Raw genomic sequence first — 57671 nt, 5'->3', positions numbered from 1 at the left:
ACCCACCTGACCCTGCAGGACCGTTTGGTCAAGGAACTGCGCCTGCGCAATATCAGCACCATGGAGGCCGCCAATGCCTTCATGGCTGAGTTCATCGCCGACTACAACGCGCGCTTTGCCAAGGTGCCCAAGCGCGATTTCGATGCGCACCGGCCGCTGCGTGGCGACGAGGACCTGGCGCGCATTTTCTGCTGGCGCGAATGGCGCAAGGTGTCGGCCAGCCTCACGCTGCAGTACGACAAGGTCATGTATCTGCTCGAGGACCGGCCCGAGCACCGGCGCCTGATCCACAGCTACCTCGAGGTGGCCGAGTACCCGGACGGGCGGATCGAGTTGTGGGCCGATGGTGCTGCCCTGCCCTACACCACCTATGACCGGCTCGCCGAGATTGACCAAGGCGCGATCGTGGACAACAAGCGCCTGGGGCATGTGCTGCAGCTGGCCCAATACGTTCAGGAAAAGCGCGACAACACGCGGTCCCTCTCTGTGCCTGGCACGGAGGGAGCTCCCCGCAAGGGAGGACGACCGCCCGGGAAGAAGTCGCAGCGGTCGCTGGATCAGAACGATATGTTGGAATCGCTAAACGGGGTCGCTTCAGAAAACGGAAAATATTGCACGCTAAGCCACGGGAGGCCTGGCCGAGCGCTGGCTACCGGGCCGCGAAGGCCTGATTCATCTGGCGTGCCCGCTTGACCTCGTCGCTTTGTAGATAAATCGAGGTGGTCGCCACCGAAGCGTGACGAAGGTTGTCGCGCACGCTGGTCAATTCCGCGCCGCGGGCCAGAGCGTGTGTGGCATGGGTATGCCGCATCCAGTGCGGGCTAGCTCGGCACAGCTTCTCGGCCACTGCAGGGTCGTCGCACGCAATCACATCGGCGGCCTGGTCAAAGAAGCGCCGCATCACGTGCCAGAGGCGGGTCCCGGTAATACTGCTCGCGCTATCCTGGTCCAGGCTGGCGAGGAGAGGTGTCTTGGGGTCCCAACGGGCCGGCGTCACCGGCAGTCCTCGTTGCACCAGATACTGGTCGAGCCCCGAGCGTGCCAGTGGCGGTAGCGCCACTTTTCCGGGCCGACTGCCCTTGCCAACCAGATGCAGCCAGTGATCATGGTGTTCATCCACGCGGATGTCGCCCAGGGTTGCGCGGACCAGTTCGCTGGCGCGCAAGCCGGTGGCATAAGCGAAATCCAGGATAAAGCGCAGGCGCTGGGCTGCGGGAGCATCCCAGCCATAGGACCACTCCAGGCCGTCGGCAATGGTACGCACCAGCAGCCATTCGCCCTCGGTAAATCCTCTGGAGGTATCGAGGGCGGCGACGCGAGTGCGGCCACGGACCTTGATCCCCGCAAACGGATTGGCCAACACATAGCGTTGCTCGATCAGCCAGCGGAACAAGGCGCCGAGCACCGATAGCGCGTATGCCGTGGAGCGAGCCGAAAGCGCTCGTGCGAACGGCCGCCAATCGGGGCCGCTACGTGCTCGCGGCGGCCCGACCCACCGCTCGCGCGGCGCTGGCCTTCGCAGAAAGGTGCGATAGGCGATGGCATCTTCTGTGGTGAGCGATGATAGCGCCCGACCCCGTTCGACAATCGCCCACAGGATCAGCCGCTCGGCTTCCTTCCGGTAGGCGCGCTGCGTGGTCGGCGCTTCGTGCAGGGCGAGCCAGGCCTGCACCGCCTCGTAGTCGTTGGACGCGTCGAGCGTGCAGGCCTGCCGCGGCGCCCGGAAACTGCCCCGCGAGCCGTCCACCTCGTGCGGCAGATGCAGCCGCTCCCACGGCACCACCGCACTCGGCGACGTGGTGACGATCAGCGCGCGCGCCCGCTCGGTCAGTTGCGGGTGCGCGCGAAAGAAGTCCTCGATGTGCCGTGCGCTGGCCTGCCCCAGGTCTGGGATCGCACTCCACCAGCGGCGTCGGCGCGGCACCCGCACGGTCAGGTCCGCCAGCGTCTGGATGCCGTGGGCGCGCAGGGCGCGAACGGCCCGGGGTGCCAGCCAAAGCCCGATGTCGTCCGTGACCTGAGGCTGCGGGGCTGGAAGGGAACGCAGGACCTCGATCGCATGGCCCACAGCAATGGCGCACTGCAGCCGTTCGCTGACGGGATGCCGCAGCAGATCCGCCAGGTCGGCGCGCTGGCGGTGCTGGGCGAAGGCGATCAGTTGCCGGCGGATCCGGCCAAGCATGCCGCGTGCCGATTCGCCGGGCGCCTTGGCATGGGCCAGATAACGCTCCACCGCCGCGCGGGACGACAAGCCGGAATACCAGCCACGCAGCGCCGCGAGCGCGGCTTCATCGGGGAAGTCGCGGGATTCCGGGATGCCGAGTGGCGGTGTCTGGGGCATTTTCATGGCTACCAGTTTATGCTAGAAACAGGCTTATTACGATAACAAGGATTATCTGAATAGAACGCTTTAAAATGCGTATTCTTTCCTGAAACCTGCCCACTGAAGCCGGCGCAGCACCGACCAAGACCGCTGATTCCGGTTCATCGAAAGCATTGGCATGTCACGCCGTACCGTACTTTCCGCCACCGAGCGGGAGAACCTGCTCTCATTTCCGGACACCGACGAAGAACTCATCCGTCATTACACATTCAACGAGTCGGATCTTGCGCTGATCCGGCAGCGCCGGGGCGCCGACAATCGGTTGGGTTTCGCGGTCCAGCTCTGCTACATGCGCTATCCCGGCATCATGCTGGCGGCGGGCGAGGAACCGCCACAGGCATTGCTGCAGGTGGTGGCGCAGCAGTTGCGCGTTGCGCCCTCGCATTGGCCAGACTACGGGCGGCGTGACCAGACCCGACGGGAGCACCAGGCGGAGCTGCAGACCGTGCTTCGCATGCGCCCATTCACCATGGCCGACTACCGCGCCGCCGTCCAGTCGCTGTCGGAGCTGGCGCAGCAAACCGACAAGGGCATCATCCTCGCCACGGCGTTGATCGATTTCCTGCGCCAGCAGTCGCTGCTGCTGCCGGGCACGAACGTGCTGGAGCGCATATGCGCGGAGGCCGTGACGCGCGCGACCCGCCGCATTTACCAGGTACTGACCGAGCCGCTCACGGAACACCACCGGCGACAACTCGACCTGCTCCTGCAGCGCCGGCCAGACGGGCGGCTGACCTGGCTCGCCTGGCTGCGGCTGCCGCCGGGCAAGGCCAGCTCCCGCCAGATGTTGCAGCACATCAACCGCCTGAAGCTGCTGCGAGCCGTCGGCTTGCCGGAGGGGATCGAGCGGCTGGTTCACCAGAACCGGCTGCTGAAGATCGCCCGGGAGGGCGGTCAGATGACGCCCCATGATCTCGCCAAGTTCGAGCCGCAGCGCCGGCACGCGACGCTGACCGCGATCGTGATCGAGGCCTGCGCGACCGTCACCGATGAAATCGTCGATCTACACGACCGTATCTTGGGGCGTCTGTTCAATCTGGCGAAGAAGAAGCACCGCGAGGAATTTCATCTGTCCGGCAAGTCGATCAATGACAAGATCCGGCAGTACTCGAGAATCGGGCGGGCCATCCTGGAGGCGAAGGAGCGCGGCGGCGATCCCTTCGAGGCGATTGAAGCGGTGATGCCCTGGCAGGTCTTCACCAAGAGCGTCACCGAAGCCGAGCAGCTCGCCCAACCTGAGGCGTTTGACTTCCTGCATCTGGTTGGCGACCATTTCTCGACGCTGCGCCGCTACGTGCCGGAGTTTCTCGATATCCTGAAGCTGCGTGCCGCGCCGGCGGCCAAGGATGTGCTGGCCGCCATTGACACCATCCGAAAGATGAATGTCAACGATGCGCGCAAAGTCCCGGCCGATGCGCCCACCTCTTTCATCAAGAAGCGCTGGGAGCCGCTGGTACGCGCCAAGAACGGCATCGACCGTCGCTACTATGAGTTGTGCGCGCTGGTGGAACTCAGGAACCGCTTGCGTTCCGGCGACATCTGGGTGCAGGGCTCGCGGCAATTCAAGGATTTCGAGACGTACCTGTTGCCCGCCGAGAAGTTCGTCGCGCTCCGACAGAGGCGCCTGCTGCCGCTGCCGATCGCCACTGATTGCGACTGCTACTTGGATGAGCGACGCCGATTGCTGGAACTGAAACTGGCCACCGTCGATCGGCTAGCCACCGCGAACAAGCTGCCGGACGCGATCATCACCCAGTCCGGCCTGAAGATCTCGCCGCTCGACGCCGCCGTTCCAATGGAGGCGCAGACCTTGATCGACCAGACCGCGCTGATGCTACCGCGCGTCAAGATCACGGAGCTGCTGCTGGAAGTCGACGGATGGACCGGCTTCACCCGCCATTTCACGCACCTGAAGACGGGCGAGCCGGCCGCCGACAAGACGCTGTTGCTCACGACTGTGCTTGCCGACGCCATCAATCTCGGTCTGACCAAAATGGCGGAATCCTGCCCGGGCACTACCTACGCCAAGCTGTCCTGGCTGCAGGCGTGGCATATTCGGGACGAAACCTATACTCAGGGCCTGGCCGATCTCGTCAATGCACAGTCGGCCCATGGGTTCGCTGCGCATTGGGGGGACGGCACGACGTCTTCGTCAGACGGTCAGCGCTTCAAGGCCGGCGGCCGAGCCGAGAGCACTGGGCACGTAAATCCGAAGTACGGCTCCGAACCCGGCCGGATGATCTACACGCATATCTCGGATCAGTACGCGCCGTATCACTCCAATCTGGTCAACGTCGGCATCCGTGATTCGACCTACGTGCTCGACGGCTTGCTGTACCATGAGTCCGATCTGCGGATCCAGGAGCATTACACGGATACCAACGGCTTCACCGATCACGTCTTCGCCCTGATGCATCTGCTCGGGTTCCGGTTCGCGCCCCGGATCCGCGATCTCGCAGACACGAAGCTGTACATCCCCGGCAGCCCAGACGACTATCCGGCGTTGGCTCCGATGATCGGTAGCGCCTGCAAGGAGACGCTGATCCGGTCACACTGGGATGAAATCCTGCGCCTGGCCACGTCGATCCGCCAGGGCACGGTGACCGCCTCATTGATGTTGCGAAAGCTCGGCAGCTACCCACGACAAAATGGCCTCGCAGTGGCGCTTCGCGAGCTAGGCCGCATCGAGCGGACATTGTTCACGCTGGACTGGTTACAGGACCTGCAATTGCGCCGTCGCACCCATGCGGGCCTCAACAAGGGCGAGGCCCGCAACGCGCTGGCGCGATCCGTCTTCTTCTACCGTCTTGGCGAAATTCGCGACCGCAGCTTCGAGCAGCAACGCTACCGCGCCAGTGGGCTGAACCTGGTCACGGCGGCAATCGTGCTGTGGAACACCGTCTATCTCGAACGTGCTGTGCAGGCACTGATGGGCCGTGGCATGCCAATCGATCCAGCCTTGTTTTCTTACCTGTCCCCGCTGGGATGGGAACACATTAACCTGACCGGCGATTACGTGTGGCGCCAAAGCAACAAGCTACAGGCAGGGAAGTTCCGGCCGTTACGGCTGCCGGAGCGCTGAGTCGCACTATAAGTGCTCTGATCGCATCAACGAGGCCACGCACTATGCCAGTCGCTACGCGTCGCTACGGTGGTGGTAACTATGCGCCGAACAACGCTGGCGCCATCCATGGATAGATTGGAGCGCTTTGCGGCGCAGGGAGGCGCCTACCGCGCCTACGTGCTCGACGTCGCCGACCACGAGTCATGCCAGAACGCCAGATCGAAAATCTCTAGATCGAGATCGGGTCCATCGCAGGAAGCCCCAAAGACACCGTTGCATCCGCGGCAACCGTTCGCTATGAATAGATGAGAAGCCCAATTGGAAATTGGAACTCGTGTTGCGACGTGCGCTCATTCCCGATGACGATCCCAACGGTGCTTCCGCACTCTGTGAACTGTTGCGGCAATCCGAGTGGGACGCCCAGTGGTGCGACGACGGCGAGGCGATGATGCTGCTTGCCGCGGGCTTTCGGCCGCAGTTGCTCGTGCTCGATCTGGATATGCCCCGAATCACTGGTTTGGAGGTTGCCCGGCGCCTGCGTGCACAACCCTGGGCACAGCAAGCCGTGATCGTCGCATTCAGTGGCGGGCGCGGCGACAAAATGCCAAGCGAAGTCATGGAGGCAGGCTTCGATCATTTCTGCCCCAAGCCCTACCGTCCGGAGTACCTTGAATTATGGGACGCGCCACGTAGTGGCTCGGGTTGACGGAGCCTGGTTCTTGGTTTGCCGGGCGCGTCAAGCCGGCCGAAAGGCTAGGCAGCGATGACATTTCGCGCGCGTTTCGGTCAATGGGCCATGACGCCGAGAAGCGGATCTTCTTGAAGTCGGTCGCGGCAACGCAGCAGCGGCTGGTCGCTGCCCGGCGCGACCATGGCCGCCACCTGCGGCGCCATGTAGCGCAGCAGCCGCACCGCCAGGGCGCTGGTGTAGCTGTACCGCGCCGCATACGGCTCCCTCGCGCTGATGGTGACGGTGCCGAAGAAGTGTTCACCCACGACGAAGACAAAGGTGGCCGAACGGGTCACGGAGCGTGACGCGATCAGCCGCCCGCCCGGGGCATACACTTGGAAGCGCTGGTCGCCCGTGCCGGTCTTGCCGGCCACCGCCAGCGGCGCGCCGCCCTTGCCGGGCATCACGAACGCGCCCCGGATCGACCTGGCCGTGCCCCGCTCCACCACATCCAGCATCGAGCGCCGCACCAGGGATGCCACTTCGGTCGGCAGCAGTCGCTTGCCCGGCGCCGGCTGCAGGACAAAGCGCGTGGCATAGGGAGTATTGGCGGCAAAATCCAGGCTGCGCACCGTGGCCGTCCGAGTGGCCACCCCGCCGTTGAGGAGGATGCCAGCCAACTCCGCCAGCGCGGCGGGTCGGTCGCCCGAGGCGCCGATGGCGGTGGCATACGACGGGGTCAGCGAATCGAAGGGGTAGCCCAGGCGCTGCCAGCGCTTCGCAATGCGCTGGAATGCATCCTGCTCCAGCAGGGTGCGGATGCGGTTGTCCTGGCCGGCCTTGCTGCGGGAGCGGAACAGCCACCGGTACACCTCCTGGCGCTCGGCAGTGCTGTCGCGCAGGATCTGCGCCAGCGTCGCATCCGGATGCTTGCCCAGGTATTCCACCATCCACAGCTCCAGCGGGTGGATGCGCGACAGGTAACCGCGGTCATTGAGGTTGAACTTGTCGTGGCCATACTTGCGGTAGAGCGCGGGCAGATCTTCGCCAGCGAGCCGCTTGTCGGTCAATCGCGAGCGCATGATGCGGATAAAGCTCTCCTCATCCAAGTCCGGCCGCACGCTCAGCAGCGTCACCGACAGGCGCACCGCGGAATAGTGCGGCGTGCTCATGCGCACGCGGCCAAGCAGGGTTGCCAGGCGTTGGTCCGAATTCTTGCCGCGGTAGTGCTGGTAGAAGCCGGTCATGTAAGCGCTGCCCTCCTGGTCGGCAAAGCGCTCCAGGTAAGCGCGGCGCTCGGGCGAGTTCCGGTCTTCGAAGATGTCGCTCATGTCGGGCCTGGCGTGGAACATCTCATGGCGCACGATGTCGCGCATCAGGCGGATGAAGACCAGGTTAACCGAATGCTGGAAACCTTCGCGCACGGTCATGATGCGCTCGCCTTCCCAGCGCTCGAAATTGCTGAAGCTCTGCCGTCCCCCGCCGGTAAAGAAGGCTTCGCCCGGGTTGCCGGAATACTTGCGTTCCAGGGCCGCTTCCAGCATCGGCGTCAGTTCGCGCTCCGCCGGCGCAGGGGCCTGGCTCAGATAATCGACTGCCCAGCGGCTGAGTGCATCCTGCTTCGCCAGCTTTACACCGGCCAGATCGGCGCGGCTCATGCCGGCATAGCGACCGTGCAGCTCGGTGACGATCTCCAGGTAAGTCACCAGCGTGCGCAGCTTGGCGGTGGATCCCAGGTTGAAGCGCCCCCCGCTATTGACGTCGAACGGCTGATCCACGTTGTCGGCCTGCACCCGCACCACACTGGCATTGCCCACGCGCTCGAACAGCGTGAAGCTGGCGGTCAACTTGGACGGATCATCCGGATCGCGCAGCAGGTTGTGGCCGTACAGGCCCATTTTGCGGGCCTCGTCCTTGTCGCGCATGCGCAGCAGGATATCGGTAACAATGCGCTGCGCCTCGCGGTTGATGGTGCTGTCCGCAGTCAGGTCCAGCCGGTCCATGTCATAGCGGCTATCGACGCCGGTCATCCAGCCGATGTCCGCGCGCACTCGGTTGATAGCTTTGCGCGTGACGAAGGGCTGCGGCTCAGGCTTGGGTGGCGGCGCCGCCTTGGCCAGCGGCTGCCGCAGCGCGGCGTCGCGCAACGCGGGCGTGATGATGCGGTTGGTCGCCAGCAGGCGCAGGTAGCTGCCAGTCAGCGCCTCTAGGTTGGTGTCGTCGCGGCGCAGGTGGTAGGAAGGCCGGCGCTGCGCGATGATCAGCGACAGTGCGCGCTTGAACGCCTGCGCCTCGCGGCCGGTGGGCGCGTTCGGGTCCATCTGCGTCATCAGCCGGTTAGCCTCGGCGAAATCCTCGCCATACCAGACCCACAGCGCATCGCCAATGCCGTTGACCTCGCCAAAGCCCACCCGTGCCGACAGCGGCACCGTGTTGAGATAGTCGACCACGATGCGTTCGCGCGCGCGACGCGTGTCCGGCCCGTCCAGGTAGGCGCGCAGCGAGGCCGAGGCCATCTGCCGGAACTTCTCCGCGATCGACTGCGTGCGACCTTCCGGCGAATGCCGATACTTCTCGGTCTGCGTGGCCAGCGTGCTGCCGCCAGGCGATTCGTGCAACTTGTCGGCCAGGCGGATCACCTGGTCCATCACCGCCCGTGACAGGCGTTTCCAGTCGAGCGCCGGGTTCAGGTTCGGGTACTCCGGATTCAGCAGCCCCTGGTTCTCCACGAACAGCAGCGCGCCGACGAGCACCGGCGGCACCGCCGCGAAGTTGTCATATTGCCGCTGCGGATAGCGTTCAAACGCCAGCGTCAGGCCGTTGCAGTCGCGCAGCGCCAGGCCGGCCTGGCTCTTCTCGCGATACGGGGGGAAGATGCCGTAGTCCATCAGCCGAACCATCGCAGGCGACATGCGCGCCTGCTCCGCTGTCACGTAGCCGTGTTGCGTCAGCCGCTCGGTGAAGTCTGGCATCCGACCGTAGCCCAGGCGCACGTCATAGGGGCCGGAATGGGGAAAGCGGATGCTGTCGCTGGCGCCCGGCTGCACCGCGACGCTCAACTGCCTGGCGAAGCGACCAAGATAGTGCGCCTGCCATTGCGAATTGCGCACTTCGTTTGCAACAAGGCCGTAGGCGACATAGCCACCCCCGCACAGGGCGACTGCCACGCCCGCGAAAATCCAGCCACGACGCGACACTTCTTGGCTATCCGAAATGCTACCGGCGCCCGTCGGCACGGGGATCATGCCGGCTCCAAGCGCAAGCGAGGCGGGCCGCCTTCGCGCGCACCGCCTCATTTAATATTAGAAGCGAGCAGGCGCGTTGCAAGCGCCTGATCGTGCGTCACGCTACTAGCCGCGATGGCCTGGCTGAGCGCGGGCTGATCCCCCACCGTATGCCGGGCGGGCACCTGTGGCGGCGCGATAAGGGTGTGCGCCGGCGTCGCCAGCCAAGTGCGCTAAGCTATTAGGGGCGAAGCCGGGCGGGGCCTCGGATTGGTAGGCTTTATGTTCGGACCGCACGTTCGCGGGGGCAGGACGAACACAACGGCACCAAAGAGGAGGGAGCATGAACACGCTGACCTACACACTGGTCACCTACCGTCCCGATGGCGCCAATCAGAGCGCACACGACATTGTCGTCAGCCGAGACTGGCAAGAGGTGGTGCGCCGCACCGCGATCCTGCTCGACCAGAACGCCACGCGCGAGAGTAACCAGCCATGGAAATTCTACCTGCTGGTGGATGGTCAGTTCGCCGGCGCCTACACGCAAGAACGGCTGGTGAAGGCGGCGACCACCTATCCCGGCCGGTGCGAAGAGGACAAGCCCTTGGCGCCGCCTTCGGGAACCATTTAAATTCGGATCAGAGGCACGTCGCTTCAGGCTGCGGCGCCCGCATCCGTACTGGGGTCGGATTCGGCAAGACGCCGCCCCCACCGCATAGGAGACATCGCCATGCACACGACCAAGAGCGATTCGCGATTGGCGAGCGCGAGTGAGATCCGCGAGATTGTGGGTCCCGTTGACGATGAAGTGATCGCACGGATCCAGGACATCGAGCCGACCGTTGAGGATGTGCGGCGGGCCTGCGAATGGTTGCGTGCCGACGAGCCTCAATTGCGCAACCCGGAGTTCGGCTCGGGACGCAAGGCGGAAGAGGTATTCGAAATTCTGGACGACGAGTCGCCGGATTTCGATTCGTCGGGCCGCCCAGGGTAGCCGGCGATCCGGGCATGGCGCGCCCGACGCTCGCCCCACGGTCCAAGCTCATGCGGCCATCAACGCAAACGATAGGCCGAGTGTGGTGCCTGACGCCGTCCGCATAGCCGGCAACGCGGATGAACCGGATCGCCGCGCCGCGAATCGCGTGCTTCGCGACTTTGTCGTCCATCGAAATCTGCCTACACTGGCAACAAATCGGCGCGGCGACGGTGTTCGCTGGCAACCTCGGTTTCTCTCCTGGTTATCGCAATGCAACAGATTGACTTTCCTCGCACCGAACCGCGCTTTCGTGCCGCCGACTTGAGCCTCGAATGCGCTGCTCGCGTGGACGGAACGCCAGCATGCTATGCCATTACTGCGGAGGCGCTTGAGGATCACTTTGGGGCGCGCTCGCATCGGCCAGAGGATCTGGTACAGGCCCTACAGGGACACCGCGATGATATTGAAAGCGTCGCACGCACCCTATTCGACTTGACTGGATCACGCAACATCGTGCTGCACAGTGGGCATTTCCGTTTCGCCCTGTAAGGGCCGTGCATTGGGGATCGGATTGGTCGGGCGCGCCTGAACCGGCACACCAACTCGCCAAGGCAGGACCGATTCCCAAGTTTTGGTTGACCGCCGTGGTGCCAGGTGGAGCACGCAACAGGTATCCTTGTTGCCCTTGGTTCTTTGGCTCAGGCAAGGCGAAGCGGACAACTTCAGCCCACAGCAACGGGGCCCGTGGGGGAATGTGGCCGCAAGCGTGCTGGCGAGGCTCACGCGTGCGGAGGCCCTTCGTGGAGAGAAGGTTGGATGTTGGCTGCCATCGTCCCGGGGCGCGATAGGCTATTGCAGCGGGCATGTCGTGAAACTGCTGGTAAGATACCAAAACATCACCGAGGCCTCGCACGCGCGGTGCGAGCAAATGCTCACCGAGTCTGCCGCGCACTATCTCAAGCGTCATTTCAAACGGTTTTTTGGCGGAACGGTGCTGCTGCGCGCCGATCTCGCGAGGGACGCCGCCCACCCCTCCTATCATGTCAGGCTGCGCCTGGCGCTGCCGCGTGCCACGTTAGTCAGCACAGAAGACGGGAAGTCGATCCGAAGCGCGCTGAGGGCGTCGTTCGTCGACCTTGGGCGCCAGATCGAGCGCCACCTGGCGCGCCTGCGCCGGGAGGATACTTGGCGGCGCAAACAGCGCCGTGAGGGGCTGCGACGACTGAAGGCCGCCACCGCGGCGGCGACCCCGGCGGAATCGGCACGTTTCGACGAACAGGTTCGGGCACTGCTATCGCCGCTGCAACGCTTCGCGCAGCGCGAACTGTCCTATCTGCGGGCGCGCGGCGACTTGGCAGAAGCGGATCCGGCCTTGGACGATGTGGTCGACGAGGTACTGACTCGCGCCCTCGAGCGACTGAACCAGGCCCCGCAGGTGGTACTGAGCGAGGATGAACTGCACGGGCTCGCGCTGGCCGTGCTGGAAGCTGAGGTTGCGCGGCGGCGCAGCGAAGAAGGCCGCTGGGTTTCGCTCGAGGCCAAGGCCACGGTTGTGCCGGCACGCTCTCATGATGACATTGATGACGCGGTATTCGAGTACTGGCAACCGGATGAGTTGCTGCGGATGGAAGATGTGGTGCCTGACGCTGCCATTAGCCCGGACGTGGTAGCCGCCCAGAACGAATTGCACGAGATCGTCGGCGAATTGCTGTCGCAGCTGCCTAACCAGTGGCGTCGAACTGTGCTGCTAGCACGCGTGGACGACGTGCCAGTGCGCAACATTGCGCGCTTGCTGAACACACCGGAAGGCGAGGTACGGAGCTGGCTGGATCACGCCGATGCCTTTCTCAAGGCCAGGCTCGAAGAGGACGGGCTGCAACCCGTGAGCGGGACTGGCCAGAAACGACACGGGCGAGAAAGTGGCGCCGAGACGGAGGGCCAACTGCCTGACACCTAAGCACATGTCAGGATTGGATGGGCACGCCGGGTCAGATCGTAGCAGGGGCGCGATGGGTCGGGATCCCACATGTAGGTTCCAAAGCGAGTCTGAGCTTGATACTTGTAGATTGCCTGTGCATCATGCAAATCCCGTTCCAGAGGGAGAGGGCCGGTCTGACGGATAATCAAGCCATGCCGCCTCCTCGCTGGTCACCCGCCAACCCGTCCGGGCCAATCCTCGTTTCCCGTTTGCCGACCCAACCTGATCATGCCCGACCTGCAACCGGCGCCGCTTCGCGGCCTTGCCGCCTTTCTCCAGCAGAGCCGAACCGCGCTGACTGAGCGGTGGATGCGCGCGGTATCTGCGGATGAAATCCTGACGGAGGCTGACCGGCTGACGTACGAACAGCTCGCAGACCATCTGCCCCAGATTATCCACAGCATCTGCGTGGCGCTCGAGGCGGAAGATCTCGACCAGGCCGAGCCGGCAATCGGACGGGGGGCGCGTCAGCACGGCAATGTGCGCTGGCGCCAGGGTTACCAGATCGTGGAACTGGTGCGTGAGCTGGACCTGTTGGGTCAGGTGCTGGATGACGCGCTCGACGAATATGCGCAGTCGGTCCCGAGCTTCAGCCGGCAATACGAAGCCCGCGCGCGTCGCCTGATCGATGAGGCGCGCAGTTTCGTGACGCTGACATCGATCCGGGAGGTCGTGTCCGAGCGCGAGCGCGAGATCGACCAATATACCGCTCGTCTCGAGCGCGCCAATGATGAGCTCGAACTCAGGCAGCGGCTGCTAAGCGAGCTGCACGAGTCGCGCATGCAGATGACGCGCAGCGTCGTCCACGACCTGCGCAATTTCCTGAACGCGTTTTCGATTGCGCTGCAACTGATCTCCCGTGCACCGGCAAAAACGGAAGCCGGGGTTGCATTGGCGAGCCGGCAGGCTGCCGACATGAAGCAACTGGTCGACCAGATGGTGGAGTATTCAGTTGTCCTCGGCGACGTCTCACCTGTCCTCCCCGAGACGGTTGACCTGGGCGAGCTATTCGACGAACTGGTGGCGACTTCACGTCCGCTGGTTGAAGCCAAAGGCTTGCGGCTCGAAGCCGAGCGTGACCCCGGGTTGAGTGCCGTTCGCTCGCACCGGCTCCGGCTGAAGCAGGTGGCGACGAATCTGCTGTCGAACGCCCTGAAGTATACGCCCGAGGGCGAGGTTCGCCTGACGGTGGGCTGGGTGGACGCGGATCACTGGTATCTGCGGGTGTCGGATACGGGCGTGGGCATCGCGCCATCTGACCAGGCACGTGTGTTCAACGAATTCGAGCGGGCGGCAGACGAGGACATCCCAGGCGCCGGACTGGGACTGGCAATCGTGAAGGAGCTCTGCCGGACGCTTGAGGGCGTCATCCATTTCAAATCGCGTAAAGGGCACGGCACAAGCTTCGAGATCCATTTTCCGGTGAGGCTCAGGGAGCCGGAGACCGACGGGGGGCTGAATGCGGGCGGTGATCACTGTTCTACGCGATGCTGACTGGTCGTCGTGTCCTTCGACTGCTCCGGCTCTGACGGCGCTGACCATGGTAGCAGGCAATCCTCGCGTTTCGTCAGGTCACACGCTGCGCCGGGGCCGAGGCGAAGGAGCTTGCGTGATGTGGGCAATGGTGGTGGGGTCGTTTGCGCGGGCGATTGCGACAATCTTCGTGGCCGGCCACTATCGTCTCGAACATCGTCGTGAGCAGTGGCTCAGGAATCTCGACCACGCCGACCGGCGCCACTGGACCGGCCCCGGCGCTAGTGGCCTTGTCCGGTAGGTCGTACTGGAGTCGAACCAGCGACCAACGGATCAACAGTCCACTGCTCTACCAGTTGAGCTAATGGCCGGCCCACACGATATCCGCCCGCCACCAAGACATTTCTTGCCTGCTTGCCCTAGCCAATATCGATCGTGCGACTCGCGGATCGCGCCGGCTCCGATTTCGGCACGGTCAACGTGAGCACACCATTGTCAAACTTTGCCAGGGTGTGATCGGGGTCGGCGTTTTCCGGCATGGGAATCGTGCGCACGAAGTTTCCATAGGCGCGCTCTAGCCGGTAACAGCCATCTTCGTCGCTGCGCACGTCCTGCTTTTTCTCGCCGCGCAGCACGATCGCCCCGTCCTCGACGCTCACGTTCAGGTCTTCGCGCTCTATCCCTGGCAATTCGGCGGTCACGCGCAGCACCTGCCCTTCGTCGACCACGTCGATGCGCGGCTGGAAGCGCGATGAACTGAAGTCGCCAAACCATCGCTCGAGTGCACCACGGCCGGCAAACGGGTCATGAAAGAACTCCTCCACTGCGCGCCACGGTTCGCGTGAGAACAGTCGCGGAATGTCAGGCAAGGAGGCGCGCCATTGTTCGCTCGCCGGCGGGCTTTCCGGGCTGTCCCCATCGGACTTGCGGGCTGCCCCGCGAAGGAACTTGAAGAGATTCCACTTTTTCGGGTCGGTGTTCATCGTATCCTCCTCTAAGAGGTCTGGCAGGAGAACCGGATTCCAGTTGGTGTCAGCCGCATCGTCGATGATCTATTGACCGTAGGAACCCCCTGATGTGCGGTTTCCCGACGGTATATGAATAGCGCACGGGGAAAACTCCCTGAAGACATCTCGCAGATGGCAGTTGCAGAAAGCAGGACCGGTATATTTTCGGTACGTTATGACAGCCGTAGGGGTTGGTCTTCGGTTCTCTGCGAAGGCGTCAGTCGTTGCTAGCCGGTTTGACAAGCCCCTGGCTGTCGCGGCCACATAAGCGTGTTCTTGGCCGTATATGCCGGCCGCGAAATCATTACAAGAAACACCGACAGAGGCCGCTAACGTACAAAAAAACCGTTTCTTGAACGCACCCAAAAGTTTGACGGACGTCGGCTAATTTACTGCTTGGCGCCCGCTTCTTTGAACTCAACATCCTCCACGTCCTCGCCTTTCTTCTCGGCGCTCGCCTCTTTCGCGTCCGCGGCGCGACCGGAGCCAGTGTCCGGCTGAGCCTGAACGTCCGCATAGACCTTTTCGCCGAGTTTCAGCGAGGCCGTGGCCAGGGCCTGCGCCTTGGCGTCGATCTCGGCCTTGTCGGAGGTCTTCAGTGCCGCCTCAAGGTCCCTGATTGCGGATTCGATCTTCTCCTTCTCGTCCGCGTCCAGCTTCTCGCCGTATTCGGTCAGAGCCTTGCGCGAACTGTGTGCCAGCGCGTCGCCGTGGTTGCGCGCATCGACCAACTCCCGCTGTCGACGGTCTTCGTCAGCATGAGCCTCGGCGTCCTTCACCATGTGCTGGATCTCGCCTTCAGACAGGCCGGAGTTGGCTTTGATGGTGATCCGGTTCTCCTTGCCCGTAGCCTTGTCCTTCGCCGACACGTGCAGGATGCCGTTGGCGTCGATGTCGAACGTCACCTCGATCTGCGGCATGCCGCGCGGCGCCGGTGCAATGCCCTCCAGGTTGAACTCGGCCAGCATCTTGTTGCCCGTAACGATCTCGCGTTCGCCTTGGTACACCTTGATGGTTACCGCCGCCTGGTTGTCGTCGGCCGTAGAGAAGACCTGAGAAAACTTGGTCGGGATGGTGGTATTCTTGGTGATCATCTTGCTCATCACGCCGCCCAGGGTCTCGATCCCGAGCGACAGGGGGGTCACGTCGAGCAACAACACATCCTTGCGCTCACCGGTTAGTACCGCACCCTGGATCGCCGCACCCACTGCCACCGCCTCGTCGGGGTTGACGTCCTTGCGCGGCTCGCGGCCGAAGAACGCTCTGACCTTCTCCTGCACTCTGGGCATGCGGGTCATGCCGCCCACCAGAATCACGTCGTCGATCTTTTCGACCGCGATACCGGCATCCTTGATTGCGATGCGGCACGGCTCCATCGTGCGCTCGATCAGGTCTTCGACCAGAGCTTCGAGTTTGGCACGTGTGAGCTTCAGGTTCAAATGCCGCGGCCCGCTGGCGTCGGCCGTGATGTACGGCAGGCTGATTTCCGTCTGCTGGCTCGACGAGAGCTCGATCTTGGCCTTCTCCGCGGCTTCCTTCAGGCGTTGCAACGCCAGCACGTCCTTCGACAAGTCGACCCCTTGGTCTTTCTTGAACTCGCCGATGAGGTAGTCGATGATGCGCTGGTCGAAGTCTTCGCCCCCCAGGAAGGTATCACCGTTCGTCGACAGCACTTCGAACTGCTTCTCGCCTTGCACGTCAGCGATCTCGATGATGGAAATGTCGAAGGTGCCGCCGCCGAGGTCAAACACGGCGATCTTGCGGTCGCGGCTTTCCCTCTTGTCCAGCCCGAACGCGAGCGCCGCCGCGGTCGGCTCGTTGATGATCCGCTTGACGTCGAGGCCGGCGATGCGCCCGGCATCCTTCGTCGCCTGTCGCTGGCTGTCGTTGAAGTAGGCGGGCACCGTGATCACGGCTTCGGTGACGGGCTCGCCGAGATAGTCTTCGGCGGTTTTCTTCATCTTGCGCAGCACCTCAGCCGAGACCTGCGGCGGGGCGAGCTTCTGGCCTTGCGCTTCGACCCATGCGTCGCCGTTGTCGGCCTTCAAGATCGTGAAGGGCATCAGGCCAATGTCCTTCTGCACTTCCTTTTCCTCGTAGCGGCGGCCGATCAACCGCTTGACGGCAAACAGCGTGTTCTTTGGATTCGTGACGGCCTGCCGCTTGGCGGGTGCGCCGACGAGGATTTCGCTGTCGTTCACATAGGCGACGATCGAAGGGGTCGTGCGCGAGCCTTCGGAGTTCTCAATCACTTTGACCTGGTTGCCTTCCATCAGCGCCACACACGAATTCGTGGTGCCGAGGTCAATCCCGATGATCTTGCTCATGATGTCCAAGCGCCTGGCGCTTCCTGGTAGGAGACTCCCTGTAAATCCACAGCCGTATGGGACTCGCCGCACGCCTTGCGTGTCTCGTCAATACTCCAGCTCCGATGACACCGCAGCGGCTTTGCCGTGGTCTTTTGGCATCTCTGCCACGGTCGCGTCCGTGGTCAGAATCAGTCCGGCGACTGATGCCGCGTTCTGTAGTGCGGTACGGGTCACCTTGGTTGGGTCAATCACGCCCATCTCGAACAGGTCGCCGTATTCACCGGTGGCCGCATTCCAGCCGAAGTTGCCGTCATGTCCGAGTACCCGGCTAAGCACCACCGACGCTTCCTCGCCGGCATTGGCGGCGATCTGCCGCAGCGGCTCCTCCAGGGCACGCAGCACGATTCGGATGCCGGCTTCCTGATCGGCGTTGGCGCCCTGGAGCGGCGCAAGCTGGGCGCGGGCGCGCAGCAGCGCGACGCCGCCGCCCGCAACGATACCTTCCTCGATCGCGGCCCGCGTGGCGTGCAGAGCGTCTTCGACGCGCGCCTTCTTCTCCTTCATTTCCACCTCAGTGGCCGCGCCAACCCGGATCACCGCTACGCCACCGGCCAACTTGGCGACCCGCTCCTGCAACTTCTCCTTGTCATAGTCGCTGGTGGCCTCGTCGATCTGCCGCCGTATGGCCTTGATGCGGGCCTCGATTGCTGCGGGTTCGCCCGCGCCGCCGACGAGGGTCGTGTTCTCCTTCTCAATTTCGACGCGTTTGGCATGCCCCAGATCCTCCAGCACGACATTCTTGAGCTGCTTGCCCGTCTGTTCCTCGATCAGCGTGCCACCGGTCAGGATGGCAATGTCTTCCAGCATGGCCTTGCGCCGGTCGCCGAAGCCCGGTGCCTTCACCGCGGCGGCCTTGAAGGTGCCGCGCAGCGAGTTGACGACCAGGGTCGCAAGTGCCTCGCCTTCCACGTCTTCGGCCACGACGAGCAACGGCTTGCCGGTCTTGGCCACGGCCTCGAGCACCGGCAGCAGATCGCGAATCGCCGATATCTTCTTGTCATGCAGCAGGATATACGGCTCTTCGAGCAAGACGGATTGCTTCTCGGGCTGGTTGATAAAGTAAGAGGCCAGATAACCGCGATCGAACTGCATGCCTTCGACCACCTCCAGCTCGCTCTCCAGCGACTTGCCGTCTTCAATCGTGATGGCCCCGTCCTTGCCGACCTTGGCCATCGCGTCAGCGATGATCTTGCCGATCGCCTCATCAGCGTTGGCGGAGATCGCGCCGATCTGGCCGATCTCCTTGCTCGTAGTGCAGGGCCGGCTCAGCTTGCGCAGCGCCTCGACGACCGCGCTCACGGCCAGGTCCATGCCGCGCTTCAGATCGATCGGATTCAGACCCGCCACCACGTCCTTCATGCCCTCCTGAACCATCGCCTGGGCCAGCACGGTGGCGGTCGTGGTGCCGTCACCGGCCACGTCGGATGTCTTGGCCGCAACCTGCTTGACCAACTGGGCCCCCATGTTCTCGAACGTGTCGCGCAGCTCGATCTTCTTGGCGACCGATACCCCATCCTTGGTGATCAGCGGCGGCCCGAACGATCGCTCGAGGACCACATTGCGCCCCTTGGGGCCGAGCGTGACCTTGACCGCGTTGGCCAGCAGGTTGACTCCCGCCACGATGCGGCGGCGCGCGGACTCCTGAAATTGGATCTCCTTGGCTGCCATGATGAGACTCCTCGCGAGACGCTAGTTTTCGGTTCCTTCCTCTATTCAACGACGCACAGTATGTCCTCGTCACGCATCACCAGCACCTCCTCGCCTTCAAGCTTGACGGTGGTGCCCGCATACTTGCCAAATAGCACGCGCTCGCCAATCTTCACGCTCGGCGCGCTGACATGGCCATCGCCCAGGCGCTTGCCGGGGCCGACAGCCAGGACTTCGCCCTGGTCCGGCTTTTCGGCGGCGGTATCGGGGATGACAATACCGCTGGCCGTCTTGTGTTCTGCGTCCAAGCGTTTGACGATGACGCGATCGTGTAGTGGACGGATGTTCATAGCCTTGCTCCTCGTCCGATCACTGTGATCATGAGCTTGTCCGGCCGATCGGGTCGTGTCCGGGCCGCCGTTCAGGGCATTCACGTGTCAACGCCGGCGTCTGGATTCAAGCCGCTAGCATTATTGGCCAGGAACCGATCCTGGCGCTTCACTGAATGGCCGGCACGGTGCCGAGCTTCTCTGCCAGCATCCGCTCATATACGCCAAAATGCACATCCACCTCTGCCTGACTGACGACGACAACGTCAATCGTGACCTGCTCGGGCGACAAGCCGAACATCGTGGCCAGCGCCACCTCCAGGTGGGGGGCCGCCACTCTGTCCTTGTCGAACGTCGTGCCGATGCTGATCACGTAAGCATCGCCTTGCGCTGTGACGTCGACCAAACGGGCCCGCGCGCTGAGGTTGTTATCGATCGCGACTGTGACCAACTCCGCTACGCGCCGCGTCCGCTCGGTAGGAAAGCCGCGCGTGCACTTGAGCCGCACCCGATGCCTGCCTAGCGTCACCCACTCAGAATCGAATTCCATCGAAGTCTCCATCTCGGGAAGTGTTTGCCGTGAAAATAGAGGCCAGTCCGGCGATTTCAAGACCTTAGCGTGGCACGTGGATTCGCTGCAGTTGCAAGCCAGCACCGCGCGTTCCGAGCGCCGCCTATGCCAGAAAGGGCCTCGGAGGCGCTACCTTGCACGGCCAGCTGGAATCTCCCAGCTGAGCGCAGCAGACTCACGCGAGTGTATTCCCTTGACGCAGCTCGCCATCTTTCGCTCACTTCACCTCGATCTTCTTCACCGCAGATTGCGACGAGCCGGTCTTGGGTAGACGCAGCGTCAATACGCCTCTGTCGAACTTCGCATCGATGTGATCGAGGTCGATGCCATCGGGCAGCGGGATACTGCGCATGAAGGCGCCGTATGCCCGCTCCAGGCGGTAGCAGCCGTTTTCCTCGCTCCGAATGTCCTGCTTCTTCTCACCTCGCAATACCAGGGCGCCATCTTCGATGGTGGTCTGCAGGTCCTCGCGATCCATGCCGGGCAGCTCCGCCGTGATCCTCAGCGCCGTGCCATCATCGACTACATCGATGCGAGGTTGGAAGCGCGACGAACTGAAGTCACCGAACCATCGATCCAAGCCGCCAAAGCCCGCGAAGGGTTCATGCAGAAACTCGCCCATCGCACGCAGGGGATCGCTGGAAAACAGCCGTGAAACGTCGGGCCAGTCCGGTGTCCAGTGCCTTGGCGCGGGAACATTCGACGACTCGCCCGTCGGCTGCCTATCCTCTGTCGATTTGCGTAGGAACTTGAATGGGTTCCATTTGCCCAGGTCTGTTTTCATCTTGTCCTCACCGACGTATGTCCAGCCCATTTCCGCGGGTACTGCGGTGGCGCCCTTGCAGACGCCACCGGTAACCCGGCGACGGCAACTCACGCCACGTTGACTGCAATGCGACGCGGACGCGCTTCGTCGCGACGCGGGATCGTCAGCTTGAGCACGCCGTCCTGCAGGTTCGCCTCGATCTTTGACGCGTCAAGGTCCGCACTCAACGAGAAAGCGCGGGCGAAGTGCGGCTGGCGAATTTCCGCGTGTTGCACCCGCAGCCCTTGGGGGGTGGGCACGACCGCTTCCGCCTCAATATGGAGGTTGCCGTCGTGGACATTCACCTCGAGCTTGTCCTTGGTCACACCCGGAAGGTCGGCCCAGAGGGTGACGCCGTTGCTGTCCTCGACGATGTCGACCGCGGGGAGCAGGGTCATGGTCGGGGTCGACCTGTCCTCCTGACCTTTTGTCACGGCATTCTGGTCGCGTTCAACCATTTGGGTAGTCTCGTTCATGGCATTCTCCTCGCGCTATTGGACCGTGATCGCCCGAGGCTTCGAGGCTTCCCGCTTGCCCACACTAATAGACAAGCAGCCGTTGGCATAGCGCGCCTGGACCTTGTCGGGATCGGCGCTTTGCGGCAATTCGACCACACGCCGGAACGTGCCGGTGAATCGCTCTTGCGCATACAGCCGGACCTCGGGATCGTCCGCAGCTTGCGCCGCTTCGCGCTCGCCGCTGATGGTCAGCAGGCCCTTGTCGATCGACACCTCGAACTGGTCTGGCTTGAGCCCGGGGGCGAACGCGACGATCTCGATGGAATCGTCCGTGGCACCGATATTGACCGGGGGAAATGCCCCGAAGCGGCCGGAGCGGAGGCTGGATGGGAAGCCGCCGAACAAACTCGCCATCTGCCTTTGCATGCGGTCGAGTTCGCTGAAGAGGTCAGTTCCAAAGAAAAGATCGCTCATGGTCGTATCCTCCTTCGATGCAGCAAGGAGGCGAAGGGGCATACGCGCTCCCATCCACCTGCCAAGCCGCTGGCAAACAAACAGAAACACGCAGCGCGCAATGGTCGCGACTGCCTGAGCGAAAATAAAATAGTAATTGCGCAGCCAAATTTCAAGGGGTCCAGCTTGCGCCGTTCCGCGAAAGGACATCGGCCGATTCGTGCTGCCCCCGGTCACGGTTGGGCAGATACGCTTACATTGCATCACCGGGGTTGCTTCCGTTACACGGCGCCACATCTATGTGCCGCATGGAGCGTATTTGTCGCCGCCTGCCCAGCAGAGACGCACAGTTCGACTGGGGCCCTGCCTTGTGGCGTGGCTCGCCGGATAACAGTGGCCGGCTCGGCACGTCTCACGCAGGTCGCGGTCCGCGGACACAGATCAACTAGCTGGCAGCGCAATGTGCTCCTAGCGACACTTTTTAGTTTATGCTCTACACGGCGGCGCCGGCTTGCCTCTCGTTGAGCAGAATTGGCTGAGTCGTAGAATGTGGCCGCGGACCGTCCGGGGTCTCCGCCGGGACACTATCTCCAAATTCTATGGGTCAGGTTCGTCGCCCGGTAGTTGGCGCCCGGCGGGGGGCTAGCGATCGCTTAGAGTGCAAAATTTTCCGTTTTCTGAAGCGACCCCTAAAACGCTTACAGCAGCAGCCATGGCCGCTTAACGGCACCGAGAGCTGATTTCACTTTGCTCCTGGGAACTCAAATCCGCCCTGCTGACATGACAGCTTCACCCTGAGCCGAACTCAATCGTGTCAGGCCAGCACCACCGCCGTACGGGAACCCCGCAAAAGACGCCAACCCCGCACAAAAAGCACGCCCGCACCGACATTTGAATTTAGCTGGCACCCCGACAAGTCAAAACCGGCTGGACAAAACGGTGTTAGCCGTTATTAGTAATGTCACCTTTGCGATGATTAGAGATGTCACCTGAGGCTGACTCCCCGTACGCTCCGAGTTTCGTCGGGCGCTATGGGAGGCATCCATGCACGAACAGGGATTGGTGACCATGAGCATGCGCGAGGTTGACCGCATGAAGGTGATCCAGGCGGGCGCCGCGGCCGGTAGCTTCGGTGCTGCGTTCCACGGCAACAGTTTGTCGATTCGGTTTATGCGAGGGTCAGCAAGATGGGGCGGAACGTATTCAAGATAGTCACGCGGGTTGATCCCGTTAAGCGTGCCCTTCGAGATCAGGCCGTACTTTGCGGCAGCTCGCTCATCCCCGGTCGACACCGACGAATGGGAAGCTTCTGCGTCCGAGGCTGACACAGCGAAGCGCATTTTCAGCCAGAGCGTTTCTGACCCCACACCCCCGGCGCCTGACATCGGCGATAATCGTGGCCGAATCGGCAGGCCGGCGTATCGAACGGTCCTGCCAGCATCCGGTATCGAATCTGGAGGACGCCATGCGTGACATTATCGACGGCTTTCTGCGCTTTCAGCGCGAGGTCTATCCGCAACGTGTCGAGCTTTTCAAGCAGCTCGCAACGACGCAAAATCCCAAGGCGCTGTTCGTCACCTGCTCGGACAGCCGCGTCGTGCCCGAACTTCTCACCCAGCGCGAGCCGGGCGAACTGTTTGTGATCCGCAACGCGGGGAACATTGTGCCATCTTACGGTCCAGAACCTGGCGGCGTATCGGCCACCGTCGAATACGCGGTCGCGGTCCTGGGCGTGCAGGACATCGTGATCTGCGGGCACTCGGACTGTGGCGCGATGGGCGCGATTTCCCGTTGCACGTGCCTTGATCATCTTCCCGCGGTCGCGAACTGGTTGCGCCATTCGGATGCTGCGAAAGCGATCAATGCGGCGCATCAATTCGATACACCGCGCGCCAAGCTCGATGGCCTCGTGCGTGAGAACGTGATCGCGCAACTGGCTAACCTACGCACACACCCGTCAGTGGCACTTGCGCTCGAACAGGGGCGCATGAACCTGCACGGCTGGGTCTACGATATTGAGACGGGTAGCATCGATGCGCTCGATGGCGCGACACGACGCTTTGTGCCCCTCGCCGAGTCACCGACCACCATTGCCGTGGCTTCGCGCAACCGCGGACAGGTGTGATATGCATTAGCCGGGACGCGATGTGACAGGTAGTCGATCCATCTGTCGCCAACTCGCAATCACGCCTTGGACATTCGCAGTCCGAACTGCCGTGACTGCTTCCTGGCGACCTCCCATGGAGCTTGCGCGTCCCGATCAGAACGTACATCGCGGCAGCCCGCTGGCCCCCGCTATCAACCAGCGAAGGGAAGGTCCCTTCCTTTTCATTACCCGAATTCGCGCGAGCACGAATCGCGGCCAATCACGCCATGGTGGGTTATGGTCGGGCTTGATGGGCGCTGGCGCGTGAATTGAAAGTGTAGACTCCTTGAGAAGGTTAAATCCTGCGCACAGCACCGACGCTGGCCGGCCTCAAGCCAGCCGCTGCAGCCACGCCGCTGCCCAGGTTGCGCCGGTCGACAAGACCAGCCCGATCGCCACCGGCAGCGCAAAGCGCGCACCGCCCGCTGCCGATGCAACGATCTTGCTGACGGTGTTGGCGGTCAATGCCCCCAGCACCGGCCACACCGCGGCGGGCGGCCCGATTTTGCCCGCGCCCACCATGGAGCCGATCGAGGTCGCCGCGGCGTGCGCATCGGCGAATCCGGCGCCGATGGCCAGTGCCAGCAGCCCTTCGTTGCCAGCCCACGCCTGCGTGGCAGCGCCCAGCAGCTGCAGCACGGCAAACAGCACTGCAAACGCTGCCGCCCCGCGCCAGTCGAAGGTCCGGCCGCCGGGCAGGCCCTCTGAGCCGCCGCGCGCCTCATGCCAGGAACGCCAGAGCCAGATGCCGCCAGACACAGCAATGACGGCCAGCCCCGCTGCCAGCGGCAGAGCCAGTGCCGCCAGCGCGGACAGGCTGGTGGCGCCCAGCAACAGCAGCATTTGCACATAGGTGGCGACGCTGGATAGCAAGGCGGCAGCCACCGGGCCGTGAATGCGCTCCACGCTCTTGCGTGACAGCACGGCCATTGCGGCAATGGTGGCCGTGCTGGAAACGAAGCCGCCAAACAGGCCTGAGATCGGCAGACCCAGACGGTCGCCGAACAGGCGCGCACAGATATGCCCGACCGCGCCGGCCAGCAGCACCAGCAGCACCACCAGCCAGATGGCATGCGGGTTCCAGGCGTCGAGCGGGCCCATGTAGCGATCCGGCAGCAGCGGCCAGACGATCAGCGCTGCGGTGGCGAGGATCAGCGCCTCGCTCATTTCCTCGCGGGTGACCACGCGGCGGGCGATATGGTGCAGGATGGGCTTGCCATGGAGCAGCAGCACCACGACCGTGGCGAGCGCCGCAGCCAGTTCCGGGTGGCTCACCGCCAGCGCGCCCAGCAGCAGGGTCAAAAGCAATGCGAATTCCGTCGTGAGGCCACTGTCATGGCCGGCCGAGCGGTGGTAGCTCACCGCCGTCAGCAGGGCCGCGCCCAGCAGCATCGCCGGCAGCACCAGGCCGGGCGAGAGCATGGCGCTGGCTGCGCCCGACAGGCTGACCAGGGCAAAGGTGCGCAACCCGGCCGGGGCTTCGCCGCTGCCGTCAGCGGCTTGGCTGCGCTCGCGTTCCAGCCCGATCGCCAGTCCGATGCCCAATGCAACCGATGCCGAAATGATCAGGGAGTCCATAACCGGTGCCCGAGGATCCTGTGGTCGTGATGCGCCTGGCCGCAGTATCGCTGCAGGCGGTGATTTGTGCACGCCTCGGGGTCTGGCCTTCGAAAGGCGCTCCGGCACTTCAGCTGGTGGGCGCCGCCACCGTCACCACGTGCGCCTGCATGGGCCCTGCCAGTGGCCCGGCGCCGTAGGCCTGGACCAACGCCTGCTCGCAGTGGTCGGTCGCGCGCGACAGCGCGTCCGGCCCACGCCCCTCCAGGTCGGCGCGCAGCGGCGTGCCCTGGCAGTACGCCGTTGCGGGGATGCGCGCGGAGGCCGCGTGGCTGGTTTCGGTGACAGTTTCAAAGACTGCGCCGGTCGTGAATCCGCCCTGCAGCAGGTCTTGCTCGATTGCCGCCTGGCTGTGGTACCCGTGCGGGATGCGGATCATGAAATCGGGCGGCTCGTCGGGAAACAGCGCGGCCAGCGCCCCCGTGACATCGCGGGCAAAGGCATTGAATTCGATCCGGTCCCAGACGTTGAAGATCAGTGTGCCGCCCGGCACCAGCACGCGGCGGGCTTCGGCAAATGCCCTGCCCTTGTCCGGGAAGAACATCGCGCCGAACTGGCACGCCACCATGTCGAAACTGGCATCGGGGAACGGCAGCGCCATGGCATCAGCCTCGCGCCATTGCACCGGGCGCGCAGTGCCCGCTGCCTGGGCCCGCGCCAGCATCGGCGCATTGAGGTCGGTGGCAACAATCAGGGTGTCCGCCGGCAGCCGTGCGGCGATTTCCCGGGTCAGCACGCCGGTGCCGGCGGCCAGTTCCAGCACCCGGCGCGGCCGCAGCGTGACGATGCGCCTGGCCATGTCGGCGGCGTATGGCGCAAAAATCATCGGCACCATCAAAGTCTCGTAGACTTCGGGAATCGCACCCGCGAAGACTTTGTCCTGTTGTTGCATGCCCATGGTCACTACCCCCCTTGCCCCGGCCGCAGTATTGCCGGGAGCGCCTGATTGGGTGTAGGACACATCGCGATGAATGTAAACCGCGCCCTATGCCCGTGAGGCGGCTATGATCGGCTTTGGCGCGTCGCGGCCCTAGTCCTTGATGCGCGGCATCCAGCCGCTGCCGCGCGTGCGCGGGTCCACCGGCAGCTGGCGCTGCAGCGCGGCCTTGGCCAGCATGTGGGCGCTGATCGGCGCGGTCAGGAACAGGAAGGCGCTCACCAGCAGTTCATGCAGGCTGGCATCGCCCCGGAAGCTGAAATACGCCACCGAGGCCAGCACCACCCCGCCCACGCCCAGCGTGGTCGACTTGGTCGGCCCGTGCAGGCGCATGAAAAAGTCCGGCAAGCGGAACAGCCCGATCGCCCCGACCAGCATGAACACGCTGCCCAGCAGCAGCAGCGCGCATACGATGATTTCCGCAACAGGATGCGGCATGGCTCTCCGCTCCTAGTACTCGATAATGTCGCCGCGCTGCAGGTACTTGGACAGCGCCACCGTGCCGACGAAGCCCATCACCGCGATCAGCAGCGCGGCTTCGAAGAACAGTGCCGAATCCAGGCTGATGCCAAGCACGACGATCAGCGCGATGGCGTTGATATTCAGCGTATCCAGCGCCACGATGCGGTCGGGCAGGCTGGGCCCGCGCAGCAACCGCGCCAGGGTCAGCAGGAAGGCCAGGCCCAGGATCACCAGGCAGACCGGGATCACGATGGCAAGCATTGGAATATCTCCTTGAGCGGGGTTTCATAGCGCGACTTGATCAGCGCGACCAGCGCGGCCTCTTCTTCGAGGTCCAGCACATGCACCAGCAAGGCACGGCGGTCGTCGCTCAGTTCGGCGCACAGTGTGCCCGGACTGAGCGAGACGATGCTGATCAGCGCGGTGGTGGCGAGTTCGTGCTCGACATCGAGCGGCACCACGATAAAGGCGGGGCGCAGGCGCGCGGTCGGGCCCAGCACCATAACGGCCACTTCCAGGTTGGCCTTCACGATATCGATCAGCACATGGAAGCTGAGCCGCAGGATCAGGTCGGGCCGCGACAGGCGGAACGCGCCCAGCACCAGCCAGCGGTCGGCCAGCCGGCCGATGGCCCAGCCCAGCGCGGCGCCCAGCAGCCAGTGTCCCGGTGCCACGCTGTGGGTCAGCATCAGCCACAAGATCATCAGGATCAGGCTCAGCCAGGGATGGGGCAGCAAGCGGCGCATCATGGCTTACCCTGCTCCCCGGGCAGCACCGCGCGCAGGTAGGCGGCACGGTCCAGCAGTTGCGCGGCGGCGTCCGCCACATAATCGCTGACCGGCCGCGCGCACACCGTCAGCGCGACGTTGCCCGCCAGCAGCAGCGCGCAGCAGGCCAGCTTGCGCGCGTCCGGGCGCACCCGCAGGCGCGCCGCGCCGGGATGGTCTTCGTCCAGGTATTCATCGCCTTCCGGCACGCGCCCGGCGTCATGCGGCAGGCGCCATAACACCCGCGTGCCGGTACGGGACACGGCGATCAGCAACAGCAGGCTCGACACCAGCACCGCGGGCCACAGCACCGGCATCCACGGCGACGGCGTCGCGCGCAGGATCATGGCCTTGCCGAGGAAGCCCGACAGCGGCGGCAGCCCCACTGCCGCGACCACGCCCACCAGGTACAGCAGCCCGGCCAGCCGCGACGCGCTGACCGGCGCGCCGTCCTCGCGCGCCGGTTCCGGCTCCAGCGCATCGGCCAGCAGGAACAGTGCCGCGGTGCACAGCGTGGTGCTGAGCAGGTAGTACATCGCGGCGGCCCAGCCGGCCTGGGTCTGCATCGCCAGGCAGGCCGCCAGCAGCCCGACGGACGCCACCACCAGATAGCCCGTCATCGCGCGCAAGGCCCTGGCAGCCAGCGCGCCCAGCGCGCCGATCACCAGCGTGGCCAGCGCCAACACGAACACCCAGTCATGCAGGAACGGGCCCAGCAGGCCCTGCGGCCCGCCGAAGATCAGCGCATCACAACGCAGCATCGCGTAGATGCCGACCTTGCTCATGATGGCAAACAGCGCCGCCACCGGGCCGGTGGCGCTGGCGTAGGCGCGCGGCAGCCAGAAGTACAGCGGGAACAGTGCCGCCTTGAGCGCGAACACCAGCATCAGCATCACGCCCGCCGCCACCGCCAGCGGCAGGTCCTGGGCTGGCAGGCCGGCAAGCCGCAGGCCGAGGTGCGCCATGTTCAGGGTGCCGGACAGTCCGTACAGCACGCCGATCGCCACCAGGAAGAACGACGACGCCACCAGGTTCAGGATCACATAGTGCAGCCCGGCGCCGATGCGCGCGCGCCCCGCCCCGTGCACCAGCAGCGCGTAGGACGCGATCAGCAGGATCTCGAAGAAGACAAAGAGGTTGAACAGGTCGCCGGCCAGGAAGGCCCCGTTCAGGCCCATCAGCTGGAACTGGAACAGCGCGTGGAAGTGGCGCCCCTGCCGGGCGGTGCCCTCGCCTGCCGCCGCCAGCGCGGCAATGGCCAGCACGGCGGTCAGGGCCAGCATCATCGCGCCGGTGCGGTCCAGTTGCAGCACGATGCCGAACGGCGCGCTCCAGTTGCCCATCGCATAGACCGCGATGTCGCCGGCAGCCGCCTGACGCAGCAGCAGCACCGCCACCGGTATCAGCAGCAACGCGGCCACCGCGCAGACGATGCGCTGCGCGCGCAGCCGCTGGGCCGGCATTGCGGTCAGCAGCGCGCCGGCGAACATGGGGATCAGGATGGGCAGCAGCACGGCGTGGTTCATGGCCGCGACTCCACCTTGTCCGCGTCGTCACGGTGTGCCTGGGGCCGGCCCGCGGCGTCCACATGGTCGCTGCCGGTGAGCCCCAGCGAGCGCAGCGCCAGCACCACCGCAAAGGCCGTCATGCCGAAGGCGATCACGATGGCCGTCAGCACCAGCGCCTGCGGCAGCGGATCGGCATAGCTGGCCCCGGGCGCGATTACCGGGGGCCTGCCGATCGACAGACGTCCCATGCCGAGCAGGAACAGGCTGACCGCATAGGACAGCAGCGTCAGCCCGAGCACCACGGTAAACACGCGCTCGCGCAGCAGCAGGTAGATGCCGCTGGCCGTCAGGATGCCGATGGCAATGGCGTAGAGCGCGGCCATCAGTCGTCCTCCGCGGCCTGGGCCGGAGGCAGGTTGCGAACGCCGAGGTGCGACACGATCACCAGCGTGGTTCCCGTCACGGTGCAGAAGACTCCCAGGTCAAAGATCATGGCGGTGGCCAGTTCCACCTCGCCGATGCCCGGGATGTGGAAATGCCCGAAGGCGGTGGTCAGGAACGGATAGCCGAAGGCCAGGCTGCCCAGGCCGGCCAGCCCCGCCAGCAGGATGCCGGCGCCGGCAATGGCGCGATAGTCCGGCGCGATGCGCGCCTCGGTCCAGCGCACGCCGTTGGCGACATACTGCAGCAGCAGCGCCACCGAGGTGATCAGCGCCGCGATAAAGCCCCCGCCCGGCTGGTTGTGCCCGCGCAGCAGGATAAAGACCGCCACCAGCAGCGTCAGCGGCAGCATCAGCCGCGCCAGGATGGCCAGCAGCAGCGGATGCGCCTGGCTGGTCCACGGCAGCCCGTCGGGCGCCGCCGACGGCGTTGGCAGCCGCATGCCTTTGAGCAATGCCTGCACCGCCAGGCCGGCGATCAGCAGCACGCAGATCTCGCCCATGGTGTCGAAGCCGCGGAAATCCACCAGCAGCACATTGACCACGTTGTGCCCGCCGCCGCCCGGCACGGAATGGTCGACGTAGAAGGCAGACACCGGGTCATAGGGCCGCGTCATCACGGCATAGGCCGCCACCGCCAGCAGCGTGCCGCCGGCCAGCGCCAGCACGGCATCGCGCGCACGGCGGCCGTGGCCGGGGCGATCATGGGTTGCGCGCGGCAGGTAGAACAACGCCAGCACCAGCAGCAGGATCGTCACCACCTCGACCGAGATCTGCGTCAGCGCCAGGTCCGGCGCCGAGAACCGCATGAACGCCAGCGACACCATCAGCCCGCAGCCGCTCAGCAGCACCAGCGCCAGCAGCCGCTGCCGGTGCGCCACCACCACGGCAATGGCGCACAGCGCAAGCAGTGCCAGCGTGGCGGCGCCGATCGGATCGATGGCGCCGGCGGGCACGCTGCCGGCCAGGGATTCCAGGTCGGCCAGGAAATATGCCGGAACGGCCAGCATCGCCAGCAGCATCCAGGCGACATAGGTCTGCAGCGAGCCGTCTTCCAGCCAGTGCGTGATGGCCCTGGCAACGCGCTCCAGGGCAGCCATGCCGTGCTCGAACGACCGGCGCGCGCTCAGGTGCTCGATGGCCTGCTGCCAGCGCCGCAGCGCGTCGCGGCGCAGGAAGAACAAGGTCGCGCCGCCCGCCATCGACACCAGGCTCATCAACAGCGGCAGGTTCACGCCGTGCCACAGGTGCAGGCTGTATTCCGGCAGCGGTGCGCGCAGTGTTGCCAGCGACGCCGCCGCGAGCAGGTCGCCGACGGTATAGGCTGGCACCAGCCCGACCACCAGGCAGATCACCACCAGGAACTCCACCGGCACCTTCATGAAGCGCGGCGGCTCGTGCGGCGGGTAGTTGGGCACGTCAGGCTGCGCCCTGCCGAAGAACACGCCGTAGATAAAGCGCAGCGAATAGGCCATCGTCAGCGCCCCGGCCATGGTTGCCGCGGCCGGGATCACCCAGTTGAACTCGCCCAGCAGCCCCTGCGCCAGGGTTTCCCCAAAGAACATTTCCTTGCTGAGGAAGCCGTTGAACAGCGGCACGCCCGCCATCGACAGCGACGCCACGATGGCCAGCACCGCGGTGTGCGGCATATAGCGCGCCAGCCCGTGCAGGCGGTCCAGGTCTCGCGTGCCGGTTTCATGGTCGATGATGCCCGCGGCCATGAACAGCGACGCCTTGAACACCGCGTGGTTGATGATGTGGAAGATGGCGGCCACCGTGCTGAGCTGGGTGTCGAGCCCGAACAGCAGCGTGATCAGCCCCAGGTGGCTGATGGTGGAATAGGCCAGCAGCCCTTTCAGGTCGCGCTGCAGCAGCGCCATGCCCGCGCCCACGATCAGCGTGGCCAGCCCCGTCATGCTGACCAGGTAGAACCAGCTGTTGGTCCCATCCAGCACCGGATAGAGCCGCGCCAGCAGGAACACGCCAGCCTTGACCATGGTGGCCGAGTGCAGGTAGGCCGAGACCGGCGTGGGCGCGGCCATGGCATGGGGCAGCCAGAAGCTGAACGGGAACTGCGCGGACTTGGTGAAGACCGCCAGCAGGATTAGCACCAGCATCGGCACGTACAGCGGGTGCTGCTGCACCTTGCCGGCCTGGGCCAGCACCTCGGACAGTTCGAAGCTGCCGCAGATATGGCCCAGCAGCAGCACCCCGGCCAGCAGCGCCAGTCCGCCCCCGCCCGTAACCGCCAGGGCCATGCGTGCGCCCTGGCGCGCATCGGCGCGCCAGGACCAGAAGCCGATCAGCAGGAACGACAGGATGCTGGTCAGTTCCCAGAACACCACCAGCAACAGCAGGTTCCCCGCCAGCGCCACCCCCAGCATGGCCGCCATGAACAGCAGCAGCAGGCAGAAGAAACGCACCGCCGATTCATTGCGCGCCAGGTAGTAGCGCGCGTACAGGATCACCAGCAGGCCCACGCCGAGCACCAGCAGCGCAAACAGGAATGACAGGCCATCGAGCCGCAGCGACAGGTCCAGCCCGAGCGCCGGCAGCCATGCCACGCGCCAGCCCAGTGCATGGCCCGGCTGCGCGAAGACCTCGGCGCGCAGGCTCAGCAGCAGCGCTAGCGCGGCCAGCGGAAAGCCGATGATGACCGGTGCCAGCAGGCGCGCGGCATGCATGCCGACCATCCAAGTCAGCCCCGCGGCCAGCAACGGCAGCGCGATCAGCAGTACCAGCGCCACGCGCGCCCCCTCAGCCGTTGCCCGGGGTCGCGGCCGGCCGGTGCCGGGCAACGGCTGAGGAGGTGCACTGGGCAGCAGGCCGGGCCAGCGCTTGCGGTTTCGTCATCGGGGCGGTGGTCATGGTCTGGATTCTCTCGGCGGGCGATCATGGCCCCTACTGTCCGGATTCTGCCGGCATTGCGCAAGCTGTGCCAGTCAATTGGTTCGATTAACGAAAAAAATCATCGTACTGCAAAAGAAACTGAATGCGCGTCGCAATGGCTCTTGCTGCGCAGCAGCGCCGCCGCATAGTATGTTTGCGCAACGCATGTCTACCAGGACACCGATGAAGCGGCCTTTGTTCCTCGCGCTCACGGTCATCACCGCGCTTGTCGCGGCGGTGCTGCCGATCGCGATCAGCATGCGCATGGCCGAGGACGAGGTCACCCGGCGTGAACAGGAGCGGCTGGAGTGGTATACCAATGCCGGGTGTTGTGCGGGCACCTGCCGCCTGTGTTCCGCGCTGTTTGGCGACGTTCTCCGGCGGCATATGACCGCACCAAGCCCTGGGAATGCACTTGCCGATACAACCCTCCAAACGATTCGGCATCTTGGCCGACCCGGCCTACCAGGGGCTGTGCTCAGGCAAGTCCCGCACGCCGGCGCTTGTGCCAGAGGGGACCAGCAGGAAAATCCAGCGCGCGCCACCTGGAGCTCCCGCGGCGCGCAAGCACGCTGCAGTTTGTTCGACGAGCCCTGCCTGCCCTGATAAGATTTGATCGTTGAGTCTTGCAAGCCCCGGCAGGGGGACAAGCCCTATGCGCTGCGCAAGCTGCAGGTTCGAGAATCCGGCAGGTGCCAAGTTCTGCGAGGAATGTGGCGCCAAGCTGGTACGCGTCTGTCCGGCCTGCGGGCAAGAAGTGAGTGCGGGCGCCAGGTTCTGCAGCGAATGCGGCGCGCCGTTGAGCGCGCCAGCCCCGATGAAGGTACCGGCGCCCAGCGCCCCCATCGACTACACCCCTCCCTATCTGGCCCAGCGCATCCGGGCGGCGCAGGCGGACATGGAAGCCCGCGGCACGGCGGACGGCGAGCGCAAGACGGTCACCGCGCTGTTCGCCGACATGGCCGGCTCGACCGCGCTGATCCACGACCTCGATCCCGAAGACGCCCGCCGCCTGATCGACCCGGTGCTGGCGCTGATGATGGAGGCCGTGCATCACTATGAAGGCTATGTGGCCAAGTCGATGGGCGATGGCATCCTGGCGCTGTTCGGCGCGCCGATCGCGAACGAAGACCATCCGCAGCGGGCCCTGCTGGCGGCGCTGCGCATGCAGGAGGCCATGCGCCGCTATGCCGACGGCGTGCGTCTCGCCCAGGGGATCGCACTGCAGATCCGCGTCGGCATCAACTCCGGCGAAGTGGTGGTGCGCGCGATCCGCACCGACGACTTGCGCACCGACTACGACCCGGTGGGCAATTCGATCCACATTGCTTCGCGCATGGAGAGCATCGCGGTGCCCGGCTCGATCGTCGCAAGCGAACACACCCACCGCCTGACCGACGGTTATTTCACGTTCAAGGCGCTCGGCGAGACGCCGATCAAGGGGCTGCCCGACCCGCTCGCGGTCTTCGAAGTCCTCGGTCTCGGCCCGCTGCGCACCCGGCTGCAGGTGTCGGCCAGCCGCGGGCTGGCGCGCTTTGTCGGCCGCGCCCGTGAACTCGAGCAACTGCGCGAAGCGCGGGCGCGGGCACAGGCCGGACATGGTCAGATCGTTGGCGTGGTCGGCGAGCCAGGGGTCGGCAAGTCGCGGCTATTCCATGAGTTCAAGCTCCTCGCGCCGCGCGATTGCCTGGTGCTCGAAACCTTCTCGGTCTCGCACGGCAAGGCCTATCCGTACCTGCCGCTGACCGAGCTGCTGCGGAACTACTGCCAGATCACGGCGCAGGACGATGAGCGGCGGCGGCGCGAGAAACTCACCGGCAAGCTGCTGACGCTGGACCGCGCGCTGGAAGATACCTTGCCTTATCTGTTCCACCTTCTGGGGGCTACCGAGCCAAGCTCGGCGCTGGCGCAGATGGACACACAGATCCGCCGCCAGCGCACCTTTGAGGCAATCAAGCGGCTGCTGGTGCGCGAGAGCCTGGCCCAGCCGCTGGAGCTGATCGTCGAGGATCTGCAGTGGCTCGACAGTGAGACCGAGGCCTTACTCGGCTTCCTCGGCGAGAGCGTGGCCAGCGCCCGCATCCTGCTGCTGGTCAACTTCCGGCCCGAATACCGGCACGACTGGAGCCGCAAGAGCTACTACACCCAGCTGCGGCTGGATCCTCTGGGCGAGACCGAAGCCCGGGAACTGCTGCGAGCCCTGCTGGGTGACGCCGCCGGACTCGCCTCGCTCGAGCACCTGATCCTGGCGCTGACCGAAGGCAATCCCTTCTTCATCGAGGAAGTGGCGCAGACGCTGATCGAGCAGCACGTGCTGCGGGGCGAGCGCGGGCATTACCGTCTCGAGCAGATGCCGACCACGCTGCACATCCCGACCACGGTGCAGGGGGTGCTCGCCGCCCGCATCGACCGCCTGCAACCCGCCGAGAAAGCGCTGCTGCAGACCCTGGCGGTGATCGGCAAGGTATTCCCCTGGAGCCTGCTCGCGCGCGTCGTCGAGCAGCCCGAGGACACAACGAAGAGACTGCTGGCGCGGCTGCAAGCCGGGGAATTCATCTACGAGCAGCCGGCGTTTCCGGAGGTGGAATACAGCTTCAAGCATGCGCTGACCCAGGAGGTGACCTATGGCTCGTTGCTGAGCGAGCGGCGTCGCGTGCTGCATGAGCGCACCGCCCAGGCGATCGAGTCCATGTTTGGCGCCCAGCGCGAGGAGCACTGCAGTGAGCTGGCGCATCATTTCAGCCGCAGCGGCAATGCGCCAAAGGCGGTGGAATACCTGCAATGCGCCGGGCGCCAGGCGGTGCAGCGCTCCGCCAATGCCGAAGCGGTCACCCACCTGACCAACGCCCTGGAATTGCTCAAGACCTTGCCCGATGATTCCGAGCGCACACGACAGGAACTCGCGCTGCAGATCACCCTCGGTCCGGCCTGGATGGCCACCCTTGGGCTCGCTGCGCCGGAAGTGGAGGCGACCTATGCGCGGGCGTTGACGCTGTGTCGACAGCTCGGGGACACGACGCAGCTCTTCCCCGCCCTCCTGGGGCTGCGCACATGCTTCATCGTCCGTGGGGAACAGCCCACCGCACGCGAACTGGGGGAGCAACTCGTTGCGCTGGCCCAACAGGCGCAGGACCCTGCGCTGCTGGTACAAGCCCATCGGGCGTTGGGAGTCAGCTTGCTCGCTCTCGGCGAACTGGGCGCTGCCCGCACGCAGCTGGAGCAGGCTTTGGTGCTCTATACCTCCGGGCAGGGCCAGTCGCCTGCCTTCTTCCTGGAGCCTGGTGTGCTGACGCTGGCCTGTTTAGCCTTGGACCTGTGGCTGCTCGGCTATCCGGATCAAGCCCTTGCGCGCAGCCAGGAGATGCTCGCGCTGGCTCAGACCTTGTCCCACCCTCCTGACTCGGCCAATGCCTTGACCTTCGCCGCCATGCTTCGTCTGCACCGCGGCGAGACGCAGCCGATGCATGAGCTGGTAGAAGCACTTCTCGCCCTCGCAACCGAGCACGGCTTCCCGTTCTGGCTAGCTTTCGGAACCATGCTCTTGGGCTCGGCGCTGGTCGCACAGGGACATACTGCGGAAGGCATCGAGAAGATGCAGCAGGGCTTGAGCGCCTATCGCGCCATCGGGGCAGGGATTTGGCAGACACATTTCCTGGCGCTGCTGGCCGAAGCCCACGGGAAAGCGGGACAGGCCGAGGCAGGGCTGCAGATGCTGGCCGAGGCGCTGGCCGTGGCCGACCGAACGCACGAGCGTCTGTACGAGGCGGAGCTGTATCGGCTCAAGGGGGAAATAACGCTGCTGCACCCAAGCTGCGCGAGCGCGGCGGGCGCCGGTTGGAACGAGGCCGAGGCCTGCTTCCAGCAGGCGATTGCGATCGCGCGCCGCCAGGGCGCCCGATCGCTGGAGCTGCGCGCAGTGATGGCCTTAAGCCGGCTGTGGCGCCAGCAAGGCAAGGCGCCCGCCGCCCGCGAGATGCTGGCCGAGAGTTACGGCCGGTTCAACGAAGGCTTCGACACTGCGGCCCTGAAGGAGGCTAAGGCACTGCTCGCGGAGCTCGACTGAAGTGGTCCCCGCCATGTAGGAAGATTTCCGCTGTCCCCGCATCGGCCCGGCTCCGCTGGTCCTTGTCGAATCAATCAGGTGGAATGCTGGTTTGCAACCATCACCGAACAATACATCCGCCGCGGCACGCATCGCTCAACCCGACAACTTGAGCAAGCCATCCGCCAATACCTTGACCTGAACGCTCCGGGAGCCGGTCAGCACCCACTGCGCGCCGTGGAACGAGGCGGCACGCGATGTCGGCGGACTTTGTCCACACGACGAGCGTGGGGTTGGCGTTGCGCCCGGCCGCTGCGCGAACGCGCCATGCGCCAGTCGGTGGTGCAGGCGGCGAGCAGCCTGCGTCCGTTCACGCAGGCGGCACGCATGGCGGCGCAGTGCATCCCCGATGCTTGCGGAACGATTCCTGGCGGAGATAATGCCCGTCGGCCCTGGCCGATTGTAAGATGCCCGTTCCAGGTCATCGACATCACGCCTGCGTGCGCCGGAGCCGGCAGGCGCGGCCATTATAAGGAGACGCCCGCCCCATGAGCGAAGCGCTTTGTCTTGCCAGCGCCGCCGACCTGCAGCAACGCATCCGGCGCAAGGAAATCTCGCCGGTGGAACTGGCCGCAGCCGTGCTGGCGCGCGCCGAACGGCTGCAGCCGGTGCTGAACTGTTTTATCACGCTGTGCGCGGACCAGGCCATGGCCGCGGCACGCGCGGCGGAAGCGGAGGTCATGGCCGGCCGGCCGCTGCCGCCGCTGCACGGCATCCCGTTCACGGTGAAGGACATCGTCAACACGGGCGGCGTGCGCACCACTTTTGGCGCCGTGCCGATGCGCGACAACGTGCCTGCCGATGACGCCGTGGCCGTGGCGCGGCTGCGCGCGCAGGGCGCGATCCTGATCGGCAAGACCACCACGCCGGAATTCGGCTCCAAGTGCCTGACCGATTCGCCGCTGTTCGGGCGCACCCGCAATGCCTGGCACACCGGGCGCACCAGTGGCGGCTCAAGCGGTGGCGCCGCGGTGGCGGTGGCCAGCGGCATCGCGCCGCTGGCGGTGGCCACCGATGGCGGCGGCTCCACGCGCATCCCGGCCGCGTGCAACGGCGTGGTGGGGATCAAGCAGAGCCAGGGGGTGATTCCACACAGCCAGGCGCAGGACCTGTTCGGCAATCAGACCTACGTCACGCCCACCACGCGCACCGTGGCCGATACCGGCCTGATGCTGCAAGCCATGGCCGGCGAGCATGCCTGCGACCCGTGGTCGATCGGCGTGCCCGCGGCGGACTACGTGGCCGCCGCGCAGCCGCAGGGCGACCTGCGCGGCCGGCGCATCCTGTATTGCCTGGCGCCGCCGGGCCGCCCGGTTGCAGAGGACGTGGCGCGCGCGTTCGAGGCCAGCCTCGACAAGCTGCGCGCGCTCGGCGCAGAACTCGAGCCCTTCGGCGGCGAAGGGTTCGAGGTGGAGCCTGTCTGGCGCGCCATCAACCACACGGTATGGCGCACGCGCTTTGCGCCGGTCGTGGCGCAGCACCGTGATGCGCTGAGCCCGACCTTCGTGCGGCAGGTGGAATCCGCCGCCGCCTTCACCGCCGTGGAATACCAGCAGGCTATGTTCGAGCGCTCGCAGCTGTTCCTGCGCGTGCAGGCGCTACTGGCGCGCGCCGACCTGCTTGCCATGCCCACCATCACGCGCACCGCATTGCCGCTGGAACAGGATCTTTTCGGCACGATCGACATCGACGGCCAGGACTATCCCGATGTGCGCGCGAACTGGTTCCCCTGGACCATGCCGTTCAATATGACGGGCCATCCCGCCATCAGCCTGCCCTGCGGCTTTGGCCAGGACGGGCTGCCGGTCGGGTTGCAGCTGGTCGGGCAGTTCCGCGGCGATGCCGCGCTGCTGCGGGCCGCGGCCCTGTTCGAATCCGTGCATGACTTTACCGGCCAGTGGCCCGCCCTGCCCTGACTCCCTCACCACATCGCTCCCTGACTGCCATGACTGATCAAGTCCGTTTGACGCGCCGGCTGCTGGCCATGACCACCATCGCTGCCGCCACCTTCGCCATGACCGCTCCGGCCAGCGCGGCCGACGCCGAGCCGATGCATATCATTGTCGGCTACGCCCCCGGCGGCGCCGCCGACAGCCTGGCACGCCTGTATGCCGAGCAACTGCGCCAGGACGGCCACGGCACCGTGATCGTGGAAAACCGCCCCGGTGCATCGGCGCGCCTGGCGCTCGACTACGTGAAGCGCTCCAGGCCCGATGGCAAGACCGTGTTCATCGGTCCTTCGCCCCTGTTCACCATCTTTCCGCTGACCTACAAGAAGCTGTCGTACGACGCGGACAAGGACCTGGTGCCGGCGGCGGTGCTGACCGATGTGCCGACCGTGGTCGCGACTGGCGTGCAGCAGCCCTACCAGAACATGAAGGAGTACGTGAGTTGGGCCAGGCGCAACCCGGGCGGCGCCAGCCTGGGTCTGGCCACCATCGGCAGTGCCGGCCACCTGGGCACAGTGGCGCTGGGCAAGATGGAAGGCGTTGCGATCACGCCCGCGGCTTATCGCGGGGCGTCGCCAATGCTGGTGGATGTGATCAGCGGCAATGTGTCGATCGGCTGGGATGCCGTGGCCAGCATGATGCCGCTGTACAAGGGCGGCAAGCTGCGCTTCCTGGGCGTGAGCGGCACGCGCCGGGCCAAGGCACTGCCCGAAGTGCCCACCATGAAGGAACAGGGCTTCAGCCAGTATGACTACGCCACCAGCTGGTACGGCGTGTTCGTCCCCGCCGGCACCCAGCCTGACGTGGTGGCGCAGGTGGAAAAGATGTTCCTCGCGGCCTCGGGCAACGCCGCCACCGCGGCCAAGCTGGAAGCGCTGGGCCTGGAAGTGGTGGCGCGCCCGGGCCAGGAAGCCCGCCGCCGCATCCAGCTGGAGCGCGCCGCGTGGAAGCCGATCGTGGAGGCGACCGGCTTCCAGGCCGAAGACTGAACCTCGGCCTGGCCCTTCCCGGTTCTCAGGGCTTGGGCCGAACCGCGTCCGCGAGCTTCAGGTCGGCCAGGATGATCGACTGTGCACCGGCAGGCACAAGGCGGCTGGCGGTTCCAGCCTGCTTGCCGATATCAAATGAATATCGCTGGTGAAGAAATTAATATTGGACGGTGTGGGCATGGGTCGCTTAGCCTTGGCGCCAAGGCAGGCAACCAGCCCATCCCCGCATCCGGAGACACCACCATGAGCGACTTCCTTCTCTACACGCAGCAGGACCATATCGTCACCCTGACGATGAACGAGCCCGAGCGCCGCAACCCGCTGACGGGCAATACCGCCGTGACCGAATTCCTGGCCGCGATCGAGCGCATCCACGGCGACCGCAGCGTGCGCGCGGTGGTCATCACCGGCGCGGGCACGGCGTTCTCTTCGGGCGGCAATATCAAGGACATGGAGCGCCAGGCCTCCGGCGCAGTGCCGGGCATGGAAATCCGGCAGGACTATCGCTGCGGCATCCAGCGCCTGCCGCTGGCGCTGTTCAACCTGGAAGTGCCGGTGATCGCCGCCGTCAACGGCGCGGCCATGGGCGCGGGGCTGGACCTGGCCTGCATGTGCGATATCCGCGTTGCGTCGGAACGGGCGCAGTTTGCCGAGTCCTTCGTCAAGCTGGGCATCATTCCCGGCGACGGCGGCGCGTGGCTGCTGCCGCGCGTGATCGGCCTGTCGCGGGCGGCCGAGATGACTTTCACCGGCCAGCCGATCGATGCCAAGCTGGCGCTGGAATGGAACCTGGTGTCGCGCGTGGTCGCGCCCGAGGCGCTGCTGCCCACGGCTTATGAGCTGGCCGGCCGCATTGCCGCCAACCCGCCGCATGCCGTGCGCCTGGCCAAGCGCCTGATGCGCGAGGCCATGCATACCCGGCTGGATACGCTGCTGGAACTGTCCGCCGGCTTCCAGGCACTGTCGCACCAGACCGCCGACCACCGCGAGGCGGTGCAGGCGTTCCTGGAAAAGCGCACGCCGGTTTTTACCGGCAATTGAGCAGGCACGCTGTGCGCTAGCCCCTCGCCCAAGGCCCCTTCGACATTGCGCGCCAGGCTTGCCAGCCGCGGGCCGATGTCTTCCACGACCTGCTTGCTCTGCTGGCTGAGTGCCGGTGGGGACGCCGCGCTCTTGCACGTAGCCGCGTCCGGAACCCGCGCGTGAAACCGACGCGCGCGCGTCCACGATACCTTGAGATCACATGGCCTCGGCAAAGCCAGAACTCCCAAATCATCGTATTGGACGATCACTTTTCGGCCCCGTCGTCTCAACATCCCAGCCACGACTTGCAACGCTCAGCATTCTCAGGAGACACCCCATGCAACAAGCCGTCATCGTCGACGCCATCCGCAGCCCGATGGGCCGCTCCAAGCCGGGTTCGGCCTTTACCGAACTCCATGCCACCGAGCTGCTGGCGCAGGTGCTCAAGGGCCTGGTCGAACGCAACAAGCTGGACCCGGGCCTGGTCGACGACGTCATCACCGGCTGCGTGACACAGGCGGGCGAGCAGTCCGCTGGCCCGGGCCGCGTGGCGTGGCTGGCGGCAGGCTTTCCCGAGCACGTGCCGGCCACCACGATCGACCGCAAGTGCGGCTCCAGCCAGCAGGCGGTGCACTTTGCCGCGCAGGGCATCATGGCCGGCGCCTATGACATCGTCATCGCCTGTGGCATCGAGTCGATGAGCCGGGTGCCGATGGGCTCGGCGCGCATCGGCCAGAACCCGTACGGCCCGTCGATGGAAGCGCGCTATGCGCCGGGGCTGGTGTCGCAGGGCGTCGCGGCCGAACTGGTCGCGGCAAGGTATGAGCTGTCGCGCAATGACATGGACACCTATTCGGCACGCTCGCACGAGCTGGCCGCCGCCGCCCGCGAAAGCGGCGCCTTCCGCCGCGAGATCCTGGGCATCGGCACGCCCAACGGCGTGGTCGAGCACGATGAAACCATCCGCCCGGGCACGTCGGTAGAGAAGCTGGGCACTCTGCAGGCCTCGTTCCGCAATGACGAACTGAGCGCGCGTTTCCCGCAGATCGGCTGGAACGTGACCGCGGGCAATGCCTCGCAAATCAGCGACGGCGCCGCCGCCATGCTGCTGATGAGCGAGTCGATGGCGCAGCGCCTGGGCCTGAAGCCGCGTGCGCGCTTCGTGGCGTTCGACGTCTGCGGCGACGATCCGATCGCGATGCTGACCGCGCCGATCCCCGCCAGCCAGCGCGCCATCAAGAAGAGCGGCCTGAAGCTGGACCAGATCGACCACTACGAAATCAATGAAGCCTTTGCCTGCGTGCCGCTGGCCTGGCAGCGCGCGCTCGGGGCCGACCCGGCACGCCTGAACCCGCGCGGCGGCGCGATTGCGCTGGGCCATCCGCTGGGTGCGTCGGGCGTGCGGCTGATGACCACCATGCTGCATGCGCTGGAGGACAGCGGCCAGCGCTATGGCCTGCAGTCGATGTGCGAGGCCGGCGGCATGGCCAACGCCACCATTATCGAGCGCCTGTAACAACTCTTCCCTTAGCCCTCTCAGCAAAGCATCAACTCAGGAGACCCTTCATGAAATTCGAAAACATGTCCGCCGTCGTCACCGGCGGCGCATCCGGCCTGGGCCTGGCCTGCACGCGGCGCCTGGTGGAGCGCGGCGTCGGCGTGGTCATCGCCGACCTGAACGAAGAGCGTGGCAACGCGGTGGTCGACGAGTTCGGCGGCAAAGTCCGCTTCGTCAAGGCCGACGTGACCGACACCGACCAGATGAACGCCGTCTACGATGCCGCCGAGGCCATCGCCCCGCTGCGCGCGCTGATCCATTGCGCCGGCCTGGGCGCGGCGGTGCGCGTGGTGGAGAAAGACGGCTCGCCCGGCTCGCTGGAGAAGTACGAGTCGGTGGTGCGCATCAACCTGATTGGCACCTTCAACGCGTTGCGCCTGGGCGCCGCGCGCATGGCGAAGAACGAACTGGTCGACGGCGAACGCGGCGCCTGCGTGCTGACTGCGTCGGTGGCGGCCTATGAAGGCCAGATCGGCCAGATCCCGTACAGCTCGGCCAAGGCCGGCATCGTCGGCATGACGCTGGTGGCCGCGCGCGACCTGGCACAGCGCGCGATCCGCGTCTGCACCATCGCCCCGGGCCTGTTCGACACCCCGCTGCTGGCCAAGCTGCCCGAGAACGTGCGCGCCTCGCTCGGCGCCATGGTGCCGCACCCGGCCCGCCTGGGTGCGCCGGATGAATATGCCTCGACCGCGCTGCACATCCTGGAGAACCCCATGCTCAACGGCGAAACCATCCGCCTGGATGGCGCCATCCGCATGGCACCGCGCTGAACGGCCGCGCGCACCCGACACCGATCTTGAACAAGGAACCAAGCATGAGCGACACGCTGCAACTCGAAACCCGCGGCAACACGCTGCTGATCACCATGAACCGGCCCCAGGCGAAGAACGCCATGGACTTCGAGACCGCGACGGCGCTGGCCGCCGCCATCGACCAGCTGGAAAGCCGCGACGACCTGAGCGTGGCCATCCTGACCGGCGCGGGCGGCACCTTCTGCTCGGGCATGGACCTGAAGGGTTTCCTGGAAGGCAAGCGCCCCAGCCTGCCCGGCCGCGGCTTCGGCGGGCTGACCGAGAAGCCGCCGCGCAAGGTGCTGATCGCCGCGGTGGAAGGCTACGCGCTGGCCGGCGGTTTCGAACTGGCCCTGGCGTGCGACCTGATCGTCTCGTCGAAAGCAGCCAAGTTCGGCCTGCCTGAAGTCAAGCGCGGCCTGGTGGCGGGCGCCGGCGGGCTGATGCGCCTGCCGCGCCGGGTGCCGTACCACATCGCCATGGCATACGCGCTGACCGGCAATATGCTGGGCGCCGAACAGGCCCACGCCTATGGCCTGATCAACCGCCTGACCGAACCGGGCCAGGCACTGGAAGGCGCGCTGGCGCTGGCCGACGAAATCGGCGCCAACGGCCCGCTGGCGGTTGCGGTCAGCAAGCAGATCGTGGCCGAGTCCGCCGACTGGAGCGCCGGGGAGATGTTCGAGCGCCAGCGCCCGCTGCTGGCGCCCGTGTTCACCTCCGCCGACGCCCGCGAGGGTGCTGCCGCGTTCGCCGAGAAGCGCAAGCCCGTGTGGACGGGCAAGTAATCGTCCCAGCCACGCGGAGGGCATCGATGTCATCCGCAGCGCATTAGAGAACGGCCGGCTGCAAGCCGGCCGTTCTTGCATGGCAAAGCAGCACACAGACCAAAACATGGAGGAGACCCATGAAACACAAGCTGCCTGAATCGCTGTTAAACACATCCGCGGCCCTGCTGCTGGCGACCGCCGCCACGCTGCCGCTGGCGGCCAACGCCGCAGCCTGGCCTGAGCGGCCCATCACCATCATCGTGCCCGGCGCGCCGGGCGGCACCACCGATATCCCCACGCGGCTGGTCGCGCAGAAACTGTCGGCCATCCTCGGACAGCCGGTGCTGGTCGACAACAAGCCTGGCAGCGGCGGCATCATCGGCACCCAGGCCTTCATGCGCGCGGCGCCGGACGGCTACACGCTGCTGGTCGGCAACACCGGCTCGCACGCGATCAACTACAGCGCCCACAAGCACTTGTCCTACCAGCCGCAGGACTTCATGCCGCTGACGGACCTGATCTCGTTCGCCAACGTGCTGGTAGTGGGCGCACAGTCGCCGGTGCGCAGCGTGACGGATCTGATGGCGCAACTCAAGCAGTCTCCAGGCAAGTATTCCTATGCCTCGGCCGGCATCGGGCAGACCACGCACCTGACCGCGGAACTGTTCCGGCTGCGCACCGGCACCGACGTGATTCACGTGCCGTACAAGGGCTCGACGCCCGCCACCACATCGGTGCTGTCGGGTGAGACCACCTTTATGTTCGACAACCTGACGCAGGCGCTGCCGCACATCCGCGCCGGCAAGCTGCGCGCGCTGGCCGTGACCAGCGCCGAGCGCCTGCCTGCCCTGCCGGACGTGCCGACCATGGCACAGGCCGGCGTGAAGGATTTCGTGGTGATGGGCTGGCTGGGCTTCTTTGCACCGGCGAAGACGCCGCCGGCGATTGCCGCCGCGCTGCAGGAAGCGCTGGGCAAAGCCATGCGCGATCCCGAGGTGGTGGCCAGGTTCCGCGACATGGGCGGCATCCCCGGCGGCGAGCCGCAGCCTAAGTTCGCCGCGCTGGTCGGCGGCGAGATCAAGCGCTGGGGCGAGACCATCCGGGCGTCCAGGGTCAGCCTGGACTAGCGAGATGCCGGGCCGCCTTTGCCAAAGCGGAAGGCTGCCCGGCCCAAAGCCAAATTGACACGGTCGGGTCCGCGGCATACGCTCGCCCTACCCTGCGGTATATTCAGCGCTCGCTTAATACATTCACAATACAAGGAAGCACCCCAGGGCTCACAACGATAACGACAGCGACGAGACCACACCGTGCCCACCCCCACCGCGCCTTCGCGCTACGCAGGCCTGCGCCCGGCCTTGCCGATCCTGATCGGCGCTTCCGTAATGCTCAGCCTGGCCATGGGCCTGCGCCAGAGCCTTGGCATCTTCATGCCGCCGCTGACGCGCGACATCGGCATCTCGGTATCGGATTTCACCATCGCCATTGCCGTGCAGAACCTGGCCTGGGGCCTGCTGCAGCCGCTGGCCGGCGCATGGGCCACGCGGATCGGCTTCCGGCCGTTGATGGTGGCGGGATCACTGCTTTACATAGTGGGGCTGGTGCTGCTTGCGACCGCGCATAGCCTGGTCGGGGTCACGCTGGGCGCGGGCGTGGCCATCGGCGCGTCGATGGCGTGCACCGGCAGCGCCCTGGCCATGGCGGTGGCGGCGCGGCCAGTGTCGGCGGCGCTGCGCAGCACGGTGCTGGGGCTGGTGTCCGGCGCCGGATCGCTGGGGGCGCTGCTGGCGGCGCCGATCGGGCAGATGGTGACGCAGGCCTACGGCTGGCGTACCGGGCTGGCCGCATTCGTGGTGCTGGCGCTGGTGATGCTGCCCGCGGCGTGGTTTGCCGGGCGCGTGGACCGGCTGCCGCTGGTGTTGCCCGCGGGGCGGGGCCAGGACAGCGCGCGCGAAGCGCTGGGTTCTGCGCTGCGGCATGCACCGTTCGTGGTGATGGCACTGGCGTATTTCGTCTGCGGCATGCAACTGGTGTTCCTGACCACGCACCTGCCGTCGTATCTCGACGTATGCGGCATGGACCCGATGCTCAGCGCCCAGGCGCTGGGCGTGATCGGCGGCTTCAACGTGCTGGGCAGCATCTTCTTCGGCTGGGCCGGCGGCCGCTTCAACAAGCTGATGCTGCTCGGCTGCATCTATACGATTCGCTCGCTGGCGCTGACCTGGTATTTCTCCTCGGCGCCCACGCCGCAGAGCACGCTGGTGTTCGCCGCGGTAATGGGCTTCCTGTGGCTGGGCGTGGCGCCGCTGGTATCGGGCTGGATCGCCGAGACCTTCGGCCTGCGCTGGCAGGCAATGCTGGGCGGCGTGGCGTTCTTCAGCCACCAGATCGGCAGCTTTGTCGGCGCTTTCGGCGGTGGAGTGGTCTATGACGCCCTCGGTTCCTACACCGTGGCCTGGCAGGTCGGCGTGGCGCTGGGGCTGACTGCGGGGGTGGCGCAGATTGCCTTTGCGGTGGCGACGCGGCGGCGGCCGCCTTTGATGGCTGCGTCCTGAATTGAGGGGGGCTTTGCGGACGGTTTTTTTGGGATCTTGGCAAGCGTGGATGTTTTGCTGGTGTAGGCGGCGGGCCTTCTGGGTATGTCGGTCGGGTTTCCAACATCGAACCCGACCGACATACCCAGGAGACCCGCCCCCCCCACACCACCATCCCCGCCAACACGTACAATCCCGGTTTTCCCTCCCGCCCCACCGCCCGCTGCCATGACCACCCTCGGAACGCCCCTCTCCCCCTCTGCCACCAAAGTGATGCTGCTCGGCTCCGGCGAGCTGGGCAAGGAGGTGCTGATCGCATTGCAGCGCCTGGGCGTGGAAACCATCGCCGTCGACCGCTATGACAACGCGCCCGGCCAGCAGGTGGCCCACCACGCGCGCACCATCGCCATGAGCGACCCGGACCAGCTCAAGGCCCTGATCGAGGCGGAAAAGCCACACCTGGTCGTGCCCGAGATCGAGGCCATCGCCACGCCCATGCTGGAAACGCTGGAAGCCGCCGGCACCGTGCGGGTGATCCCCACCGCCCGCGCCGCGCGCCTGACCATGGACCGCGAAGGCATCCGCCGCCTGGCCGCCGAATCGCTCGGCCTGCCGACCAGCCCGTACAAGTTCTGCGATTCGCTGGAAGAACTGCAGGCCGCCATCGACGGCGGCATCGGCTACCCGTGCGTGGTCAAGCCCGTGATGAGCAGCTCCGGCAAGGGCCAGAGCAAGATCGACGGCCCCGAGGGCGTCAAAGCGGCGTGGGACTACGCCATGGCCGGCGGCCGCGTCAGCCACGGCCGCGTGATCGTGGAAGGCTTTATCGACTTCGACTACGAGATCACGCTGCTGACCGTGCGGGCCATGGGTGCCGGCGGCCAGGTGGAGACGCAGTTCTGCGCGCCGATCGGCCACGTGCAGGTCAGCGGCGACTACGTCGAGAGCTGGCAGCCGCAGCCGATGCATCCGGCCGCGCTCCAGTCCGCCCAGCGCATCGCGCAGGCGGTCACCGCCGACCTGGGCGGCCTGGGCCTGTTCGGCGTGGAGCTGTTCGTCAAGGGTGAGCAGGTCTGGTTCAGCGAAGTCAGCCCGCGCCCGCACGATACCGGCATGGTCACCATGGCCACGCAATGGCAGAACGAGTTCGAACTGCACGCCCGCGCCATCCTGGGCCTGCCGGTCGACACCAGCCTGCGCAGCCCCGGCGCCAGCGCCGTGATCTACGGCGGCGTGGATGCCCAGGGCGTGGTCTTCGACGGCGTGGAGCAGGCACTGAGCGTGCCGCAGACCGAGGTGCGCCTGTTCGGCAAGCCGGAAAGCTTTGTCAAGCGCCGCATGGGCGTGGCGCTGGCCTATGCCGACGATGTCGACACCGCCCGCACCCGCGCCAAGGAAGCCGCCAGCCGCGTGCGTCCGCGCGCGGTAGGCTGACCCGCCAGCAGGTCAGATCGGATGACTGCCCGCGGCAGCGCTCTGGGCAGGCGCATGCTGGACAGCGGCCTGTGCTGCCACCACCTGCGCCGCGGCCAGCACCGGCGCGACGCGCACGCCGCTCAGGTCCGCCCCTGACGGCGCCTGGTACAGCCGCAGGCCCATCTCGGGCAGGATCGCCAGCAGGTGGTCGAACACGTCGCCCTGGATGCGCTCATAGTCCATCCACGCGGTCAGCGCGGTAAAGCAATAGATCTCCACCGGGATGCCCTGCGAATCGGGCTCCATCATGCGCACGTTCAGCAGCAGGTCATGGTGGATTTCCGGATGCGCCCTCAGGTAGGCAATGCCATAGGCGCGGAAGGTGCCGATATTGGTCAGCCGGCGCCGGTTGACCGGATCATTGCCCGCGGCGATCAGCAGGCGGTTGGCCTCGTCGACCTCGGCCTGCTTTTCCTCCAGGTAGTCGTGCAGCAACCGGAATCGCATCAGCGATTGCACCTCCCGGTCCTCCAGGAAGCGCACGCTGCCCGCATCCAGCCGCAGCGTGCGCTTGATGCGCCGCGCGCCCGACTCGAACATCTGCCGGTAGTTGCGGTAGCTCTCCGAGAACAGCTTGTAGGTCGGCACCGTGGTCACGGTGTTGTCCCAGTTCTGCACCTTGACGGTATGCAGGGCGATGTCCTTGACGTAGCCGTCGGCATTGCACTGGGGCATCTCGATCCAGTCGCCGATGCGCAGCATGTCGTTGGAAGTGAGCTGCGTGCTGGCCACCAGCGACAGCAGCGTGTCCTTGAACACCAGCAGCAGCACCGCCGACAGCGCGCCCAGGCCCGACAGCATCCACAGCGGCGAGCGGTCGATCAGGATCGACAGCACCAGCACCGCGCACACCAGCCCCAGCCCGAGCCGCCCCACTTGGATATAGCCCTTGATCGAGCGCGTCTGCGCCCGGCGGCTGCTGGCGTATACGTCCTGCCAGGCACTGAGCACGCCGCCCAGCATCAGGAAGAAGCAGATCCACAGGCTGGCATGCGCCATGCGCTCGATGGCCAGCGCATAGCGGCCCATGTGCGGGACCTCGCCGATGCCGACGGTGATCACCGCGAAGCCCACCGCATGGCCAAAGCGCCGGTAGGCGCGATGGCGCGTCAGCGCCGTGCTCCACGGCGCCTTGCCCCATACCGTCAGCAGGCGATGGGCGATGCGTGACATCACATGGCCGAACAGCCACTGCGCTGCCAAGGCAATCAGCACCAGCGCCAGCAGGTACAAGGCAATCTGGGCCCACGGATGGGCGGGAATACGTTGCTGGAACAGTTCCAGCAGGGCATCGAAATTCATGGGGGGCGATTTTGGCCAATGACTTGGCCAGATAGTGTACAGAACGTGCCTGCCACCCCTGGCTTCACCCCATCCAAAGCCTACGCCGGCAGCAGCTTCAGCCCGCCAATCCCCACAAAGATCAGCCCGATCAGCACCAGCCGCATCGGCGCCGCACTCGAAGCATTTCCTTGCCGTGGGCCACTCCGGCTCGCTCGCCAGCGCCGCGCGCGCCCTGCACGTCAACCATTCCACGGTCCTGCGCCGGCTGGCGCGGCTGGAAGAGGCCCCGGGCACCCTGCTCTTCGAACGCCATGCCACCGGCTATGCCATGACCGCCGCCGTACGCGGCGCGGCGCCTGGGGCTGCCGGCAGAGCCCGACAGCCCCAGGCTGGCGGACTGGTCGGCCTATGAGTGGGTCGTGCCGGACGATGCGCTGTCGCACCTCGCCCAGGCGCGCTGGATACGCGACCACGTGCCGGAGCACCGCCGTGCCGTCAGCGCCGACAGCCTGGTGGCGATGGCGGACGCGGTGCGCCATGGCATGGGAGCCGGCATGCTGCTGTGCCTGCTGGCCGGGGACGACCCGGACCTGGTTCGGCTGGCGCCCGTCGATCAGGCCATGGATACCGATCTATGGGTACTGACGCATCCGGATCTCAGGCACAGCGCGCGCGTGCGGGCGTTGGGCGATTTCCTGTACGAGCGACTGAGGCATGGGAAATGACTGGGAGGCTAACGGCATGCCCGTACAGCGTCAGGCCGCCGTGGCATACATCTCCATCAACTGCTCATCCGCGTACCCCCAGTCAGCGGCATTCTCGAACGCCACCACCGTTTCGTCGCTGTGGCGCAGGTCGATCAGTTCAGTAGGTACTGTCCTGGACTGCGAGACGGAATAAAACGCCATCACCTTCGGCCGCAGCGGATCGGCCTCGTTCTGCGCGCAGACCACCGCCAGCCGGTTGGAGCGCAGGCGCAGCACGGTGCCGAGCGGGTAGATGCCGACGGTGCGGCTGAAGGCCTTGAACACGCGCCGGTCGAACAGGGTGTCGACGCGCACGGCCATGTATTCCATGGCGCGGGCCGGCGACCACGGCTGGTGGCCGGGGCGGCTGCAAGTCAGCGAATCATAGGCATCGCAGATCGCGGCAATCTTGGCGTGCACGCTCAGCTCGCGCCCTGCCAGGCCGTAGGGGAAGCCGCGCCCGTCGACGCGCTCGTGGTGGTGGACGCAGACATCGAGCGGAATATTGGAATAGAGCCGGGCCTCGTTCAGGATGCGGTAGCCGGCCGACGGATGCCGGCGGTAGATCTCCTCTTCCGCGGGGGTGCGTTCGCTGGCCCTGCGCACGATGCCTTCCGGCAGCGTCAGCTTGCCGATGTCGTGGACCAGGCCGGCCAGGCCGAGCTCGCGCACCTCGTCATCCGGCAGGCTCAGCGTGCGTCCGACGGCGATCATCAGTGCGCAGACCGCGAAGGCGTGCAGGTAGTTGTCGTCGCCGCGCGCCTTGAGCCGCGCCAGCGCCAGCAGTGCCTGCCCATGGCGCGACAGCGAGCGCGAGGCGGAGTCGACCAGCAGCAGCGCGCCGCTGACCTCCAGCGCGCGGCCCATGCGGATATCGGTGAACATCGAGCCGATCACGGCCTTGCCCGACTGCAGCAGCTCGCGGGCACAGACGATCTCGGCTTCAAGTGTGGCGGCGGGCGGCGGCGCCGTGTCTGCTTCGACGAGGGGCAGCATCGGGATGGCTCCGGCTGCTTCCGGCCCTTCCGGGGTTTCCGGCGCTGGCACATTGCGGCCCTTCAGGATGTCGATCCAGACCTCCTGCACCCCCGCCGACAGTATTTGCCGAACCTGGTCCTCGCTGGCGAGCAGGAACCGGGCGCGCCAGAACGGATGGTTGATCCACGGACCGCCCAGCCTGGCGACGAACATCCCGACCTGCAGTTGCTCCGACCGAATGCGTCTCAACATGCGTTACCCCCGGATGATGGTTTTCTAGTGTTCGCCACGGATATCGGCAGCCGCCGGCATAACTTGAGGAGGCATTGCACTGGGAGGAACCGTGCCGCGGGCCTTGTCAAGCGCCCCCGGAATGCCCGGACGGCGCCGTCGGGCTTTGCCGGCGGGGCGCTTGCCGGCGCTACAATGCCCTGCCCAGTGCTCACCAGACGCCAGCCAGTCGCCCCCGTTCACCCATGTCCGGAACGTACACGCTAGTCGGCATCGCCCGTGCCAAGACCCACCGCCGCGAGGCGCTGGTATCCCAGCTCACCACGCTGCGCTCGCGCGGGCTGACCGAGCCCGGCTGCCTGGACTACCACGTCGGGCAGGACGCGGAGGATGCGCGGGTCTTTGTGATTTACATGGTCTGGGACTCCAAGCGCGCGCTCGAATCCCACCTGAACCGGCCCTATATGCGCGATTTCCACGCCTCGCGCGCGGACTTTGTCGAGGGCGACTTCAGCTTCCGCTGGCTCAACGCAGCCTGATCGCCGGGGCGCCATCCCGGTCACTTCTGCCCTCCGCCGTCCTCCTCCGCGCCTCCCCCGGCTTGTCATTCCCGCTTCACCGATCTATCACTCAATGTGACGCCCGCTGCGGGCGCAGCGGGAGTGCATCATGGAAGTCAGGGATGGATTTGCCGGCACCATCGGCCACACGCCGCTGATCCGGCTGGCCGGCCTGAGCGCCGAAACCGGCTGCGACATCTACGGCAAGGCGGAATTCCTCAATCCGGGCGGTTCGGTCAAGGACCGCGCGGCGCTCTATATCATTCGCGATGCCGAGCGGCGCGGGCTGCTGAAGCCAGGCGGCACGGTGATCGAGGGCACCGCCGGCAACACCGGCATCGGCCTGGCCCACCTGTGCGCGGCGCGCGGCTACCGCTGCATCGTGGTGATCCCCGACACGCAATCGCCGGAAAAGATGGAACGGCTGCGCATGCTCGGCGCGGAGGTGCGCGCGGTGCCCGCCAAGCCCTACGCCGACCCGGACAACTACCAGAAGATTGCCGGCCGCCTGGCCGACCAGACCGATAACGCAATCTGGGCCAATCAGTTCGACAACCTGGCCAACCGCCAGGCCCACTATGAGACCACCGGCCCCGAGATCTGGCACGCCACCGCCGGGCATATCGATGCCTTCACCTGCTCCACCGGCACGGGTGGCTCGCTGGCGGGCATCGCCCGCTGCCTGAAGGAACACAAGCCGGCTGTGCGCATCGTGCTGGCCGACCCGCACGGCAGCGGCCTGTACCACTTCGTCAAGCACCGCGAGGTCAAGGCGGAAGGCAGTTCGATCACCGAAGGCATCGGCTCCAGCCGGGTTACCGCCAACCTGCAGGACACACCCATCGACGATGCCGTGCGCATCGACGACCAGACCTGCGTGGACATGGTCTACCGGCTGCTGCGTGAGGAAGGACTGTTCGTGGGCGGATCGTCCGGCATCAACGTCGGCGCCGCGGTGGCGCTGGCGCGCGAGATGGGGCCGGGGCACACCATCGTCACGCTGCTGTGCGACCGCGGCGACCTGTATATGGGGCGGCTGTTCAATGAGGCCTGGCTGGAAAGCAAGGGGCTGCAGCCGATACCCTTCCGCCGCGCCGGCCCCGCCGGCTAACCGCGAACGGGTTCTTATGCTGCCTTGAGCCGCCGCCACAACGTGGTCGGGCTGATGCCGAGGATATGACAGGCGGCGGTCCGGTCGCCGCCGCACTCCTCCAGCACGCGCCGGATATGGTCGACTTCGCTGGATTGCTTCACGCGCGCCAGCGAGCGGCGGGCCCGTGCGGCAGGCGCCGGCCCGGCATCCTGCCCGGCCGCAGGCTGCGCGCCATCGCCAAACAGCTCAGGCGCCGCGGCCAGCAGTTCTCGCTGCAGGGCAGCGTTTTCCAGCCGGCGCCCCGCTACCAGCACCGCGATCCGCTCGGTCACGTTCTCCAGTTCGCGGATATTGCCGGGCCAGCGGTAGCGCCCCAGCCGCGCGCGTGCGGCAGCTGGCAGGCGCTGCGGGCGCTCCAGGCCCAGGCGCTCCTGCGCGCGCCGGTACAGCAGCTCGACCAGTTCCGGCAGGTCTTCGGCGCGCTCGCGCAGCGGCGGCATCTCGATGCGCAGGATGTTGAGGCGGTAGTACAGGTCCTGCCGGAAGCTGCCATCGCGCACCATCCCCGTCAGGTCGCGGTGGGTGGCGGCGATCACGCGCACGTTGACCGGCACGGCATCGAGCCCGCCGATCGGCAGCACCTGCTTTTCCTGCAGCACGCGCAGCAGGCGCGTCTGCAGCGCGGGCGGCATGTCGCCCACCTCGTCGAGGAACAGCGTGCCGTTGTGGGCCGACTCGAACAGGCCGGCCTTGCCGCCGCGGCGCGCACCGGTAAAGGCGCCCTCTTCATAGCCGAACAGCTCGCTTTCCAGCAATGCCTCGGGAAACGCCGCGCAATTGACCGCCACGAACGGGAAGGCGCGGCGCGGGCTGGCGTCGTGCATGCCCTGCGCCAGCACTTCCTTGCCGGTGCCGCTCTCGCCCCCGATCAGCACGGTTGAGTCCACCACGGCGTAGCGCCGCGCCAGTTCGCGCAGTTCGGTCATGGCCGCGGAGGTGCCCGCGAGGTCGTCCAGGCTGTAGCGCACGCCCGCCGGCCGCGTCCGGGCACGCGAGCGCAGGTTGCGGTCCACGCGCTGGATCGCGCTGGCATCCTGAATGGTCAGCACCGCGCCGGCGGTGCCGGCCTCGCCGATGATGGGAATGCGGTTGACCACCACCATCTTGTCGCCGAGCTTGTGGATCGCTTCCAGCTCCTTGTCGCCGCTCTGCATCACGCCTTCGAGCGCCAGGTTGGGCGCCAGCGTCTGCAGCTTGCGCCCGACCGCCGCGGTGGCCGAAGTGCCGAGAAAACGCTCCATCGCCGGATTGAACGACTGGATGCGCCCTTCCGCGTCCACCGCCGCGACGCCTTCGTTCAGATGCGCCAGGATGGTATTGACGTAGTCGCGCCGGGTGGCCTCGATGCGGCGCAGGCGCGCGGCCTCGATCGCGTCTTCCAGCGCCATGCGCACCGAGTTGCCGGAGTACAGGAACACGCCGGTCAGGCCATAGCGGTCGGCCAGGTCCGTCACCAGGCCGGGGCCGACCACTACCTGGATGCCCTCCTGCTTGAGCGCCTTCACGCGCGCAACGGCATCGTCCTCCGTCAGATAGGTATAGGCCGGAACCGACAGCGAAAACGCGCGCACGAATTCATCCACCTCGGCATAGGTCGACGCGTGCGTGACCAGCGCCACCCGCGGTGAAATGCGCCGCGCCGTGGCCAGCGCACTCATCACGTCAAAGCCGGTGACCTTGACCAGCACCACCGGCACGTCAACGTGCTGGCGCAGATAGGCGCCGTTGGAGCCGCCCGCCACCACCACGTCGAGCCGGCCCTCGCGCACCTCGCGCGACACAGCGCTGGCGGCGGCCTCGAAACCCTTGCCGACAATGCGGAATTCAGCCCGGTCGGCGTAGGCCGGGATCAGGTCGGCAAAGGCGCGCGCCAGGCGGCTGATGCCGATGGCCCAGATGCGCGGGCGGCCTTGCGTGGAAACGGGAGGAGCCATGGTGCAATGCAGGAAGAAAGCGTGGTGAAACCCGGAACGAACAGGCGTACAGTGCTGGCACATTGTCCGTCACGCAGCGCCGGATTTCAACTTTGAAATCCAAATTTGTGAGATTGAAATTCAATTGCGCTGAAAGCACTACATGAAACAAGTGGCGAGGCCAGCCGCCCTGCCCCTCAACCCAGTGCTGACAAGGGTTAGCGGGTTTTTCTGGCACCCGCCAAGAGGCTTGGCACACCCCTTGCAGTATCAGGATCGTCCTGTTCACCAACGCATACGCCATGACCTACTCCGCTTCCGACCTCGCCCGCTCCGCTGGCGCCCGTTTCCGCCAGGCGCTTGCCGACGAGCATCCGCTGCAGGTGGTCGGCACCATCAACGCCAACCATGCCCTGCTGGCCAAGCGTGCCGGCTACCGGGCCATTTACCTGTCGGGCGGCGGCGTTGCGGCCGGCTCGCTGGGCCTGCCGGACCTGGGCATCTCGAACCTGGACGACGTGCTGACTGATGTCCGCCGCATCACCGACGTGTGCGACACGCCGCTGCTGGTGGACGTCGACACCGGCTTCGGCGCCTCGGCCTTCAACGTGGCCCGCACCACCAAGTCGCTGATCAAGTTCGGCGCGGCAGCCATGCACATCGAGGACCAGGTCGGCGCCAAGCGCTGCGGCCACCGTCCCAACAAGGAAATCGTCAGCCAGGGTGAAATGGTCGACCGCATCAAGGCCGCCGTCGACGCCCGCACCGACGAGAATTTCGTCATCATGGCCCGCACCGACGCGCTTGCCGTGGAAGGCCTGGACCAGGCCATCGAGCGCGCGGTGGCGTGCGTGGAAGCCGGCGCCGACGCCATCTTCCCGGAAGCCATGACCGACCTGGCCATGTACCGCAAGTTCGTCGCTGCGGTGAAGGTGCCGGTGCTGGCCAACATCACCGAATTCGGCTCGACCCCGCTGTTCACCACCGAGGAACTCGGCGGCGCCGGCGTGTCGATGGTGCTGTACCCGCTGTCGGCCTTCCGCGCCATGAACAAGGCGGCGGAAAATGTCTACGCGGCCATCCGCCGCGACGGCACGCAAAAGAACGTGGTCGATACCATGCAGACCCGCGTCGAGCTCTACGAGAGCATCGGCTACTATGACTTCGAGCAGAAGCTTGACGCGCTCTTCGCACAAGGCAAGGGCAAGTAAGCAAGAATCACGCGCGGCCGGGCTATGTCCCGGCCGTTTGCACGACAACAGACAGGCAATACCAGGCATCACATCAAGGAGACCCAGATGTCCGAAGCGCAACCGCTCGTCACGCCCAAGCCCAAGAAATCCGTCGCCCTGTCGGGCGTGACCGCCGGCAATACCGCGCTGTGCACCGTCGGCCGCACCGGCAATGACCTGCACTACCGCGGCTACGACATCCTCGACATCGCCGAGACCTGCGAGTTCGAGGAAATCGCCCACCTGCTGGTGCACGGCAAGCTGCCGACCAAATCCGAACTGGCCGCCTACAAGGCCAAGCTCAAGAGCCTGCGCGGCCTGCCCGCCAACGTCAAGGCCGCACTGGAATGGGTGCCCGCCAGCGCCCACCCGATGGACGTGATGCGCACCGGCGTGTCGGTGCTGGGCACCGTGCTGCCGGAGAAGGAAGACCACAACACCCCGGGCGCGCGCGATATCGCCGACCGCCTGATGGCCAGCCTCGGCTCGATGCTGCTGTACTGGTACCACTACAGCCACAACGGCCGCCGTATTGAAGTGGAAACCGACGATGACTCCATCGGCGGCCACTTCCTGCACCTGCTGCACGGCGAGAAGCCGTCGGCGCTGTGGGAGCGCGCCATGAACACGTCGCTCAACCTGTATGCCGAGCATGAGTTCAACGCCTCGACCTTCGCCGCGCGCGTGATCGCCGGCACGGGCTCGGACATGTACTCGTCGATCGCCGGCGCCATCGGCGCGCTGCGCGGCCCCAAGCACGGCGGCGCCAATGAAGTCGCGTTCGAGATCCAGAAGCGCTACGACAACCCGGATGAAGCGCAGGCCGACATCACCCGCCGCGTCGAGAACAAGGAAGTCGTGATCGGCTTCGGCCACCCGGTGTACACCACCGGCGACCCGCGCAACCAGGTGATCAAGGAAGTGGCGAAGAAGCTGTCGAAGGACGCCGGCTCGATGAAGATGTTCGACATCGCCGAGCGCCTGGAAACGGTGATGTGGGACATCAAGAAGATGTTCCCGAACCTGGACTGGTTCAGCGCGGTGAGCTACCACATGATGGGCGTGCCGACGGCGATGTTCACCCCGCTGTTCGTGATCTCGCGCACCTCGGGCTGGGCCGCGCACATCATCGAGCAGCGCATCGACAACAAGATCATCCGCCCGAGCGCCAACTACACCGGTCCGGAGAACCTGAAGTTCGTGCCGCTGAAGGATCGCAAGTAAAGCCGGCTGCCGGTTTGCTCCGCGTCGGGTTGCATTGATCCGGGCCTGCGGGCAAGGGGTAGTTGGTCGCTGACACGGGACCACTACCCCTTTTTCATACCAATACTGATTTCCCTACACCATGAATTCTGCAAACCGCAAACCGCTACCGGGCACCAAGCTGGATTACTTTGACGCGCGCGCCGCAGTCGAGGCAATCCAGCCGGGTGCCTACGACAAGCTGCCGTACACGTCGCGCGTGCTGGCAGAAAACCTGGTGCGCCGCTGCGACCCCGCGACGCTGACGGACTCGCTCAAGCAGCTGATCGAACGCAAGCGCGAGCTGGACTTCCCGTGGTTCCCGGCGCGCGTGGTGTGCCATGACATCCTGGGCCAGACCGCGCTGGTGGACCTGGCCGGCCTGCGCGACGCCATTGCCGACCAGGGCGGCGACCCCGCCAAGGTCAACCCCGTGGTACCGGTGCAGCTGATCGTCGACCACTCGCTGGCGGTCGAGTGCGGCGGCTTCGATCCCGATGCCTTCGCCAAGAACCGCGCCATCGAAGACCGCCGCAACGAAGACCGTTTTCATTTCATCGACTGGACCAAGCTGGCGTTCAAGAACGTCGACGTGATCCCGCCGGGCAACGGCATCATGCACCAGATCAACCTGGAGAAGATGTCCCCGGTGATCCACGCTGACAACGGCGTGGCCTACCCCGATACCTGCGTCGGCACCGACAGCCACACCCCGCACGTGGACGCGCTGGGCGTGATCGCCATCGGCGTGGGCGGCCTGGAAGCCGAGAACGTGATGCTCGGCCGCGCCTCGTGGATGCGCCTGCCGGATATCGTCGGCGTGGAGCTGACCGGCAAGCGCCAGCCCGGCATCACCGCCACCGACATCGTGCTGGCCCTGACCGAATTCCTGCGCAAGGAAAAAGTGGTCGGCGCCTACCTGGAGTTCCGTGGCGAAGGCGCCTCGAGCCTGACGCTCGGCGAC

Annotated in this window: 50 protein-coding genes and 2 pseudogenes (2 of these 52 cut by a window edge); 30 read left to right on the top strand and 22 right to left on the bottom strand. The window is 65.8% G+C overall.

Features of this window, described 5'->3' with window-relative positions; all coding sequences use genetic code 11:
* Window positions 1–693: the final stretch of an ISNCY family transposase gene (locus ACREYQ_RS08030; protein ID WP_432260201.1), read on the top strand. Its footprint begins 771 nt before the window's first position; 693 of the gene's 1464 nt are visible here — the last part of the coding sequence; its start codon lies off the left edge, out of view; the stop codon is at window positions 691–693.
* Here ACREYQ_RS08030 and ACREYQ_RS08025 read toward each other — a convergent pair.
* A complete protein-coding gene (locus ACREYQ_RS08025; RefSeq protein ID WP_432260381.1) occupies window positions 650–2341 on the bottom strand; it encodes a phage integrase family protein in 1692 nt (563 codons plus the stop codon). The genes ACREYQ_RS08030 and ACREYQ_RS08025 overlap by 44 nt on opposite strands.
* Before the next feature lie 160 nt (window positions 2342–2501).
* Between ACREYQ_RS08025 and ACREYQ_RS08020 the strand changes: the two genes are divergently transcribed.
* On the top strand, window positions 2502–5465 hold the full coding sequence (locus tag ACREYQ_RS08020; protein WP_432260200.1) for a Tn3 family transposase: 2964 nt from the start codon (window positions 2502–2504) through the stop codon (window positions 5463–5465).
* A gap of 316 nt (window positions 5466–5781) precedes the next feature.
* Window positions 5782–6153, top strand: coding sequence for a response regulator (locus ACREYQ_RS08015; protein WP_432260380.1), 372 nt, complete (start codon window positions 5782–5784; stop codon window positions 6151–6153).
* Window positions 6154–6233: 80 nt separating this feature from the next.
* On the opposite strand, the gene ACREYQ_RS08010 is transcribed toward ACREYQ_RS08015, so the two are convergent.
* Window positions 6234–9314, bottom strand: coding sequence for a transglycosylase domain-containing protein (locus ACREYQ_RS08010; RefSeq protein WP_432260199.1), 3081 nt, complete (start codon window positions 9312–9314; stop codon window positions 6234–6236).
* Between the two features lie 370 nt (window positions 9315–9684).
* Here ACREYQ_RS08010 and ACREYQ_RS08005 point away from each other — a divergent pair, with 370 nt between their 5' ends.
* The 6 genes from ACREYQ_RS08005 to ACREYQ_RS07980 all read left to right on the top strand — a co-directional run bounded on the left by ACREYQ_RS08005 (window position 9685) and on the right by ACREYQ_RS07980 (window position 13789).
* The gene (locus ACREYQ_RS08005) at window positions 9685–9972 is read left to right on the top strand and encodes a hypothetical protein (RefSeq protein WP_432260198.1); all 288 of its coding nucleotides are present in this window, start codon (window positions 9685–9687) and stop codon (window positions 9970–9972) included.
* 99 nt (window positions 9973–10071) lie between these two features.
* Window positions 10072–10335: a hypothetical protein gene (locus tag ACREYQ_RS08000; RefSeq protein WP_432260197.1), complete on the top strand. Its 264-nt coding sequence runs from the start codon at window positions 10072–10074 to the stop codon at window positions 10333–10335.
* Window positions 10336–10454: 119 nt separating this feature from the next.
* Window positions 10455–10601, top strand: a complete 147-nt coding sequence (locus tag ACREYQ_RS07995) for a hypothetical protein (RefSeq protein WP_432260196.1) — start codon at window positions 10455–10457, stop codon at window positions 10599–10601.
* Window positions 10588–10866 carry a DUF1488 domain-containing protein gene (locus tag ACREYQ_RS07990; RefSeq protein ID WP_317923264.1) on the top strand — a complete coding sequence of 93 codons (279 nt, stop codon included), beginning with the start codon at window positions 10588–10590 and terminating at the stop codon, window positions 10864–10866. Before ACREYQ_RS07995 ends, ACREYQ_RS07990 begins: the two co-directional genes overlap by 14 nt.
* Before the next feature lie 319 nt (window positions 10867–11185).
* Window positions 11186–12274, top strand: a complete 1089-nt coding sequence (locus ACREYQ_RS07985; RefSeq protein ID WP_432260195.1) for a sigma factor-like helix-turn-helix DNA-binding protein — start codon at window positions 11186–11188, stop codon at window positions 12272–12274.
* Window positions 12275–12523: 249 nt separating this feature from the next.
* Window positions 12524–13789 carry a sensor histidine kinase gene (locus ACREYQ_RS07980; RefSeq protein ID WP_432260194.1) on the top strand — a complete coding sequence of 422 codons (1266 nt, stop codon included), beginning with the start codon at window positions 12524–12526 and terminating at the stop codon, window positions 13787–13789.
* Between the two features lie 398 nt (window positions 13790–14187).
* On the opposite strand, the gene ACREYQ_RS07975 is transcribed toward ACREYQ_RS07980, so the two are convergent.
* The 9 genes and pseudogenes from ACREYQ_RS07975 to ACREYQ_RS07935 all read right to left on the bottom strand — a co-directional run.
* Window positions 14188–14751: an Hsp20/alpha crystallin family protein gene (locus ACREYQ_RS07975; RefSeq protein WP_432260193.1), complete on the bottom strand. Its 564-nt coding sequence runs from the start codon at window positions 14749–14751 to the stop codon at window positions 14188–14190.
* A 413-nt stretch (window positions 14752–15164) separates the two neighbouring features.
* A complete protein-coding gene (gene dnaK, locus ACREYQ_RS07970; protein ID WP_432260192.1) occupies window positions 15165–17102 on the bottom strand; it encodes a molecular chaperone DnaK in 1938 nt (645 codons plus the stop codon).
* Between the two features lie 87 nt (window positions 17103–17189).
* Window positions 17190–18812 carry a chaperonin GroEL gene (groL, locus tag ACREYQ_RS07965; protein WP_432260191.1) on the bottom strand — a complete coding sequence of 541 codons (1623 nt, stop codon included), beginning with the start codon at window positions 18810–18812 and terminating at the stop codon, window positions 17190–17192.
* A 41-nt stretch (window positions 18813–18853) separates the two neighbouring features.
* Complete coding sequence (locus ACREYQ_RS07960) at window positions 18854–19141, bottom strand: co-chaperone GroES (protein ID WP_022540319.1); 288 nt, start codon at window positions 19139–19141, stop codon at window positions 18854–18856.
* 148 nt (window positions 19142–19289) lie between these two features.
* Window positions 19290–19670, bottom strand: a complete 381-nt coding sequence (locus ACREYQ_RS07955) for a hypothetical protein (RefSeq protein ID WP_116322964.1) — start codon at window positions 19668–19670, stop codon at window positions 19290–19292.
* Window positions 19671–19908: 238 nt separating this feature from the next.
* Entirely contained in the window at window positions 19909–20475 is a 567-nt protein-coding gene (locus ACREYQ_RS07950; RefSeq protein ID WP_432260190.1) for an Hsp20/alpha crystallin family protein, read from the bottom strand.
* An 89-nt stretch (window positions 20476–20564) separates the two neighbouring features.
* Window positions 20565–20972, bottom strand: coding sequence for an Hsp20/alpha crystallin family protein (locus tag ACREYQ_RS07945; protein ID WP_078196397.1), 408 nt, complete (start codon window positions 20970–20972; stop codon window positions 20565–20567).
* 15 nt (window positions 20973–20987) lie between these two features.
* On the bottom strand, window positions 20988–21428 hold the full coding sequence (locus tag ACREYQ_RS07940) for an Hsp20/alpha crystallin family protein (RefSeq protein ID WP_432260189.1): 441 nt from the start codon (window positions 21426–21428) through the stop codon (window positions 20988–20990).
* A 1091-nt stretch (window positions 21429–22519) separates the two neighbouring features.
* Window positions 22520–22769 (bottom strand): annotated as a pseudogene (locus tag ACREYQ_RS07935) (IS66 family transposase); the annotation flags it as partial.
* Between the two features lie 103 nt (window positions 22770–22872).
* On the opposite strand from ACREYQ_RS07935, the gene ACREYQ_RS07930 reads away from it, so the two are divergent.
* Window positions 22873–23532, top strand: coding sequence for a carbonic anhydrase (locus tag ACREYQ_RS07930; RefSeq protein WP_432260188.1), 660 nt, complete (start codon window positions 22873–22875; stop codon window positions 23530–23532).
* Between the two features lie 351 nt (window positions 23533–23883).
* Here the strand turns inward: ACREYQ_RS07930 and ACREYQ_RS07925 are convergent, their stop codons facing one another.
* From ACREYQ_RS07925 to ACREYQ_RS07890, 8 genes are all read right to left on the bottom strand, one after another.
* Complete coding sequence (locus ACREYQ_RS07925) at window positions 23884–25131, bottom strand: MgtC/SapB family protein (RefSeq protein ID WP_432260187.1); 1248 nt, start codon at window positions 25129–25131, stop codon at window positions 23884–23886.
* Between the two features lie 109 nt (window positions 25132–25240).
* Window positions 25241–26068 carry a class I SAM-dependent methyltransferase gene (locus tag ACREYQ_RS07920; protein WP_432260186.1) on the bottom strand — a complete coding sequence of 276 codons (828 nt, stop codon included), beginning with the start codon at window positions 26066–26068 and terminating at the stop codon, window positions 25241–25243.
* A gap of 132 nt (window positions 26069–26200) precedes the next feature.
* Entirely contained in the window at window positions 26201–26545 is a 345-nt protein-coding gene (locus ACREYQ_RS07915) for a Na+/H+ antiporter subunit G (RefSeq protein WP_432260185.1), read from the bottom strand.
* 12 nt (window positions 26546–26557) lie between these two features.
* Window positions 26558–26830, bottom strand: coding sequence for a K+/H+ antiporter subunit F (locus ACREYQ_RS07910; RefSeq protein WP_013956829.1), 273 nt, complete (start codon window positions 26828–26830; stop codon window positions 26558–26560).
* Complete coding sequence (locus ACREYQ_RS07905) at window positions 26815–27318, bottom strand: Na+/H+ antiporter subunit E (protein ID WP_432260184.1); 504 nt, start codon at window positions 27316–27318, stop codon at window positions 26815–26817. Before ACREYQ_RS07905 ends, ACREYQ_RS07910 begins: the two co-directional genes overlap by 16 nt.
* Window positions 27315–28862, bottom strand: a complete 1548-nt coding sequence (locus ACREYQ_RS07900; RefSeq protein WP_432260183.1) for a monovalent cation/H+ antiporter subunit D — start codon at window positions 28860–28862, stop codon at window positions 27315–27317. The genes ACREYQ_RS07905 and ACREYQ_RS07900 overlap by 4 nt, the downstream gene beginning before the upstream one ends.
* Entirely contained in the window at window positions 28859–29227 is a 369-nt protein-coding gene (locus ACREYQ_RS07895) for a Na+/H+ antiporter subunit C (protein WP_432260182.1), read from the bottom strand. The genes ACREYQ_RS07900 and ACREYQ_RS07895 overlap by 4 nt, the downstream gene beginning before the upstream one ends.
* On the bottom strand, window positions 29227–32031 hold the full coding sequence (locus tag ACREYQ_RS07890; RefSeq protein ID WP_432260181.1) for a monovalent cation/H+ antiporter subunit A: 2805 nt from the start codon (window positions 32029–32031) through the stop codon (window positions 29227–29229). Before ACREYQ_RS07890 ends, ACREYQ_RS07895 begins: the two co-directional genes overlap by 1 nt.
* Window positions 32032–32178: 147 nt before the next feature.
* On the opposite strand from ACREYQ_RS07890, the gene ACREYQ_RS07885 reads away from it, so the two are divergent.
* From ACREYQ_RS07885 to purT, 13 genes and pseudogenes are all read left to right on the top strand, one after another.
* Window positions 32179–32322 (top strand): hypothetical protein, encoded by a 144-nt coding sequence (locus ACREYQ_RS07885; protein WP_432260180.1) that lies wholly within the window; start codon window positions 32179–32181, stop codon window positions 32320–32322.
* Between the two features lie 34 nt (window positions 32323–32356).
* Window positions 32357–32779: a hypothetical protein gene (locus ACREYQ_RS07880; protein WP_432260179.1), complete on the top strand. Its 423-nt coding sequence runs from the start codon at window positions 32357–32359 to the stop codon at window positions 32777–32779.
* Between the two features lie 49 nt (window positions 32780–32828).
* Window positions 32829–36236, top strand: coding sequence for an adenylate/guanylate cyclase domain-containing protein (locus tag ACREYQ_RS07875; RefSeq protein WP_432260178.1), 3408 nt, complete (start codon window positions 32829–32831; stop codon window positions 36234–36236).
* Between the two features lie 69 nt (window positions 36237–36305).
* Window positions 36306–36416, top strand: a pseudogene (locus ACREYQ_RS07870) (IS630 family transposase); the annotation flags it as partial.
* Window positions 36417–36763: 347 nt separating this feature from the next.
* Window positions 36764–38191, top strand: coding sequence for an amidase (locus tag ACREYQ_RS07865; protein ID WP_432260177.1), 1428 nt, complete (start codon window positions 36764–36766; stop codon window positions 38189–38191).
* A 68-nt stretch (window positions 38192–38259) separates the two neighbouring features.
* A complete protein-coding gene (locus ACREYQ_RS07860) occupies window positions 38260–39213 on the top strand; it encodes a Bug family tripartite tricarboxylate transporter substrate binding protein (protein WP_432260379.1) in 954 nt (317 codons plus the stop codon).
* A gap of 243 nt (window positions 39214–39456) precedes the next feature.
* Window positions 39457–40254, top strand: coding sequence for a crotonase/enoyl-CoA hydratase family protein (locus tag ACREYQ_RS07855; protein WP_432260176.1), 798 nt, complete (start codon window positions 39457–39459; stop codon window positions 40252–40254).
* 319 nt (window positions 40255–40573) lie between these two features.
* A complete protein-coding gene (locus tag ACREYQ_RS07850) occupies window positions 40574–41752 on the top strand; it encodes a thiolase family protein (RefSeq protein ID WP_432260175.1) in 1179 nt (392 codons plus the stop codon).
* A 50-nt stretch (window positions 41753–41802) separates the two neighbouring features.
* Window positions 41803–42567, top strand: a complete 765-nt coding sequence (locus ACREYQ_RS07845) for an SDR family NAD(P)-dependent oxidoreductase (RefSeq protein WP_432260174.1) — start codon at window positions 41803–41805, stop codon at window positions 42565–42567.
* Window positions 42568–42611: 44 nt separating this feature from the next.
* Window positions 42612–43376, top strand: coding sequence for a crotonase/enoyl-CoA hydratase family protein (locus ACREYQ_RS07840; protein ID WP_432260173.1), 765 nt, complete (start codon window positions 42612–42614; stop codon window positions 43374–43376).
* Between the two features lie 119 nt (window positions 43377–43495).
* Entirely contained in the window at window positions 43496–44485 is a 990-nt protein-coding gene (locus ACREYQ_RS07835; protein ID WP_432260172.1) for a Bug family tripartite tricarboxylate transporter substrate binding protein, read from the top strand.
* Between the two features lie 183 nt (window positions 44486–44668).
* Entirely contained in the window at window positions 44669–45913 is a 1245-nt protein-coding gene (locus tag ACREYQ_RS07830) for an MFS transporter (RefSeq protein WP_432260171.1), read from the top strand.
* 207 nt (window positions 45914–46120) lie between these two features.
* Window positions 46121–47326 (top strand): formate-dependent phosphoribosylglycinamide formyltransferase, encoded by a 1206-nt coding sequence (gene purT, locus ACREYQ_RS07825; protein WP_432260170.1) that lies wholly within the window; start codon window positions 46121–46123, stop codon window positions 47324–47326.
* A 12-nt stretch (window positions 47327–47338) separates the two neighbouring features.
* Here the strand turns inward: purT and ACREYQ_RS07820 are convergent, their stop codons facing one another.
* Window positions 47339–48670, bottom strand: a complete 1332-nt coding sequence (locus ACREYQ_RS07820; RefSeq protein ID WP_432260169.1) for a mechanosensitive ion channel family protein — start codon at window positions 48668–48670, stop codon at window positions 47339–47341.
* A gap of 175 nt (window positions 48671–48845) precedes the next feature.
* On the opposite strand from ACREYQ_RS07820, the gene ACREYQ_RS07815 reads away from it, so the two are divergent.
* Both ACREYQ_RS07815 and ACREYQ_RS07810 read left to right on the top strand, forming a co-directional pair.
* Window positions 48846–49064 (top strand): helix-turn-helix domain-containing protein, encoded by a 219-nt coding sequence (locus ACREYQ_RS07815; RefSeq protein WP_432260168.1) that lies wholly within the window; start codon window positions 48846–48848, stop codon window positions 49062–49064.
* A 7-nt stretch (window positions 49065–49071) separates the two neighbouring features.
* Entirely contained in the window at window positions 49072–49377 is a 306-nt protein-coding gene (locus tag ACREYQ_RS07810; protein ID WP_432260167.1) for a LysR substrate-binding domain-containing protein, read from the top strand.
* A 30-nt stretch (window positions 49378–49407) separates the two neighbouring features.
* Here the strand turns inward: ACREYQ_RS07810 and ACREYQ_RS07805 are convergent, their stop codons facing one another.
* A complete protein-coding gene (locus ACREYQ_RS07805) occupies window positions 49408–50628 on the bottom strand; it encodes an HD-GYP domain-containing protein (protein WP_432260166.1) in 1221 nt (406 codons plus the stop codon).
* A gap of 224 nt (window positions 50629–50852) precedes the next feature.
* Here ACREYQ_RS07805 and ACREYQ_RS07800 point away from each other — a divergent pair, with 224 nt between their 5' ends.
* Window positions 50853–51146 carry a putative quinol monooxygenase gene (locus ACREYQ_RS07800; RefSeq protein WP_010812104.1) on the top strand — a complete coding sequence of 98 codons (294 nt, stop codon included), beginning with the start codon at window positions 50853–50855 and terminating at the stop codon, window positions 51144–51146.
* A 130-nt stretch (window positions 51147–51276) separates the two neighbouring features.
* On the top strand, window positions 51277–52278 hold the full coding sequence (locus ACREYQ_RS07795; protein ID WP_432260165.1) for a cysteine synthase A: 1002 nt from the start codon (window positions 51277–51279) through the stop codon (window positions 52276–52278).
* A gap of 14 nt (window positions 52279–52292) precedes the next feature.
* Here the strand turns inward: ACREYQ_RS07795 and prpR are convergent, their stop codons facing one another.
* Window positions 52293–54254 carry a propionate catabolism operon regulatory protein PrpR gene (prpR, locus tag ACREYQ_RS07790; RefSeq protein ID WP_432260164.1) on the bottom strand — a complete coding sequence of 654 codons (1962 nt, stop codon included), beginning with the start codon at window positions 54252–54254 and terminating at the stop codon, window positions 52293–52295.
* Between the two features lie 281 nt (window positions 54255–54535).
* Between prpR and prpB the strand changes: the two genes are divergently transcribed.
* From prpB to acnD, 3 genes are all read left to right on the top strand, one after another.
* Complete coding sequence (gene prpB / locus ACREYQ_RS07785; protein ID WP_432260163.1) at window positions 54536–55444, top strand: methylisocitrate lyase; 909 nt, start codon at window positions 54536–54538, stop codon at window positions 55442–55444.
* 87 nt (window positions 55445–55531) lie between these two features.
* Window positions 55532–56689, top strand: a complete 1158-nt coding sequence (prpC, locus tag ACREYQ_RS07780; RefSeq protein ID WP_432260162.1) for a bifunctional 2-methylcitrate synthase/citrate synthase — start codon at window positions 55532–55534, stop codon at window positions 56687–56689.
* A 121-nt stretch (window positions 56690–56810) separates the two neighbouring features.
* On the top strand, window positions 56811–57671 hold the beginning of the coding sequence (acnD, locus tag ACREYQ_RS07775) for a Fe/S-dependent 2-methylisocitrate dehydratase AcnD (RefSeq protein ID WP_432260161.1). The gene runs 1752 nt beyond the window's last position; only the first 861 of its 2613 coding nucleotides appear in the window; its start codon is at window positions 56811–56813; its stop codon lies off the right edge, out of view.

Source organism: Cupriavidus sp. TMH.W2 (genome assembly GCF_050847365.1).
GTDB lineage: Bacteria > Pseudomonadota > Gammaproteobacteria > Burkholderiales > Burkholderiaceae > Cupriavidus.
Note: the sequence above shows the minus strand (reverse complement) of the source record. Positions and strands in the feature narration are given on the sequence as shown.

What these genes read in the sequence shown, in the direction of transcription:
- ACREYQ_RS07835 (WP_432260172.1), top strand. Translation starts at nt 43,496, where the DNA reads ATGAAACACAAGCTGCCTGAATCGCTGTTAAACACATCCGCGGCCCTG.
- ACREYQ_RS07910 (WP_013956829.1), bottom strand. Translation starts at nt 26,830, where the DNA reads ATGCTTGCCATCGTGATCCCGGTCTGCCTGGTGATCCTGGGCCTGGCC.
- ACREYQ_RS07995 (WP_432260196.1), top strand. Translation starts at nt 10,455, where the DNA reads ATGAACCGGATCGCCGCGCCGCGAATCGCGTGCTTCGCGACTTTGTCG.
- ACREYQ_RS07945 (WP_078196397.1), bottom strand. Translation starts at nt 20,972, where the DNA reads ATGAACGAGACTACCCAAATGGTTGAACGCGACCAGAATGCCGTGACA.
- ACREYQ_RS07840 (WP_432260173.1), top strand. Translation starts at nt 42,612, where the DNA reads ATGAGCGACACGCTGCAACTCGAAACCCGCGGCAACACGCTGCTGATC.
- ACREYQ_RS07820 (WP_432260169.1), bottom strand. Translation starts at nt 48,670, where the DNA reads ATGAATTTCGATGCCCTGCTGGAACTGTTCCAGCAACGTATTCCCGCC.
- ACREYQ_RS08025 (WP_432260381.1), bottom strand. Translation starts at nt 2,341, where the DNA reads ATGCCCCAGACACCGCCACTCGGCATCCCGGAATCCCGCGACTTCCCC.
- ACREYQ_RS07875 (WP_432260178.1), top strand. Translation starts at nt 32,829, where the DNA reads ATGCGCTGCGCAAGCTGCAGGTTCGAGAATCCGGCAGGTGCCAAGTTC.
- ACREYQ_RS07895 (WP_432260182.1), bottom strand. Translation starts at nt 29,227, where the DNA reads ATGGCCGCGCTCTACGCCATTGCCATCGGCATCCTGACGGCCAGCGGC.
- ACREYQ_RS07950 (WP_432260190.1), bottom strand. Translation starts at nt 20,475, where the DNA reads ATGAAAACAGACCTGGGCAAATGGAACCCATTCAAGTTCCTACGCAAA.
- ACREYQ_RS07800 (WP_010812104.1), top strand. Translation starts at nt 50,853, where the DNA reads ATGTCCGGAACGTACACGCTAGTCGGCATCGCCCGTGCCAAGACCCAC.
- ACREYQ_RS07980 (WP_432260194.1), top strand. Translation starts at nt 12,524, where the DNA reads ATGCCCGACCTGCAACCGGCGCCGCTTCGCGGCCTTGCCGCCTTTCTC.
- ACREYQ_RS07975 (WP_432260193.1), bottom strand. Translation starts at nt 14,751, where the DNA reads ATGAACACCGACCCGAAAAAGTGGAATCTCTTCAAGTTCCTTCGCGGG.
- ACREYQ_RS07905 (WP_432260184.1), bottom strand. Translation starts at nt 27,318, where the DNA reads ATGATGCGCCGCTTGCTGCCCCATCCCTGGCTGAGCCTGATCCTGATG.
- ACREYQ_RS07990 (WP_317923264.1), top strand. Translation starts at nt 10,588, where the DNA reads ATGCAACAGATTGACTTTCCTCGCACCGAACCGCGCTTTCGTGCCGCC.
- ACREYQ_RS07880 (WP_432260179.1), top strand. Translation starts at nt 32,357, where the DNA reads ATGAAGCGGCCTTTGTTCCTCGCGCTCACGGTCATCACCGCGCTTGTC.
- prpB (WP_432260163.1), top strand. Translation starts at nt 54,536, where the DNA reads ATGACCTACTCCGCTTCCGACCTCGCCCGCTCCGCTGGCGCCCGTTTC.
- dnaK (WP_432260192.1), bottom strand. Translation starts at nt 17,102, where the DNA reads ATGAGCAAGATCATCGGGATTGACCTCGGCACCACGAATTCGTGTGTG.
- groL (WP_432260191.1), bottom strand. Translation starts at nt 18,812, where the DNA reads ATGGCAGCCAAGGAGATCCAATTTCAGGAGTCCGCGCGCCGCCGCATC.
- ACREYQ_RS07865 (WP_432260177.1), top strand. Translation starts at nt 36,764, where the DNA reads ATGAGCGAAGCGCTTTGTCTTGCCAGCGCCGCCGACCTGCAGCAACGC.
- ACREYQ_RS07920 (WP_432260186.1), bottom strand. Translation starts at nt 26,068, where the DNA reads ATGGGCATGCAACAACAGGACAAAGTCTTCGCGGGTGCGATTCCCGAA.
- prpC (WP_432260162.1), top strand. Translation starts at nt 55,532, where the DNA reads ATGTCCGAAGCGCAACCGCTCGTCACGCCCAAGCCCAAGAAATCCGTC.
- ACREYQ_RS07960 (WP_022540319.1), bottom strand. Translation starts at nt 19,141, where the DNA reads ATGAACATCCGTCCACTACACGATCGCGTCATCGTCAAACGCTTGGAC.
- prpR (WP_432260164.1), bottom strand. Translation starts at nt 54,254, where the DNA reads ATGGCTCCTCCCGTTTCCACGCAAGGCCGCCCGCGCATCTGGGCCATC.
- ACREYQ_RS07860 (WP_432260379.1), top strand. Translation starts at nt 38,260, where the DNA reads ATGACCACCATCGCTGCCGCCACCTTCGCCATGACCGCTCCGGCCAGC.
- ACREYQ_RS07805 (WP_432260166.1), bottom strand. Translation starts at nt 50,628, where the DNA reads ATGTTGAGACGCATTCGGTCGGAGCAACTGCAGGTCGGGATGTTCGTC.
- ACREYQ_RS07925 (WP_432260187.1), bottom strand. Translation starts at nt 25,131, where the DNA reads ATGGACTCCCTGATCATTTCGGCATCGGTTGCATTGGGCATCGGACTG.
- purT (WP_432260170.1), top strand. Translation starts at nt 46,121, where the DNA reads ATGACCACCCTCGGAACGCCCCTCTCCCCCTCTGCCACCAAAGTGATG.
- ACREYQ_RS07940 (WP_432260189.1), bottom strand. Translation starts at nt 21,428, where the DNA reads ATGAGCGATCTTTTCTTTGGAACTGACCTCTTCAGCGAACTCGACCGC.
- ACREYQ_RS07900 (WP_432260183.1), bottom strand. Translation starts at nt 28,862, where the DNA reads ATGAACCACGCCGTGCTGCTGCCCATCCTGATCCCCATGTTCGCCGGC.
- ACREYQ_RS08005 (WP_432260198.1), top strand. Translation starts at nt 9,685, where the DNA reads ATGAACACGCTGACCTACACACTGGTCACCTACCGTCCCGATGGCGCC.
- ACREYQ_RS07885 (WP_432260180.1), top strand. Translation starts at nt 32,179, where the DNA reads ATGGCCCCTACTGTCCGGATTCTGCCGGCATTGCGCAAGCTGTGCCAG.
- ACREYQ_RS07850 (WP_432260175.1), top strand. Translation starts at nt 40,574, where the DNA reads ATGCAACAAGCCGTCATCGTCGACGCCATCCGCAGCCCGATGGGCCGC.
- ACREYQ_RS08000 (WP_432260197.1), top strand. Translation starts at nt 10,072, where the DNA reads ATGCACACGACCAAGAGCGATTCGCGATTGGCGAGCGCGAGTGAGATC.
- ACREYQ_RS07915 (WP_432260185.1), bottom strand. Translation starts at nt 26,545, where the DNA reads ATGCCGCATCCTGTTGCGGAAATCATCGTATGCGCGCTGCTGCTGCTG.
- ACREYQ_RS07955 (WP_116322964.1), bottom strand. Translation starts at nt 19,670, where the DNA reads ATGGAATTCGATTCTGAGTGGGTGACGCTAGGCAGGCATCGGGTGCGG.
- ACREYQ_RS07855 (WP_432260176.1), top strand. Translation starts at nt 39,457, where the DNA reads ATGAGCGACTTCCTTCTCTACACGCAGCAGGACCATATCGTCACCCTG.
- ACREYQ_RS07795 (WP_432260165.1), top strand. Translation starts at nt 51,277, where the DNA reads ATGGAAGTCAGGGATGGATTTGCCGGCACCATCGGCCACACGCCGCTG.
- ACREYQ_RS07845 (WP_432260174.1), top strand. Translation starts at nt 41,803, where the DNA reads ATGAAATTCGAAAACATGTCCGCCGTCGTCACCGGCGGCGCATCCGGC.
- ACREYQ_RS08020 (WP_432260200.1), top strand. Translation starts at nt 2,502, where the DNA reads ATGTCACGCCGTACCGTACTTTCCGCCACCGAGCGGGAGAACCTGCTC.
- ACREYQ_RS07930 (WP_432260188.1), top strand. Translation starts at nt 22,873, where the DNA reads ATGCGTGACATTATCGACGGCTTTCTGCGCTTTCAGCGCGAGGTCTAT.